The sequence below is a fragment of the Thalassospira sp. MCCC 1A03138 genome (assembly GCF_002115785.1).
Lineage (GTDB): Bacteria > Pseudomonadota > Alphaproteobacteria > Rhodospirillales > Thalassospiraceae > Thalassospira.
Genome location: NZ_JFJY01000006.1, coordinates 57,672 through 115,342, shown reverse-complemented (window position 1 = coordinate 115,342; position 57,671 = coordinate 57,672). Strand labels below are relative to the sequence as shown.

The 57,671-nt window shown below is 54.4% G+C and carries 53 protein-coding genes and 1 tRNA gene (2 of these 54 cut by a window edge); 28 read left to right on the top strand and 26 right to left on the bottom strand.

Annotated features, from left to right (window positions below; genetic code table 11):
• Nucleotides 1-450, top strand: partial view of an ABC transporter permease gene (locus tag TH468_RS13560; RefSeq protein WP_085644951.1) — the final stretch only. The gene continues 720 nt to the left of window position 1, outside the view; 450 of the gene's 1,170 nt are visible here — the last part of the coding sequence; the start codon falls outside the window, past its left edge; it ends in the stop codon at nt 448-450.
• Nucleotides 451-527: 77 nt separating this feature from the next.
• Here the strand turns inward: TH468_RS13560 and TH468_RS13555 are convergent, their stop codons facing one another.
• The 5 genes from TH468_RS13555 to dusA form a co-directional block, all read right to left on the bottom strand.
• Entirely contained in the window at nt 528-1,712 is a 1,185-nt protein-coding gene (locus TH468_RS13555) for an MFS transporter (RefSeq protein ID WP_085644949.1), read from the bottom strand.
• Between the two features lie 118 nt (nt 1,713-1,830).
• Entirely contained in the window at nt 1,831-2,688 is an 858-nt protein-coding gene (locus TH468_RS13550) for a class I SAM-dependent methyltransferase (RefSeq protein WP_085645300.1), read from the bottom strand.
• Nucleotides 2,689-2,713: 25 nt separating this feature from the next.
• The gene (locus TH468_RS13545) at nt 2,714-3,910 is read right to left on the bottom strand and encodes a 3-phenylpropionate MFS transporter (RefSeq protein ID WP_085644947.1); all 1,197 of its coding nucleotides are present in this window, start codon (nt 3,908-3,910) and stop codon (nt 2,714-2,716) included.
• Nucleotides 3,907-5,940 carry a bifunctional tRNA (5-methylaminomethyl-2-thiouridine)(34)-methyltransferase MnmD/FAD-dependent 5-carboxymethylaminomethyl-2-thiouridine(34) oxidoreductase MnmC gene (gene mnmC / locus TH468_RS13540; RefSeq protein ID WP_085644945.1) on the bottom strand — a complete coding sequence of 678 codons (2,034 nt, stop codon included), beginning with the start codon at nt 5,938-5,940 and terminating at the stop codon, nt 3,907-3,909. Before mnmC ends, TH468_RS13545 begins: the two co-directional genes overlap by 4 nt.
• Nucleotides 5,937-6,932, bottom strand: a complete 996-nt coding sequence (dusA, locus tag TH468_RS13535) for a tRNA dihydrouridine(20/20a) synthase DusA (RefSeq protein WP_085645298.1) — start codon at nt 6,930-6,932, stop codon at nt 5,937-5,939. The genes mnmC and dusA overlap by 4 nt, the downstream gene beginning before the upstream one ends.
• Nucleotides 6,933-7,074: 142 nt before the next feature.
• Here dusA and TH468_RS13530 point away from each other — a divergent pair, with 142 nt between their 5' ends.
• Together TH468_RS13530 and TH468_RS13525 are read left to right on the top strand one after the other, a co-directional pair.
• Nucleotides 7,075-7,428 (top strand): ArsC/Spx/MgsR family protein, encoded by a 354-nt coding sequence (locus TH468_RS13530; protein WP_085645296.1) that lies wholly within the window; start codon nt 7,075-7,077, stop codon nt 7,426-7,428.
• Between the two features lie 8 nt (nt 7,429-7,436).
• Nucleotides 7,437-8,120, top strand: a complete 684-nt coding sequence (locus TH468_RS13525; RefSeq protein WP_246832330.1) for an HAD family phosphatase — start codon at nt 7,437-7,439, stop codon at nt 8,118-8,120.
• Between the two features lie 58 nt (nt 8,121-8,178).
• On the opposite strand, the gene ggt is transcribed toward TH468_RS13525, so the two are convergent.
• Nucleotides 8,179-9,954, bottom strand: a complete 1,776-nt coding sequence (gene ggt / locus TH468_RS13520; protein WP_246832329.1) for a gamma-glutamyltransferase — start codon at nt 9,952-9,954, stop codon at nt 8,179-8,181.
• Between the two features lie 149 nt (nt 9,955-10,103).
• The gene (locus TH468_RS13515; RefSeq protein ID WP_085644943.1) at nt 10,104-10,940 is read right to left on the bottom strand and encodes an alpha/beta hydrolase; all 837 of its coding nucleotides are present in this window, start codon (nt 10,938-10,940) and stop codon (nt 10,104-10,106) included.
• 261 nt (nt 10,941-11,201) lie between these two features.
• On the opposite strand from TH468_RS13515, the gene TH468_RS13510 reads away from it, so the two are divergent.
• Nucleotides 11,202-11,882: a Crp/Fnr family transcriptional regulator gene (locus TH468_RS13510; RefSeq protein ID WP_085644941.1), complete on the top strand. Its 681-nt coding sequence runs from the start codon at nt 11,202-11,204 to the stop codon at nt 11,880-11,882.
• A 271-nt stretch (nt 11,883-12,153) separates the two neighbouring features.
• Nucleotides 12,154-12,531 (top strand): DUF423 domain-containing protein, encoded by a 378-nt coding sequence (locus tag TH468_RS13505; RefSeq protein ID WP_085644939.1) that lies wholly within the window; start codon nt 12,154-12,156, stop codon nt 12,529-12,531.
• A gap of 108 nt (nt 12,532-12,639) precedes the next feature.
• Here TH468_RS13505 and rpmG read toward each other — a convergent pair whose 3' ends face one another.
• The 3 genes from rpmG to TH468_RS13490 form a co-directional block, all read right to left on the bottom strand.
• Nucleotides 12,640-12,807: a 50S ribosomal protein L33 gene (gene rpmG, locus TH468_RS13500; protein ID WP_007089918.1), complete on the bottom strand. Its 168-nt coding sequence runs from the start codon at nt 12,805-12,807 to the stop codon at nt 12,640-12,642.
• Nucleotides 12,808-12,902: 95 nt separating this feature from the next.
• Entirely contained in the window at nt 12,903-14,519 is a 1,617-nt protein-coding gene (locus tag TH468_RS13495; RefSeq protein WP_246832328.1) for a S41 family peptidase, read from the bottom strand.
• A gap of 74 nt (nt 14,520-14,593) precedes the next feature.
• Complete coding sequence (locus tag TH468_RS13490) at nt 14,594-15,031, bottom strand: DUF983 domain-containing protein (RefSeq protein WP_007089916.1); 438 nt, start codon at nt 15,029-15,031, stop codon at nt 14,594-14,596.
• A gap of 137 nt (nt 15,032-15,168) precedes the next feature.
• Here TH468_RS13490 and TH468_RS13485 point away from each other — a divergent pair, with 137 nt between their 5' ends.
• Nucleotides 15,169-15,951 (top strand): Hpt domain-containing protein, encoded by a 783-nt coding sequence (locus tag TH468_RS13485; protein ID WP_085644935.1) that lies wholly within the window; start codon nt 15,169-15,171, stop codon nt 15,949-15,951.
• A gap of 54 nt (nt 15,952-16,005) precedes the next feature.
• Here TH468_RS13485 and rnr read toward each other — a convergent pair whose 3' ends face one another.
• The 7 genes from rnr to TH468_RS13450 form a co-directional block, all read right to left on the bottom strand.
• The gene (gene rnr, locus TH468_RS13480) at nt 16,006-18,435 is read right to left on the bottom strand and encodes a ribonuclease R (protein ID WP_085644933.1); all 2,430 of its coding nucleotides are present in this window, start codon (nt 18,433-18,435) and stop codon (nt 16,006-16,008) included.
• A 45-nt stretch (nt 18,436-18,480) separates the two neighbouring features.
• Nucleotides 18,481-21,132 (bottom strand): type I DNA topoisomerase, encoded by a 2,652-nt coding sequence (gene topA / locus TH468_RS13475; protein ID WP_085644931.1) that lies wholly within the window; start codon nt 21,130-21,132, stop codon nt 18,481-18,483.
• A gap of 166 nt (nt 21,133-21,298) precedes the next feature.
• Nucleotides 21,299-22,612, bottom strand: a complete 1,314-nt coding sequence (dprA, locus tag TH468_RS13470; protein WP_246832327.1) for a DNA-processing protein DprA — start codon at nt 22,610-22,612, stop codon at nt 21,299-21,301.
• Nucleotides 22,613-22,631: 19 nt separating this feature from the next.
• Entirely contained in the window at nt 22,632-23,279 is a 648-nt protein-coding gene (plsY, locus tag TH468_RS13465) for a glycerol-3-phosphate 1-O-acyltransferase PlsY (RefSeq protein ID WP_085644927.1), read from the bottom strand.
• Between the two features lie 2 nt (nt 23,280-23,281).
• A complete protein-coding gene (locus TH468_RS13460; RefSeq protein WP_139834717.1) occupies nt 23,282-24,619 on the bottom strand; it encodes a dihydroorotase family protein in 1,338 nt (445 codons plus the stop codon).
• Nucleotides 24,616-25,575: an aspartate carbamoyltransferase catalytic subunit gene (locus tag TH468_RS13455; protein WP_139834729.1), complete on the bottom strand. Its 960-nt coding sequence runs from the start codon at nt 25,573-25,575 to the stop codon at nt 24,616-24,618. Before TH468_RS13455 ends, TH468_RS13460 begins: the two co-directional genes overlap by 4 nt.
• Before the next feature lie 140 nt (nt 25,576-25,715).
• A complete protein-coding gene (locus TH468_RS13450) occupies nt 25,716-26,639 on the bottom strand; it encodes an AEC family transporter (RefSeq protein ID WP_085644923.1) in 924 nt (307 codons plus the stop codon).
• Between the two features lie 255 nt (nt 26,640-26,894).
• On the opposite strand from TH468_RS13450, the gene TH468_RS13445 reads away from it, so the two are divergent.
• Nucleotides 26,895-27,722 (top strand): VOC family protein, encoded by an 828-nt coding sequence (locus tag TH468_RS13445; RefSeq protein ID WP_085644921.1) that lies wholly within the window; start codon nt 26,895-26,897, stop codon nt 27,720-27,722.
• A gap of 57 nt (nt 27,723-27,779) precedes the next feature.
• Here TH468_RS13445 and ruvX read toward each other — a convergent pair whose 3' ends face one another.
• Nucleotides 27,780-28,310 (bottom strand): Holliday junction resolvase RuvX, encoded by a 531-nt coding sequence (ruvX, locus tag TH468_RS13440; protein WP_085644919.1) that lies wholly within the window; start codon nt 28,308-28,310, stop codon nt 27,780-27,782.
• Nucleotides 28,311-28,592: 282 nt separating this feature from the next.
• Here ruvX and gatC point away from each other — a divergent pair, with 282 nt between their 5' ends.
• The 3 genes from gatC to gatB are packed head-to-tail and all read left to right on the top strand — an operon-like array spanning nt 28,593 to nt 31,819.
• Nucleotides 28,593-28,883 (top strand): Asp-tRNA(Asn)/Glu-tRNA(Gln) amidotransferase subunit GatC, encoded by a 291-nt coding sequence (gene gatC / locus TH468_RS13435; RefSeq protein ID WP_007089905.1) that lies wholly within the window; start codon nt 28,593-28,595, stop codon nt 28,881-28,883.
• Nucleotides 28,883-30,361, top strand: a complete 1,479-nt coding sequence (gene gatA / locus TH468_RS13430) for an Asp-tRNA(Asn)/Glu-tRNA(Gln) amidotransferase subunit GatA (RefSeq protein WP_085644917.1) — start codon at nt 28,883-28,885, stop codon at nt 30,359-30,361. The genes gatC and gatA overlap by 1 nt, the downstream gene beginning before the upstream one ends.
• Before the next feature lie 3 nt (nt 30,362-30,364).
• The gene (gatB, locus tag TH468_RS13425; RefSeq protein ID WP_085644915.1) at nt 30,365-31,819 is read left to right on the top strand and encodes an Asp-tRNA(Asn)/Glu-tRNA(Gln) amidotransferase subunit GatB; all 1,455 of its coding nucleotides are present in this window, start codon (nt 30,365-30,367) and stop codon (nt 31,817-31,819) included.
• Between the two features lie 200 nt (nt 31,820-32,019).
• On the opposite strand, the gene TH468_RS13420 is transcribed toward gatB, so the two are convergent.
• On the bottom strand, nt 32,020-32,454 hold the full coding sequence (locus TH468_RS13420) for a helix-turn-helix domain-containing protein (RefSeq protein ID WP_085644913.1): 435 nt from the start codon (nt 32,452-32,454) through the stop codon (nt 32,020-32,022).
• Nucleotides 32,455-33,105: 651 nt separating this feature from the next.
• On the opposite strand from TH468_RS13420, the gene TH468_RS13415 reads away from it, so the two are divergent.
• Nucleotides 33,106-34,770, top strand: coding sequence for a methyl-accepting chemotaxis protein (locus TH468_RS13415; RefSeq protein WP_085644911.1), 1,665 nt, complete (start codon nt 33,106-33,108; stop codon nt 34,768-34,770).
• 199 nt (nt 34,771-34,969) lie between these two features.
• On the opposite strand, the gene TH468_RS13410 is transcribed toward TH468_RS13415, so the two are convergent.
• Nucleotides 34,970-35,728, bottom strand: a complete 759-nt coding sequence (locus TH468_RS13410; RefSeq protein WP_085644909.1) for a helix-turn-helix domain-containing protein — start codon at nt 35,726-35,728, stop codon at nt 34,970-34,972.
• A 135-nt stretch (nt 35,729-35,863) separates the two neighbouring features.
• Here TH468_RS13410 and TH468_RS13405 point away from each other — a divergent pair, with 135 nt between their 5' ends.
• On the top strand, nt 35,864-37,069 hold the full coding sequence (locus tag TH468_RS13405; RefSeq protein WP_085644907.1) for an MFS transporter: 1,206 nt from the start codon (nt 35,864-35,866) through the stop codon (nt 37,067-37,069).
• A 64-nt stretch (nt 37,070-37,133) separates the two neighbouring features.
• Here the strand turns inward: TH468_RS13405 and TH468_RS13400 are convergent, their stop codons facing one another.
• The gene (locus tag TH468_RS13400) at nt 37,134-37,334 is read right to left on the bottom strand and encodes a heavy-metal-associated domain-containing protein (protein ID WP_085644905.1); all 201 of its coding nucleotides are present in this window, start codon (nt 37,332-37,334) and stop codon (nt 37,134-37,136) included.
• Between the two features lie 70 nt (nt 37,335-37,404).
• Nucleotides 37,405-38,085, bottom strand: coding sequence for a type 1 glutamine amidotransferase domain-containing protein (locus tag TH468_RS13395; protein ID WP_085644903.1), 681 nt, complete (start codon nt 38,083-38,085; stop codon nt 37,405-37,407).
• 110 nt (nt 38,086-38,195) lie between these two features.
• Between TH468_RS13395 and TH468_RS13390 the strand changes: the two genes are divergently transcribed.
• Together TH468_RS13390 and TH468_RS13385 are read left to right on the top strand one after the other, a co-directional pair.
• Complete coding sequence (locus TH468_RS13390) at nt 38,196-39,107, top strand: LysR family transcriptional regulator (protein ID WP_085644901.1); 912 nt, start codon at nt 38,196-38,198, stop codon at nt 39,105-39,107.
• A gap of 78 nt (nt 39,108-39,185) precedes the next feature.
• Nucleotides 39,186-39,764, top strand: a complete 579-nt coding sequence (locus TH468_RS13385; protein ID WP_085644900.1) for a thymidine kinase — start codon at nt 39,186-39,188, stop codon at nt 39,762-39,764.
• Between the two features lie 60 nt (nt 39,765-39,824).
• Here TH468_RS13385 and TH468_RS13380 read toward each other — a convergent pair whose 3' ends face one another.
• Nucleotides 39,825-40,451 carry a LysE/ArgO family amino acid transporter gene (locus TH468_RS13380; RefSeq protein WP_085644898.1) on the bottom strand — a complete coding sequence of 209 codons (627 nt, stop codon included), beginning with the start codon at nt 40,449-40,451 and terminating at the stop codon, nt 39,825-39,827.
• A 290-nt stretch (nt 40,452-40,741) separates the two neighbouring features.
• Here TH468_RS13380 and TH468_RS13375 point away from each other — a divergent pair, with 290 nt between their 5' ends.
• The 7 genes from TH468_RS13375 (at nt 40,742) to TH468_RS13345 (ending at nt 49,694) form a co-directional block, all read left to right on the top strand.
• Entirely contained in the window at nt 40,742-41,641 is a 900-nt protein-coding gene (locus tag TH468_RS13375; protein ID WP_085644896.1) for a LysR family transcriptional regulator ArgP, read from the top strand.
• A 150-nt stretch (nt 41,642-41,791) separates the two neighbouring features.
• The gene (locus TH468_RS13370; RefSeq protein ID WP_085644894.1) at nt 41,792-43,078 is read left to right on the top strand and encodes a paraquat-inducible protein A; all 1,287 of its coding nucleotides are present in this window, start codon (nt 41,792-41,794) and stop codon (nt 43,076-43,078) included.
• Nucleotides 43,075-44,760, top strand: coding sequence for an intermembrane transport protein PqiB (locus TH468_RS13365; protein ID WP_085644892.1), 1,686 nt, complete (start codon nt 43,075-43,077; stop codon nt 44,758-44,760). The genes TH468_RS13370 and TH468_RS13365 overlap by 4 nt, the downstream gene beginning before the upstream one ends.
• Nucleotides 44,761-44,774: 14 nt before the next feature.
• Nucleotides 44,775-45,377 (top strand): membrane integrity-associated transporter subunit PqiC, encoded by a 603-nt coding sequence (locus TH468_RS13360; protein ID WP_168177142.1) that lies wholly within the window; start codon nt 44,775-44,777, stop codon nt 45,375-45,377.
• Nucleotides 45,378-45,581: 204 nt separating this feature from the next.
• Nucleotides 45,582-47,270 (top strand): hypothetical protein, encoded by a 1,689-nt coding sequence (locus tag TH468_RS13355; RefSeq protein ID WP_085644888.1) that lies wholly within the window; start codon nt 45,582-45,584, stop codon nt 47,268-47,270.
• A gap of 164 nt (nt 47,271-47,434) precedes the next feature.
• Nucleotides 47,435-48,466: a GlxA family transcriptional regulator gene (locus TH468_RS13350; RefSeq protein WP_085644886.1), complete on the top strand. Its 1,032-nt coding sequence runs from the start codon at nt 47,435-47,437 to the stop codon at nt 48,464-48,466.
• Nucleotides 48,467-48,518: 52 nt separating this feature from the next.
• The gene (locus tag TH468_RS13345) at nt 48,519-49,694 is read left to right on the top strand and encodes an MFS transporter (RefSeq protein WP_085644884.1); all 1,176 of its coding nucleotides are present in this window, start codon (nt 48,519-48,521) and stop codon (nt 49,692-49,694) included.
• Between the two features lie 146 nt (nt 49,695-49,840).
• Here the strand turns inward: TH468_RS13345 and TH468_RS13340 are convergent, their stop codons facing one another.
• Complete coding sequence (locus TH468_RS13340) at nt 49,841-50,062, bottom strand: hypothetical protein (RefSeq protein WP_085644882.1); 222 nt, start codon at nt 50,060-50,062, stop codon at nt 49,841-49,843.
• 287 nt (nt 50,063-50,349) lie between these two features.
• On the opposite strand from TH468_RS13340, the gene TH468_RS13335 reads away from it, so the two are divergent.
• Nucleotides 50,350-50,442, top strand: a tRNA-Ser gene (locus tag TH468_RS13335).
• 148 nt (nt 50,443-50,590) lie between these two features.
• Nucleotides 50,591-51,070 carry a hypothetical protein gene (locus TH468_RS13330; protein WP_085644880.1) on the top strand — a complete coding sequence of 160 codons (480 nt, stop codon included), beginning with the start codon at nt 50,591-50,593 and terminating at the stop codon, nt 51,068-51,070.
• Between the two features lie 77 nt (nt 51,071-51,147).
• Here the strand turns inward: TH468_RS13330 and TH468_RS13325 are convergent, their stop codons facing one another.
• Nucleotides 51,148-51,390: an Lrp/AsnC ligand binding domain-containing protein gene (locus tag TH468_RS13325; protein WP_007089884.1), complete on the bottom strand. Its 243-nt coding sequence runs from the start codon at nt 51,388-51,390 to the stop codon at nt 51,148-51,150.
• 97 nt (nt 51,391-51,487) lie between these two features.
• Nucleotides 51,488-52,369, bottom strand: coding sequence for a MurR/RpiR family transcriptional regulator (locus TH468_RS13320; RefSeq protein WP_168177141.1), 882 nt, complete (start codon nt 52,367-52,369; stop codon nt 51,488-51,490).
• A 502-nt stretch (nt 52,370-52,871) separates the two neighbouring features.
• On the opposite strand from TH468_RS13320, the gene TH468_RS13315 reads away from it, so the two are divergent.
• The 5 genes from TH468_RS13315 to TH468_RS13295 all read left to right on the top strand — a co-directional run.
• Nucleotides 52,872-53,381 carry a TRAP transporter small permease subunit gene (locus tag TH468_RS13315; protein WP_037987544.1) on the top strand — a complete coding sequence of 170 codons (510 nt, stop codon included), beginning with the start codon at nt 52,872-52,874 and terminating at the stop codon, nt 53,379-53,381.
• A complete protein-coding gene (locus TH468_RS13310) occupies nt 53,378-54,703 on the top strand; it encodes a TRAP transporter large permease subunit (protein WP_085644876.1) in 1,326 nt (441 codons plus the stop codon). Before TH468_RS13315 ends, TH468_RS13310 begins: the two co-directional genes overlap by 4 nt.
• Before the next feature lie 169 nt (nt 54,704-54,872).
• Entirely contained in the window at nt 54,873-55,925 is a 1,053-nt protein-coding gene (locus TH468_RS13305) for a TRAP transporter substrate-binding protein (RefSeq protein WP_085644874.1), read from the top strand.
• A gap of 261 nt (nt 55,926-56,186) precedes the next feature.
• A complete protein-coding gene (locus TH468_RS13300) occupies nt 56,187-57,554 on the top strand; it encodes a glutamine synthetase family protein (RefSeq protein WP_062949094.1) in 1,368 nt (455 codons plus the stop codon).
• Between the two features lie 84 nt (nt 57,555-57,638).
• A protein-coding gene (locus TH468_RS13295; RefSeq protein WP_085644872.1) for an aldehyde dehydrogenase family protein crosses the window boundary here: on the top strand, nt 57,639-57,671 show its start. The gene runs 1,359 nt beyond the window's last position; 33 of the gene's 1,392 nt are visible here — the first part of the coding sequence; it begins with the start codon at nt 57,639-57,641; the stop codon falls past the right edge of the window.

The following is a 57,671-nucleotide window of genomic DNA, read 5'->3' as shown; positions in this document are numbered from 1 at the left end:
CCGGTAACCTGGAGCCCCATTCTGATCTATTTCGGTATCACGATCATTCTGGGCCTGATCGACTGGACGGGGCTTGCCCGCGCGGTACGTTCGAAACTTCTGGCACTGCGTGAAGAAGACTATGCCCTTGCCGCCCGTCTGATGGGGGCCAAGCCAAAACGCATCATAGCCCGTCATCTGCTGCCAAACTTTGCCAGTCACCTGATCGCGTCGGTAACCCTCTCGATCCCGAACATGATCCTTGGCGAAACCGCACTCAGTTTCCTTGGTCTTGGCCTCCGGGCACCTGTCACCAGTTGGGGCGTGCTGTTAAACGAGGCCCAGAACATCAACGCCGTTGCTGTCTATCCATGGCTGATGTTGCCGGTGGTGCCGGTGGTGATCGTTGTTCTAGCGTTCAACTTCCTTGGCGATGGCCTGCGCGACGCAGCTGATCCTTACAAGAACTGAGTTTGAACTCGGATCCGATAATAAAAAAGCCCGCCGGATAATGGCGGGCTTTTTTGGGTTAAGGCGGCAACCGGGGGCTAGTAGTGTGCGCCAGCTTTTGATTTAAGCTGCGCCATGGCCGGAATCAGCGCAACCAGCGACAAGGCCAAACCAAAACCGGAAACGGCTGGCCAACCGCCCAGTCCCCATGCATAGGTCGCCCCGGCCGAGCCGAACGAACCGCCAAGGAACATACCGGTCATATAAACGGTGTTGATCCGGCCGCGGGCCTCTGGCAGCAGGCCAAAGATCACATGCTGGTTGGAAATCATCGCACTTTGCACGCCGAAATCCAAAATGATCACCCCGACGATCAACCCTGCAAGAGCCGTCCAAAGTCCGAATGCCAGCCACGAAATCACGCAAATGATGACACCTGCGGCAATGACGCGCGCAGGACCATATCGGTCTGCCAACCGGCCCGAAAGGGGCGCTGCCAGAACGCCAATCGCGCCCAAAACCCCAAATAGCCCGGCGATATCAGCACCCAGCTGATAATCGGGTTCCTGAAGATGCAGGGCCAATATGGTCCAGAAGGCCGAAAATGATCCGAACAGGGCGGCTTGCGTCAATGTCGCCCGGCGAAGGGCAGGCAGCTGCTTACACAGGAACAGCACGGATAAAAGCGCCTCTCCATAGCCGATGGATGTCCGCGCCTTGTCCTTTGGCAACATCACGGCCATTACGATGGCGGCAAGAACGGCCACCGGGGCAGCAAGCCAGAACATCTCGCGCCAGCCAAGATGGGTCGACACAAACCCCGCCAGTGTCCGGCTCAGAAGAATGCCGCACAGCAAACCCGCCATGACCGTGCCAATGGTTTTTCCGCGGTTTTCGGGAGGGGTCAGTGCGGTTGCATAGGGAATGATTTGCTGGGCCACCGTCGAACAGGCACCAAGCAATATTGAAGAAATAAACAGAACATAATCCGTTGGTGCCGATCCTTCGATTACAAGAACCAGTGCCAGCAACAGGAACAGGATAACAATCAGTTTGCGCCGGTCAAACAGATCGCCAAGCGGGACGAGTAAAAACAAACCAACTGCATATCCCAACTGCGTTGCGGTCGGGATCAGGGCCGCGGTGCTGCTTTGATTGAACTCGGCCATGATGATGCCAAGCATCGGTTGATTATAATAGATATTGGCAACGGCAAGACCGGCAGCAACCGCCATGACAAAGGCCAGTCCCCGGCCAAGACCCGGAGCATCTGTTCGCGACATCGATTTAATCCTGATTAACCGTGGTTCGAGTGGAAAGACGTTTTCCCGACAGGCTTGCGGGGCTTTTGCCCCGTCATTTCCGTCAATACGGTTTGAATGGATCCTGATCCTGTTTGGACTACTTTTTACGCAACCACAAGCTGGTTTCATGTGCCCCATCAGGCAGATGAATGCCATTGGCGATGGAGTTTGCAATAATGTTATTCAGGCGTGTAATGGCATAGGCACTCGACCACAGGATTTCAAACCCGTTACCTGCCAGCAACGCTGCAACCCCCTGCTGTTCATTGTATCCGCGCCACTGCCAGATTTCCGGATAATCATCGGGCAGGGTGATGTCATGGATATGAATGATCGCCCCACTGGGCAATGCCGGTATGACCGTTGAAAACAGCAGATCAACATCCGTGCCCGGCATCAGGATATGGCTTGAATCAATCGAAAGAATATCCGCACCCGACAATGTCCTGAACACAGCCGGATCGGCCTTTTGCACGATGCTGCGTTCTATCGTGATCGGCAGGGCGGCAATATCGGCCCGCGGGGCCGGATCAATTGCGAGAAAGATGGTGTCGAGTTCTCCATCAAGAATGGCGCGATAGTAAAACCGTGTTGAATGGCCCGATCCGATTTCAATAATCCGTTCCGGGCGAAATTCACGCGTCAGGACATAGGCCAACATCCCGTCTAGCCGCGGGAACCAGCTTTGTTGCCAACGTGGATCGGGTGGGGTGGCATTGCCGAAACTGGCAAATGCGTCCTGATATTTGTTGGCCTTGGTTAGCCACGCCTTCATGGTCGGTGCCGCGTGATCCATCATGGCCTCGATTGCCGGATAATGCGGTCGGCCAACGGTACGGGCCGTTTCGGCGGCATAGCGATAGGGAATGAAATAACCGGCTGGCGACGCCGTCAAAAGCGTTCTAAGTCCCAGTTTCAAACGGCGCCATTTCCGTGAAAGCGGAAGATTGCTCATCAGATTTCCCCCCGGCATGTCCCGGTCATTCACAAAACGTGTTGTCTTCGCCGCGCCAGCGCCGGATCAGCCAAAGCGCAAAGAAGAAAGCAACAATCGAAAGTCCGCTCATGGCGTAATAGGCATGAGACCCGAAATGATCATAAAGCGGACCGGACGCCCAGATCGCACTGCCAAGAAAAACACCCATCGACAATGTCGCCATCAAGCTTTGCGCCGACGTCGCCAATTGGGATGGCACCGCACGGGCAATAAAGCTGACGGCCGCCAGATGGGTAATACCAAATGTCATGGCGTGCAATGGCTGCACCAGAACAATCATCCAGAAATTATCGGTCATACCCAGAACCGTCCAGCGCAGAACGCCTGACGCCGCTCCGATGACAAACAGGATACCTGGATGCCGACCGCGAATATATTTTCCGGCAAAGGCAAACAGGGCGATTTCGGCAATCACCCCGATCGACCAGAATGCCCCAATCACATCATGGGGATAACCGACATTTTCCCAGTGGACAGAGGCAAAGCTGTAATACGTCCCATGCGATCCTTGTGCAAAACCGATGCAGCCCAGATAAATCAGGAAGACCGGTTTACGCAGCAGATAGATGATCGACGAACCGGAACGTAATGGCCGGTCGGTTTGCGGATCGGGCATGCGGGTGACGATGGCAAAATTGACAATCCCGGCAATAAACAGCAACCAGACAATCCATGTGGTCGATGTGCCATCAAGAACCCATCCCGCACCATAGGATGCGGCGATAAAGGCAAGTGACCCCCAAAGTCGTACCCGGCCGTAGTCAAGTTCCTTGGCCTTGCATTCATGAACCGTAATCGTTGTCCCCAGTGGCAATAACGGTGCAAAGCTAAAGCCGATGATCACGGATAATCCGGCTAGCCACCAGAAATTGCTCGATACCGGAAAGGCAAGAACCGTAATGACGTAAATCCCCGCCAGCCAAAGCATCGGCGTTTTACGATTGCCGGTGCGATCTGCGCGCTGCGCAATCAACGGATCGGCAAAAACCCGAACCCAGTTGGGCAGGGACAGCAGGATGCCGATCTCGCCCGCCGATAATCCCTGACTTTTCAACCAGACCGGCCAATAGGGCAAAAACACACCCTGAATAAGGAAAAGCCCCACGAAAAACAGCGCAAGCACGGTTGTGGTTTTCATACGCGGGTCGTCAAATGACGGAAGGACGTGCTTGTTGATCATGCTGTGATTTGCCGCCGTTTAAGACCACGCACGATGAACCGTGCGGGATGGATCGCATCCATCAGGGACTTTTCGAGCGGCAGGGGCATATTGCAAATCTCGCTGGCAATTATTTCGGCGGCAAGGGGGGCTGCGATCAGCCCACGCGCGCCAAATCCGGTACAGATATACACGTCTTTGTGGTAAGGCGCATCGATATATCGCGCCGCCTTTTTCCCTTTGTCTATATCGTGATAGGCCGAAAGATAGGCATCGTAATCCGGTGCTGGACCGATCATCGGCAGGTGATCCGGGGTTGTGGTCCGCAATGCCGCCCGACCGTCAAGTTTTATCGCTTCCAGCCTATCGGCAAGCTCGGGCAGGACGCGGCCCAACTGTCGGCGGTTATGGGCATGGTCAGTTTCGCGCAGGTCCGTCTGATCATCATTGCGATCAAATGTCGCACCAAAAACATGGATACCCGCACGCGCCGGTGTCAGGTAACCCTTGTGACTGAGCACGCAGCGAATTTTGGCATCGCCGTAGCATTCGCGCAATGCGCTGTCGTCAAAGTAACTGATCTGCCCGCGTACCGGGCGCAGATGGTCTGAAAGCCATGCGGTTTGATCAAGCCCCTTTGTTTCGGTCGCACCGGCAATGATCACGGCATCAAAGGGGCCAAATTCCTGCCCCCCAACCGAATGCAGGACCTTGTCCGTACCATATTCGGAAATTGCAGCAATCGATGTGTTGGTGTGGCACTCGATCCCGCTGGCAAGACAGGTCACCAACGATGGTGGATTGACCCAGCCAGCACCAGGATAAAACAAGCCACCATGTGGCAGCGGCAACCCAAAGGCGCTACTCGCAGCTTCACGGTCCAGAACATGAACCAGATTGCGGCTGTCCGGCAGGCGCTGCATCATGCCTGCCTGACGCTCTTCGTCGCGCTGGCTGGAAATCAGATCCAATACGCCGCAAAAATCGGCTTCGATCTCCCCTGCTTCGGACAGTCGGCGGACCAGTCGTTGGCTGTATCGAAAGCCCGCTTCGTAAAAGCGTCCTGTTATGGCGTTATCAGCGGTGAAATAGGGTTCAAGCATCCCGATGGGATTGCCTGATGCCGCATTTGCCAAGCGTTCGGATTTTTCAAAAAGCGTAACCGCGCATCTGCGATTTTGAAGCGCCCGTGCACAGGCGGCCCCGGCCATGCCGCCGCCAATGATCGCGACACGTTTGTTATCCGTCACTTTTGGCAATACAAACCAAGGGTTTTCGTCCATTCCTTTGCCGCGATCTGCGCTTTTATCGGTCGCTTTCGGGGCAAGGCGGGCCGTGATCATATCGCGCTTATAGGCATATCCCTTGCGCTTGGCGACTTCAAACCCGGCCTGTTCCAGCCCGTCACGCACGATACGTGCTGCACTGAATGTCGAAAGGGTCGCGCCATCACGGCTTGATGCCGCGGCAAGGGCGGTGAACAATTCCGGTCGCCACATATCGGGATTGCGCGACGGGGCAAAACCGTCAAGGAACCAGCAATCGACCATTCCGTGATAATCGCGATAACAGTCAATCGCATCCCCGATCAGGAGTGTCAGCGTGACCGAACCATCGCCCAGATCAAACCGGTGCACACCGGGCAACATCGTTCCGGTTGGCCATTGTGTGACCAGTTGGTCAGAAATTTCGGCCAATTCCAGCCAGTTCTGATGCGCGCGCGCAATCGCATCACGCGTCAGCGGGAATTTCTCGACCGATACGAAATGAAGCCGTTTGGACCGCGCCGGGTCCTTTTGCCAGCAATCCCACGCGGCAAGGAAATTTAATCCTGTGCCAAAGCCGGTTTCACCAATCGTGAAATTCTCCCGGTTTTGCCATGCTTCGGGCAGGTTATTGCCCGAAACAAACACATATTGCGTTTCGGCCAATCCGTTTTTTGGATTGTAATAGATGTCGCCAAATTGCGGGGAAAAGGGGACGTTGCCTTCCCGCCATGTAATGCCGCCGGTTTGTCTCGCGGCTTCGGGCGATTGTTCATCTGCGCTCATGCAGACAATGCCTCGGCATCTTCTTTGGAAACCAGTGCCAGTGCCTCGCGCACCGTATCAACTCCCGCGCCCTTGCGATGGGCATTTTCGCTTAAATACCGGCGCCATTGTTTGGCTCCGCGCATCTGCTGAAACAGGCCAAGCATATGCCGCGTCACATGGCCAAGCGTCCCGTTGTTCGATTTCAGATGTTCGTCGATATAGGGCAACATCGCCTCTGCCACCTGATGACGGCTTAAGGGCGGCGTGTCATCGCCATAAAAACGCCGATCCACATCCGAAAGCACATAGGGGTTCTGATAGGCTTCCCGCCCGATCATCACGCCGTCCATCTGTTTCAGATGTTCTTCGGTTTCATCCAGTGTCTTGATGCCGCCATTGATCAGGATTTCAAGTTCCGGCAATTCCTGTTTCAACTGGTAAACCAGATCATATTTGAGCGGCGGGACTTCGCGGTTTTCCTTGGGACTAAGCCCGTTCAGCCATGCCTTGCGGGCATGCACGATGAAAGTTCTGCACCCGGCATCCGCCACGGTTTCCACAAACCGTTTAAGCGATGGGTAATCTTCCTGATCGTCGATACCGATGCGGTTTTTAACCGTTACCGGTGCGTCACTGGTGCCAATCATCGCTTTGACGCAATTTGCTACCACATCGGGGGTCGCCATCAGACAGGCACCAAATGCCCCGTTCTGCACGCGATCCGACGGACAACCGCAATTCAGGTTGATCTCGTCATAGGCATAATCATTGGCAATCTCGCAGGCACGCGCCAGATCATCGGGGTTGCTTCCGCCCAGTTGCAGGGCAACGGGATGCTCTGCCGTGTTATAGCGCAAATGCCGGTCCGCCCCACCATGGATGATCGCACCCGTGGTAACCATTTCGGTATAAAGCAGCGCATGCCGACTGATCTGCCGCAAGAAATAGCGATCATGCCGGTCCGTCCAATCCATCATCGGGGCGACGGAAATACGCCGATTGACAGTCATACCGAGTTGTTCCTGAACCTGTGCACGTGAATGGGGTTGCCGGTTTCCGGGCGCGGTCTTTATATATGTTCCGGGATTTAGGGTCAAAACCCATTCGGCGATGCATGGCTGCATCGCATATTACGACATACAGGAAGCATTCATGATTACGGTCTATGGCATCAAAAACTGCGACACAGTCAAAAAATCCCTTAAATGGTTCGACGCCAAGGGGATTGATCACACGTTTCATGATTTCCGCATTGACGGAATTGATGCCAAAACCATCGAAGGGTGGCTTGCCGAAGTCGGCGGCAAAGCCCTGATCAATAAACGCGGGCCAAGCTATCGTAATCTTTCCGATGGTGACAAGGCCGTGCTTGAAAATGACGATGCGGCGGCCGCCGCCATCCTTGCGGCTAATCCGACCGTGATCAAACGGCCGGTTGTCGATTTCGGCACAATCCGCACGGTAGCCTATGATGAAGGACGCTGGTCCGAACTGGCTGGGGCATGAGTGACAGGATGATGGACGCGACTGTGACTAAACCTGTCGTGCGCGGCGTGATCTTTGATTGTGATGGTGTTCTGGTTGATACCGAAAACCTGGCAAACAGGGTTCTGACCGATCTGCTTTGCGAATATGGCTGTGACATGACCCCGGCGCAAAGCCACCAATTCTTTATCGGTGGCACGCTGGCGGCTGTTGCACCCAAAATGGCTGAATCTTTTGGTGTGACCTTGCCCGACGACTGGATTAAGGAATGTTATGCCAGAACCTTCAAATCATTTGAAAAAGATTTGAAGCCATATCCAGACCTGGATCCTGTTCTCGACCTTCTGGATACCAAAGGGATCCCGATGGCAATCGGTAGCAACGGCCCGCATGACAAAATGGATGTATCGCTTGGCAAGGTTGGGTTGCTGGATCGTTTTCGTGGTCGGATATGCTCCGCCCATGATGTGCAACATGCAAAACCGGCCCCCGATGTTTATTTGCTGGCTGCTGAGAAAATCGGTATCGACATCACCGAATGCGTGGTTATCGACGACAGCATCAGCGGTGTGCGTGCCGGTGTTGCATCGGGGGCCACGACAATCGGTCTGGTCGATCTGACATCGGCGGATGCTCTGCGCGGGGCAGGGGCGCATTATGTCGCAGAAAATCATCTGGCATTGCGCGACTTTCTGGCTGATTGGCTTGTTTGACAAAAAAAGGCGGCATCGCAATCGATGCCGCCCGTCCTCAAATCATCGAAATCTATCTTTACTCGCCGATAACAATGCCTTCGCGTCGTGGATCTGCCCCGCCAATCAGACCCTGATCGGTAATCCGGATGATGTGCAAACCGGAATTAAGATCGCGGATCTCGGTTTTGAAACCGCGTTGCTGAAGGTATGGCTCAAGTGCCTCGGCCTCTGTTCCGGCCTCAATATCAAAGGTTCCGAACCGGTTGATCAGATGGGGCATGTTGATGGCCTGCTGCGGGTCCATGCCCCAGTCAATCATCCCGACTAGCGCCTGTGCGACATACCCGATAATCCGCGATCCGCCCGGTGACCCGGCGGCGATAACCGGTTTGCCTTCCTGCATGACGATTGTCGGCGCCATGGAAGAACGCGGGCGTTTGCCCGGTTCCAGCCGATTGGCAATCGGCACACCGTTGCTGTGTGTCTTGAACGAAAAATCGGTCAGTTCATTGTTCAACATAAAGCCGCGGACCATCAGGCGCGAGCCAAAGCCGTTTTCAATGGTGGTGGTCATCGACACAACGTTACCCATGGCATCGACAATTGAAAAATGGCTGGTGCTGGGGAATTCGATTGCTTCATCATCGGCAAGCCGCATGGCGTGGCTGAATGCGGGCATGCCAGGTTCCACACTTTCCAGCGCCTGGTCGCTTTCCAGAAGCTTCGATCTTTGCGCCAGATAATCCTTGTCCAGTAATCCGGTCAAAGGCATAGGCACAAAATCGATATCAGCCATATATCGCCCGCGATCGGCAAAGGCCAAACGTGATGCATCACCAATCAATCGCCAGCTTTCCGGTGATTTTGGGCCAAAATCACCAATATCAAACGGTTCGATCAGCCCAAGTATCTGTCCGACCGTCAGGGCACCGGATGATGGCGGGCCCATTCCACATATTTCATATCCGCGATAATCGGTGCAAACCGGCTCACGTTCCTTGACAGTATAATTGGCAAGGTCTTTCAGGGACAGAACACCGGGGTTCCAGCTTGCCCCCTGAACCTTGTTAATGATGTCATTGGCAATCGGCCCAAAATAGAACCCGTCAGTACCGTTTTGTGCCAACGCCTTAAGGGTATTGGCATATTCCGGGTTTTTCAGAAGCGCACCTTCTTCAAGCGGCGCGCCATTGACGTCAAAGAAATAGCCCCTTGCGGTGTCATCGCGCGATAGCTTTTCGGCATCCTCGGCGATCAGTCCGGCAAGGCGAGGGGAGAGATTAAAACCGATTTCGGCGCGCTCTATAGCAGGGGCCAGCAATGTGGGCCATTCCAGTTGACCCCATTTTTCGTGGGCTGCTTTCAGTAATGCTGGTGTTCCCGGAGTTCCAACCGAACGACCGCCGACAACCGCATTATAAAATTCCATTGGTTCGCCTGCTTCGGTCTGAAACAGGGTAGTTGTGGCGGCCATCGGCGCCGTTTCGCGGCCATCCATGGTTGTCAGCTTGTCGCTGCTCGCATCAAAATAAACCAGAAAGGCACCGCCCCCCAGTCCCGACGACTGTGGCTCAACTAGTCCAAGCATTGTCTGAACGGCGACCATGGCATCAATGGCATTGCCACCGCGACGAAGCACATTTGCACCGGCTTCAACCGCCAGCGGGTTGGCCGCCGTAACCATCCAGTTCGGGGCGCGAACAGCGTCGCGATGTGAAACCGGCGATGTCGCACTTTCGGGGGCAATCGCATCCGTGGCCTGTTGTGCATTGACCGGCAGTGTCAGCAATATCGCCGTTGCACTGCTCAGCAGAAAGGACCGCAGACGGAAACCTTTGATCATGTAGGGCATGTCACCAACCTTTTTGTTGTGGTTATGAGGGGCCATGCTTCCAGAAATGGTGGTGATTGAAAAGAAAACAGTTGGGGACGTTCAGAAAAACAAAAGGCAGAATGCGCTAACATCCTGCCTTTAAAACTGAATTCGTTTTTTGTAATCAATCAGGCTGCGGACTTCTTTGAGGTACTGTCCTGTTTTTCGACCACGTTTTTTTCAAGCCATTTGGCAATTTGGGTTGCTGCTTTTTCCCATTTTGCGTCAAACATCATGGCGTGTGCGATATCATCAAGCAGAATGCAATCCGCCCCAAGACGTCTGGCAGTATGATTGACCAGTTCGCTTTGAATGATTTCATCATTGCGTGCCCCAATCGCCAGCATTGGCGGCAGATCGGTTTGGGATAGAAACACCGGATTGGCACCCATCATATCCATCAGGGCGCGGTGGCTTTCCGTTTCAAGGCGACCGAAATAAATCATGCCTTCGTCCTCGGCGATGTCGGGCGACAGCATGGCGCGCCCAAGCCTGTCTCGCAGCAGGGTGTGCGGTCCGATTGCCTGAAGCCAGAACATCTGAAGATAAAGATCGGGCTTTGCCATCGCCATCATGGTGTTGCTGGCAAGAAGGCCTTCCGGCGGGACGGATGCCATCAGTACCGCAGCGGCGGCCTTATGTTTTTCAAGATATTTCTGGATGATGTAACCACCCATCGAATGCCCGATCAGGATCGGCTTCTGTCCCAGTGTGTCGACAACGGTTTCGAGGTCTTCGACATAATCATCTATCGATGCCAGACTGCGAAGGTCGCGTCCACCGCTGCCGCCATGGCCACGCAGTGAAAATGATATGGTTTCAAACCCCTGATCGGCAAACCAGGTCAGAAAGTGTTCGTTCCAGCACCAGGCGCCGGTAAACGCGCCGTGAACGAAAACAATCGGGGTTTTGCATTTGGGCTTGTCGCTTGGACTGCGGCGAAAAATCTCCAATTCGGGACTCATGGCAGGCCTCCTGCATGCGAATTGTGTGAGGATCCTGATAACCTAACATGAAAATCGGCACTTCGCATCTGCAGCATTCGTTTGGATAAGATATAATCATACAAATGTATCTAAAATTGTCCGAAATTGATTGCCGGTGATTGTCAGTGTCGGCTGCTTTGCATATGATCTTAAGGGGATAATTTTGATAATGGGGTATCGGTCACGTTCACGATGAACCGGTAAAACAATGAAAACGAGAGCATAGAAAAGCTGGGGTAGATGGTAGAATTATCGGTGGTCGGTATTCTTGCGGGGCTTGATCAGGCGGCACTTGCGGATGTCGAGCGGCACATCAACCGAAAAACATTTTCGGCCGGTGCGCAGATTATTGAACCGGAATCGGACAGTTCGGATGTCTATCTGATCCTGTCGGGTAAGGTCAGGATCGTGAATTATTCGCTATCGGGGCGCGAAATCACGCTGGAGGAAATCGGGGCAGGCGGCTGTGTCGGGCACCTTTCGGCCATTGATGGCGAACCCCGTTCGGCGTGTGTGCTGGCCGTTACCAATACCGACGTTGCCATTGTCAGTCCGGCCAATTTCGAAAAAATCGTCAAGAACCACCCATCTGTCGCTTGGAATGTCATTCATGAACTCGCGCGTATCGTGCGGACGTCGACCCGGCGGATTGTCGATGTCAGTACCCTTGGCGCGAACGAACGTGTCGTGGCGGAAATTCTGCGTTGCGCGCAGATCGCGGTTGCAGGTGACGGATCGGCAACGTTAAACCCGGTGCCGGTTCATTCCGACATTGCCGGGCGTGTCAGCACATCGCGCGAAACGGTTGCGCGAGTTATGGGCAGTCTGGCGCGCAAGGGACTGGTAACCAAAAACGATACCGGTCTTTATGTTCCCGATGTACGACGTCTGGAAGAATTCCTGAGTGAGTCGATCCATTGATTGGTCAAGTCGGTTGCGAAATGATGAAATGTCGACAGAAAGTCGAAATTGTTTCGCCAATTGTGACGGGTGTCACAGAAACCTTTGGCCAGACCGGATAGAAAAACAGGGTGACGGGCATTTAAATGGTCCGGCACATCTCCCCCAAGAGAGTTTACTGGCCGTACAATTTTTTGTACGGCCATTTTTTTGCGTTTGATCATGGCGCGCCCAGCTACTGGTCTATAAAGTATCGCCAGTTTAAGGCTTTATAAAATCAGGAAACATCTTCATGCGGTTATCTGTTGTTTTGGCGGGGCTTAATGGGGCAATTGCCGTCGCACTTGGTGCGTTTGCAACCCACGGCATGGCAGGCGAAGAAATGAGCCGCGCCCGTGATCTTGTCGAAACTGCCGCCCATTATCAGCTGGTTCATGCGGCGGGTGTTGCGGCCATCGCAGCCCTTGCCCATCAGGTGCCCGATGAACGGCTTTTGCGCTGGGCGGCATATGCGATGCTGGCGGGTATTTTATTCTTCTGTGGAGCGCTTTATGTCATTGCCTTTGCCGGGATAAGCGCCTTTGGTATGGTGGCCCCAATTGGCGGGCTGTCTTTCATTACCGGCTGGCTGATGCTGGCGGGGGCAGGGTGGAAAAGATTCTCAGCCTGACAGGAGTTGGGGCGTTTTATCAAGTCCACCAAACAATAAAAAAAAGACGCGACCCGAAGGTCACGTCTTTTTTTTATTCCGGTAACCTAATCAGCCGAGGCTGAAAGATTACTTCATTTTCGCTTCTTTGAACTCGACGTGCTTGCGCACGACCGGGTCGTACTTGCGAAACGAGAATTTCTCGGTGGTGTTCCGCGGGTTCTTCTTAACGACGTAGAAGTAACCGGTGTCAGCGGTGCTTACCAACTTTACGAGGATCGAAGCGGGCTTCGCCATATCTCAGCTTCCTGTGTTCAGGTGTATCTCAGGCCGCGGAACATAAAGGTTATGCGCCGGGTGTCAAGCCATTTTGGCAAAAAATAATGCCATTTTTATTGCGAGGCAAAGGTATCGGCAATCTCATTGATCGGAAAATGAGCCAAATCCTTGTAACCTGAGAGGTTTTTGATTAATTCAAGCGCGATATCAATGTCGTTTTCATCAACGCCCTGACGGGCCGGGCACACCTTTCTAAGGTCCTGTCGTGCCTGTTCGTTCTGATAATCAAGATTGCGCCATTTTGTCATCACGGCAACCATGTCATCGCGATGGGCCAATGCCGATTTGATCTGTTCATCCGGACCAACTCCGTCGGCTGTTGTGCAGATCGACGGGAAAAGTCCGATACGGTCAAATGTGTAACCGGATGGAGCCGTCATCTGTGACCATGTAAAGGTCAGGGTACCCTTGTTTGAAAGATCATTGATCGCCTGAACCGATCCCTTGCCAAAACTGGTTGACCCGATCAGGACGGCGCGATTGCGGTCCTGAAGGGCCGCGGCGACCAGTTCGGCCGATGATGCCGTTCTGCCATCAATCAGAACCACAAGCGGCGCACCGCGGGTCAGGTCCTCGGCATCGGCCTTGAAGATATGGCGCGCTGCCATCACGCGTGATCGGGTATTGGCAATCGGGCCACCGGCAATAAACAGATCGGCAACCTCCACACCCTGCTGCAAAAGCCCACCACGATTGCCGCGAAGGTCAAGGATCACCCCGCGCAAACCACCGGGATAAAGATCGGCCTTCAGGATTTCATCGCCAAGCGCCTGTGCCGTCGCGCTGTTAAAACTGGCGATCCGGGCAATCAGAATATTGTCGCGAATTTCGGCAAAAACGGTCCGGCCGATAACGCGTTCGCGCATGATTTCAACCGGTGTGACGACCGGGCTATCGGCCCCATTGATTTCGATTGAAACACGTGTGCCTTCCTCACCATGCAAAAGGTCGCTGGCATAGGTCGCGGTCCGGTTATAGAGGTTGATCCCGTTCACCGAAATCAGTTGATCGCCGATATTAAGGCCTGCCTTGGCCGCCGGGCTGTCTTCGTGCACTTTCTTGATGACCGGATATCCATCGCCACCGATCAGTCGCACGCCAACCCCGATATAACCATCGCGCCGTGTCCGCGCCGTTTCGGCCTGGCTGGGACCCTCGTAACGGCTGTATCGATCAAGATTCTTGATTGATCCACTGACAAGGGCCGATTGTACCGAAAGCGGATCGGCATGGCGCAAATCTGGTGAATAAACCCGGTAAATACCAACGCCCTTAAGCGTCAGCTCCGTCCACAAAAGGGTGTCCTGTTCTTCGCTATCTGCAGCGGGCAGGGCAAGATTGCGAACGGTTTTACCGTTATATCCAAGGATGATTTCGTCAGGCGTCATGCCGATGCGAATGTTCGGATCAATGGTCGAAAGCCCGTCAAGCGCATTGACAACGATCTGTTCACGGCCAATTGGATCAATATATCGGGTCGCGACCAGTTCAATGGCTTGTGACATTACATCGCGGGTCTGCGCATCATCGCTTGAAATGATCACATTCGCACGCTGGGTCACACACCCCGCCAGCAAAAGGCAAATACCAACCATCCCGGCAACACGCCTTATCGGGCGCAAAACCGGACGGAAAGAAACAGTATCGAAGTCCTGTGTGGCTGATGCCAAAATGTGCTCAATCCGAAAGGAGATGGATCAAAGTGAAAGTCATTCTACTGCGAATGATGTGCAGTCGACAATGACTATCCCTTGATCTTCATCGCCCATTGGGTGCCAAGCACCGCCCCCTTGATAAATGGCAGGAAGCCGAGGCAAAGCAAAACGGTGATCGGCAGCCAGACAGACAGTTGCAGCGCCATGGATGGCTGCATGGATTGTTCCATCGTAAGCGCCCCGCCAACAACGATATGGCCGACAATGAAAATCGTGAAATAGGGTGGTGCATCATCACAGCGATATTCGCCGATCGGATGCGCACAGCAATCACATTCCTGACGCAGCTTCAGGTACCCGCCAAACGCAAGTCCATGCCCGCAATTGGGGCATTTCCGGCGGAAACCGCGGCTAAGACCGGTCAGCAGGCGCGACCCGCTGCTTTGTTCGCTATATTCTGGCTGCATGGTGGCATTCGTTCCTGTTTTTTGATCCAGCCCCTTGATCGGGCCGAAAAAAAGGGGCATTGAAACGGATATCTATCATCATGAAGTTGAAGTGATCGGGCAAGTGCTTTTCTGGCATGGCTGAAAACCCTGCGAAACGCCCTTATAATGCCGACTCTTTGATACTGATGTCTTCAACCCGGTACAGGAGCGCCCAGATGGGGAATGCAGACGATATCGTCGCCCGACTGAAACAGGATTTCATTGAAGACACTCTGGAACGCACAGACCGCATCGAAACCACCATTGATCGTGTTGCCGGCGGTATGGACAAGGCTGATGTTGGCATCGCCGAACTGCGGCGCGAAGCCCACACAGTCAAAGGCCTGGCCGGATCGTTCGGTTTCCCGCTTGTCGGCGCGATTGCGCACCGCATGGAAGATTACATCGCCGAACTGACTGAAATTGATGATCTCGAAGCCGCATCGCTTGTCGATTTCACGACATGGATCCGCGAAATCATCGAAAGCGGGACCAATCCACCGGCTGAGGAAGAAACCCGCATTCTGCGCTCATTGCCGACCCGAAGCGCAAAAAAGGGGGATGAGGATAGCGTCTCGATCATGCCAACAGCGCATGACAAGGAAGTTCTGATTGTCACTGCAACCACGGTTCAGGCGCACTTTCTGCAGCGCGAATTGCGCGAAAAGGGGTTCCGGACCATTACCGCGCGTAACGCAGTCGAAGCATTCGAGACCGTCGTGCTATCGCGCCCGGATGCAATCATCACTGCGGCGGTCCTTGATGGTTTGAGCGGTATCGAGTTGATCCGCGCCCTTGCCGCAATGAAAACCATGAAGGACAAGGCGCTTGGCCTTCTGACCAGCTTCGAGGCATCTCACCCCGATCTGGAAGGTCTGCCATCAAATGTCGTGATCATTTCAAACCGGGGCAAGCAGACGGCCGAGCATCTGGCAAAGTTCATTGAAACGCTTGACTGATTGCAACATCCGATATCAACGAAAAAGGGCGACCATCGCGGCCGCCCTTTTTCTTTAACTATCGCGTTTGGTCGTGTTGCGTGCGACCCGGCTTGATGCCACCAGTTTGCGCTGTTTTTTTGGTGTGGTTTTCTTCTTGCCTGCAGCCTTGGCACCAGGCTTGCTGCCCGGGTTTCCCCCACGGGGGCCACCACCAGATGCACCGCTTTTATCCTTTGGATTGGCGCGGAAACCCGGTTTGGTGCCGTGGCGGTGGCTGCGATCACCGGGGCTGCCACGGCGTTTGCCGCGCCCGCGTGGCCGTTCAATCAGGTCACGGTCGGTAATATCGGCATGTCCCGCCAGACGAAGCGCAAGCGACCCGGTTGCTGCATCCGCCTCGGCAATGCGGACAACGACATCATCACCGAGACGGAATGTCTTGCCGCGATTTTGCCCGACCAATGCATGTCCGATGGCATCATGCACATAATAATCATCGGGCAGGGTGGATATCGGGACCAAACCATCCGCGCCCGTCTCGTTGAGCGACACGAACAGGCCAAAATGCGTGACCCCCGAAACACGACCGGGGAATTCCGCGCCGACCTTGTCGGCCATATAGGCTGCAACATAACGATCAACTGCATCACGTTCGGCCATGGCCGCCCGTCGTTCGGTGCCGGAAATGTCTTCGCCGATCTGCTCGAACCGTTCGCCATCTTCGGGCGGTAATCCGCCTTCGCCAAGTTTCAGGCCCGCAATCAGCGCGCGATGCACCAGAAGATCGGCATAACGCCGGATCGGGGATGTGAAATGGGCATATTTCTTAAGGGCGAGACCAAAGTGCCCGATATTGTCCGGGCTATACATCGCCTGCGACTGGCTGCGCAGCACGACCGTATTGATCAGCTCGGCCTCGGGTGTGTCCTTGGCCTGTTCAAGGATGCGGTTGAAATCGCGCGGGCGCAGGACCGCCCCCTTGTTCAGCTTGTATCCAGCCCCTTCAAGGAATTCATGAAGTGCCTCAAGCTTTTCCTCGCTTGGCGCATCGTGAATACGATACATGCAGGGCTGCTTGATCCGTTCAAGTTCCTCGGCCGCACAGACATTGGCCGCCACCATGAATTCCTCGATCAGCTTGTGGCTGTCAAAGCGTGCCCGCGGGGCAATGGCAATAATTTGGCCCTTGTCATTCAGCTCGATCTTGCGTTCCGGAAGGTCAAGTTCCAGAACACCGCGCCCTTTGCGGGCTTCAAGAAACGCTTCATACGCGCCGTAAAGCGGCTTTATAATGGTGTCAAGCAACGGTCCGGCGGTGTCATCGGGAAAGCCATCCATCGCGCGCTGAACCTGATCATAGGTCAGGCGCGCTGCTGATCGCATCATCCCGCGACAGAATTTATGCCGCAACTTGGTCCCGTGCTTGTTCAGCCACATCTCGACGGCCATACAGCCGCGATCTTCATGCGGAACCAGTGAACACCAGCCGTTGGACAGTTCAAACGGCAACATTGGCACAACCCGGTCCGGGAAATAGCAACTGTTGCCTCGCTTTACCGCTTCACGGTCGAGCGCATCATGCGGGCGCACATACCAGGATACATCGGCAATCGCGACCATGATGTGCCAGCCACCTTCATTTTCCGGATCAGGATCGGGTTCAGCCCAGACGGCATCGTCAAAGTCACGCGCATCGGCCCCATCAATCGTCACCAGCGGAATATCGCGCAGATCGGTGCGCTTGCCCATCGGTGTCGCCTTGGACTCACGCGCCTGCAATTCTACTTCGGGCGGGAATTCAAACGGAATGCCGCGCGCATGGATCGACACCAGACTGATCGATTTCGGTTCGTTGATATTGCCAAGGACTTCGGTAATCCGGCCCTTGCGCAGGCCGAAATGCTTGCCCGGCAGAATTTCCGTCAGAACCAGCGCCCCACCTTCAAGATCGGGATGATCATCCAGCGGCACGGCAATCTCGCCCGCGTCCTTGCGGTCTGTGGGCACAACCCGACCTTCGCGTTCATTGGGGCGGAAAATGCCCAGAACACGTTGCGGGCCGCTGCCCAGAACCCGCATGATGCTGGCTTCATAGGTCTGCTTGCCGGTATAGCGCAGCTTGGCAAGGATCTTGTCGCCAATGCCCGGTGCGCTTGGTCCTCCGCGCCGGATCATTTTCACGTAAATTACCGGCGGTTCATAATCTTCTTTCCAGACATTGGGACGGGCAATTACCTCGCCTTCGTCATCAATGCCGGTGATTTCCAGTACCTCGACAGGCGGCAGGCGGTCGGGTTTGTCGAACCGTCTGCGGCCCTTGACTACGTCACCACCGATTTTCAGATCCTTCAGGATCTTTTTAAGCTCGATCTTCGCTGCACCCTTGATGTTAAAGGCGCGCGCAATCTCCCGCTTGCCCACCGGGGTGGGGCTCATATCGATGAATTCCATGATCTGTTCCCGTGTCGGGAACGGGGTTTTATTTTCTGTGTCGTTCGCCAACTTCGCGGCGTCCTTTCAATTGTATCGTCAAGAAAGAGGCGGCGATTAGTTCGCCGCCTCTTTCTTCGTTGTTTTCTTGGCTGCGGGTTTCTTTGCAGCGGTCTTTTTGGCGGCCGGTTTTTTCGCGGCCGCCTTTTTCGTCGTTGTCTTTTTTGCGGCGGCCTTGGTCGCCTTGGCCGGTTTGCCCGACTTGGCTTCCTTTTCCTTCAGCGCCGCAATGGCCATTTCCAGCGTGACATCTTCCTTGTTGGTGTCACGGGGCAGGTTGGCGTTGGTTTTCTTGTGTTTGACAAACGGTCCCCAACGGCCATCGGCCAGGAATATCGGTTCGCCGTCATCCGGATGTTTGCCGATTTCCGTGCCAGCCTTTTCTCGTTTGTCCGCAATCAGCGCAATCGCACGGTTTTCACCAACCGTCAGAACGTCATCCTCGGCCTTAAGCGATGCAAAGATGCTGCCAGCCTGAACATAGGGACCAAACCGGCCGACATTGGCCTTGATTTCCTCGCCCGTGTCGGGGAATACCCCCACCAGACGCGGCAATGTCAGCAATTCTTCCGCCTTGGTCAGATCGACAACCGATGGCTCCAAACCTTTTGGAAGCGACGTCCGCTTTGGCTTGACCTTTTTGGGTTTGCCGTTCTTGCCTTCGACTTCCTCTTCTTCACCCAACTGCACATAAACGCCGTACGGGCCTTTGCGCAGGGTGATTTCCTTGCCAGTTTCCTTGTCGATGCCAAGAACCTTGGGCCCTGAATCAAGTTCGGAATCACCACCATTTTCATTGGCAACCAGCGGACGGGTAAAGTTGCATTCCGGATAATTCGAACAGCCAAGGAACGCACCGAATTTGCCGAGCTTGAGGCTGAGCGTGCCATCAGTGCATTTCGGGCATTTATGCGGGTCCGTACCATCTTCGCGCGTCGGGAACAGATAGTTTTCCAGCATCACCTGAAGCGCATCAAGCACATCGGTGATTTTCAGTTCCTTGGCTTCGTCGACATTGCCCTTGAAGGCCGACCAGAACTGGTTCAGGACATCGCGCCAGGCAAGGCTTCCGTTTGAAACGTCATCAAGCTGGTTTTCCAGCTCGGCCGTAAAGTTGTACTGCACGTAACGTTCAAAGAATTTCGACAGGAACGCCGTGACCAGACGACCGCGGTCCTGTGCGACAAAGCGACGCTTGTCCAGCGTCACATAATCGCGATCCTGCAACACCGAAATGATCGATGCGTAGGTCGACGGACGGCCAATACCCAGTTCTTCCATTTTCTTGACCAGACTCGCCTCTGTATAACGGGGCGGAGGCTGGGTGAAATGCTGGTCGATACTGACTTTGCCAAGATCGGGCTTCTGGCCTTCGTTCAAAGGTGGCAGACGACGATCATTTTCGTCTTCTGCCTCGTCATCCTTGCCTTCCTGATACAGTTTCAGGAAACCATCGAATTTGACGACCGAACCATTGGCGCGCAGAACCACGTGATTGTCATTCGATGACAGATCAACCGCGACCTGATCGAATTTGGCATCTTCCATCTGGCAGGCGACGGTGCGTTTCCAGATCAGGGTATAAAGGTTCAGCTGATCCTTATCCAGGTGGCGCGCAACCTGATCGGGGCGACGGAACAGGTCCGTCGGACGGATGGCTTCGTGGGCTTCCTGTGCGTTCTTGGCTTTGTTGGCAAAGCTGCGTGCGCTTGGCGGCAGGTAATTTTCGCCGTAATCCTTGGAAATCAGGCGGCGGGCTGCGGCCAGTGCTTCGCTTGAAAGAATCACGGCATCGGTACGCATATAGGTGATCAGACCAACTGTCTCGCCACCGATATCAACCCCTTCATAAAGGCGCTGTGCCAGCTGCATGGTGCGTTTCGCGCCAAAGCCCAGTTTACGTGATGCTTCCTGTTGCAGGGTCGAGGTGGTGAAAGGCGGCTGCGGACGACGTTTGACGTCTTTGCGCTCGACTTTTGAAACGGTGTAGCTGCGGCTTTCGACCTTTTCCTTGGCAATGGTCGCGGCACCCTCATTGCCCAGTGCCAGCTTATCAAGCTTCTCACCGTTCAGATGGGTCAGACGCGCGGTAAAGTTGCCCTCAGGCACCTTGAAACCGGCTTCGAGTGACCAGTATTCGTCGGGGCGGAATGCTTCGATCTCAATCTCGCGTTCGCAGATCAGACGAAGGGCGACGGATTGCACGCGACCCGCCGACCGCGAACCGGGCAATTTGCGCCACAGAACCGGCGACAGGTTAAAGCCCACCAGATAATCAAGGGCACGGCGCGCCAGATAGGCATCGACCAGTTCCTGATTAAGCTCGCGTGGATTGGCAATCGCGTCCGTCACGGCCTTTTTGGTAATCTCGTGGAACACAACGCGATGAATATCGCGACCGCGCAAAAGCTTTTTTTGTTCCAGAACTTCCAGAATATGCCACGAAATCGCTTCCCCTTCGCGATCCGGGTCAGTCGCGAGATAGATGGTGTCGGCATCGCGTGCGGCCGATGCGATCTCACGGATCTGTTTTTCGGAACGGCCATCGGTTTCCCAGACCATTGCAAATTCGTTGTCGGGATCAACTGATCCATCTTTTGACGGAAGATCGCGGATGTGACCAAACGAGGCCAGCACCTTGTAATCGTCACCGAGATATTTATTGATCGTCTTGGCTTTGGCCGGGGATTCGACGATGACAAGATTCATTACGTTTTTCGTGTCCGGTTCTTGCGCCCTAGGGCGAAAATGTATGTCGTGCTGCGAATGACCCGAATGTCCGACACATATATATAGTGTGATCGTATTTCAGATCAGATTGCGCAAATTGCGGCAAATCACAACAATATTGTCGCAGCACAGATGTCTGCGACACTCATTCGGCGATACGCGATACCCTATTTCCGGGGTGACGTTCAACCCTTCCTGCAAGCTCAAGCTCAATCAGCATGGTCGAAATCACATCGGCAGGCATGCCAGAAGCCCGGATAAGCTGATCAATCAGAAGCGGGCTGGACGACAATAATTCAAGTATATGGTCCGTTTCACGGTCTCCGTTTCGGACCGGGGCAGGGATCCCTTTTTCTTCTTGGTTATCAATGCTTTGTGGGGTGTCGACGATGATTGCGCTTTGGGCATCGCGTTCGATGGATTTGGTGATGTCGCTGAAATCATCTGATGAACTGGTTGTGGTTGTCGCGCGGCCGTCGATGGCAAAATGATGAATTCCTTCACGCAGGTGGTTGTTTTGTTCGGAAACACGCAAGGCATCCAAAATCACATCAACGGAGTCGCACAGGATCGCCCCGTCACGGATCAGGCTGTTGGGGCCTGCCGCACGCGGATCGGTCGGACTGCCCGGAACAGCAAAAACATCACGCCCCTGTTCTCCGGCAAAACGCGCGGTGATCAGCGATCCGGAATTGCGTCCGGCCTCGACCACGACAATACCGTGCGACAGGCCGGAAATGATGCGGTTGCGCCGTGGAAAATGCCGAGCCTGCGGATTTAACCCCGGTGGCATTTCCGAAATCACGCAGCCATTTTCGCAAAGCTTGCGATACAGATCCGCATGTTCACGCGGATATATCACATCCACACCCCCACCCAGAACTGCAACGGTGCCGCCATCTGTATTTGCGACTTGCAGGCAGGCATCATGAACCGCGCCATCAATCCCGCGCGCCATGCCCGATGCCACGACATATCCGGCGTCACACAGGGCAGCTGACAAACGCCTGGCAAAACCGCATCCATTGGCCGATGCATTGCGGGCGCCGACGATCCCGATGGTTGGCCTAGTCAAAAGTTCAACACGACCCAGAGCATAAAAATAGGGTGGGGCATCCTCGATCACGGCCAGCATCGCCGGATATTCCGGATCACCGATAATCACCGGCTTGGCATCGCAGGCACGTGCCTGATCAATTTCGGCAATCGTGTCTTCGCGCGTTGCCAGAACAATCTGCCGCTTGCCACCGGCGCGCGCGATGATATCGGGCAGGGCATCAATGGCATTGCGTGCCGATCCGAACCGCTCGATCAGCTTGCGGAATGTGACCGGGCCAACATTGGTACTGCGCGCCAGTCGCATACGTGCGAGGCGTTCAGATTGCGGTAATCGTATCGGTTGTTGTATATCTGAAACCATAACGCCCGGATTGTGATCATCCGGGCGTTGTTTCGTCAAGCTATTCCAACTGCACAGCTTATTCTTCGCTGGTGGCTGCGGCTTCTTTTTTCTTCTGGCCGATTTTCGGCTCTTCGCCTTTAATAAGGCGGCGGATATTGCTGTGATGTGCAGCCCAGACAATCACAGCAAGGAAGATTGCAAGCCACCCGGCACCGGGATCATTCGCGATCAGGAAGGCGGCAATCGGGGCGGCAATCATCGCAATCAGGGCCGAAAGCGATGAAATGCGGAAAATCAGCGCCATGACAAGCCACGTTGCCGCCGCGACAAGCCCCATGATCCAGTCGACCGCAACAAGGGTCCCAAGGGTGGTGGCAACACCCTTGCCGCCCTTGAAACGCAGCCACACAGGGAACATGTGCCCGACAACCGCAGCACCACCGGCAAAAATACCGGCCTCGGCACTGACAAAATGGGTAAATAGCAGGGCTGCTGCCGCACCTTTGCCGACATCGCCGACAAGTGTCAGGAACGCCAGAAATTTGTTGCCGGTACGCAGTACGTTGGTCGCACCGATATTGCCCGATCCGATCTTGCGGATATCGCCAAGTCCGGCCATCCGCGTCAGAACCAGACCAAACGGGATCGAGCCCAGCAGATAACCGCAAACGGTCGCAATCTGCAGCGACATCAGGGTTGCCTTGTAAGTGGCATCAAGTTCCATATTCACGCGCCTTCCGCGACAGAGGGATCGGCAAAAACCTCGCGGCCATCAATGATGGTACGCAGGACACGGCCTTGGGTAAGGCGGCCGTCAAACGGTGAGTTTTTCGATTTTGACTCGAATTGATAAGGATCGATCTTCCAAGGGCGATCTGGATCAAACAGCACCAGATCGGCCGCTGTCCCGATTTCAAGCGTACCGGCACCCTTGATGCGCACCAGTCCCGCCGGTGCCGTCGTCAGCTTGGTAATCACATCAAGCATCGACATGTGCCCGTTATGATAAAGCTCCAGCGTGATCGGCAGAAGTGTTTCAAAACCAACACCACCAGCGGCGGCCTGCGCAAAAGGCAGGCGTTTGGAGTCAACATCTTGCGGGTTATGGTCAGATGCGATGGCATCAATCGTGCCATCGGCAAGGCCCGCCACAATCGCCTGACGGTCGTCTTCGGACCGAAGTGGGGGCGACAGCTTGGCAAAGGTCCGGTAATCCGAAACTGCATTTTCGTTAAGCGCAAAATAGAATGGGGCCGTATCGCACGTGACCTTAAGGCCGCGTTTCTTGGCCTTGCGGATTATCTCGACCGACTCTCCTGTCGAGATATGGGCAAAATGCAACCGCCCGCCCGTCATTTCCACCAGCCGTAAATCGCGTTCGATCTGCATGACTTCGGCGAGTGGCGAAACACCGCTAAGGCCAAGGCGGGTGGCAAGTTCGCCGCTATTCATCGACGCACCCTTGGAAAGTTCCGGTTCCTCGGGATGCTGGACAATCATGCCGTCAAAGAAGGTCGAATAGGACAATGCCTGTCGCAGCAACCGGGCACTGGCGATGGTTTTTACGCCATCGCAAAATGCGACCGCGCCAGCCTGATGCAAAAGGCCCATCTCGGTGATTTCGCCACCCTCAATACCCTTTGATACCGCGCCATAGGCAAAAACCTTGGCCAGGCCCACCTTACGGGCGCGGCGGGCGATGAATTCGACACCGGCGACATCATCAATCACCGGATCGGTGTTGGGCAGGGCGATGATCGTGGTGATCCCGCCAGCCGCCGCCGAACGACCGGCGGTTTCGATGGTTTCCTGATGTTCGAACCCTGGATCGCGCAATTGCGCACGCATATCGACAAGCCCGGGCGCAAGACACGCACCCGCAGCATCAACAATCTCGCAATCCTTGGGGAGGTCGTCACGGGTGACCTGCGCACCGCAATCGATGATCTTGCTGTTTTCAATCAGGATGCCACCCGTACTGTCGGTCTGTGCCGCCGGGTCAAGCAGGCGGGCATTGATGATGGCCTTGCGGCCCGTGCCCTTTACGCGAATGGCTGGGGTCATGCCTGGCCTCCTGCCTGTCTGTGGTTCTGGACCAGCAATTCAAGGGCGGCCATGCGCACCGCAACCCCCATTTCAACCTGTTCGCGGATGACGGATCGTTCGACGTCGTCGGCGACTTCGCTGTCGATTTCCACCCCGCGATTCATCGGACCGGGATGCATGATCAGCGCATCGGGCTTGGCATTGGCAAGCTTGGTGCGATCAAGGCCGTGGAAGTGGAAATATTCGCGGACGGACGGGATAAAGCTTCCTTCCATGCGTTCCAGCTGAAGGCGTAGCATCATGACGATGTCGCAATCCTTGAGGCCTTCTTCCATATCATGGAAAATCTCGACCCCCATCCGGTCGATCTTTGACGGGATCAGGGTCGGTGGCGCGACAAGGCGCACGCGCGATCCCATGGTATTAAGCAGCAGGATATTGGACCGGGCGACGCGCGAATGCGCGATATCGCCGCAGATCGCAACATTAAGCCGATGCAGGCGGCCCTTGTGGCGGCGGATGGTCAGCGCATCAAGCAACGCCTGTGTCGGGTGCTCGTGGCGGCCATCCCCGGCATTGAGAACCGCACAATTGACCTTCTCGCTCAGAAGCTTGACCGCACCGCTGTCACCGTGACGGACCACAAGTGCATCGGGGTTCATGGCATTGAGCGTCATTGCCGTATCAATCAGGGTTTCACCCTTTTTAACCGAACTGGTGCCGACCGTCATGTTGATGACCATCGCACCAAGCCGCTTGGCAGCCAGTTCGAACGATGTCAGCGTTCTGGTCGAATTTTCATAGAACAGATTGACGACCGTGGCCCCGGCAAGAATGTTACTGGTCTTGTCTGCGGTGCGGTTCTTTTCCGCATAATGCTGGGCACGATCAAGAATAAGGGTGATTTCCCCCGGGGTAAGACCTTCGATACCGAGGAGGTGAGGGTGCGGATAGTGATCCGCCGCTGGTCCCATGACACTCATGGCGTTGCACATATTCCTTAAATGGTATGGGCAGAATTTCGCGCGGAGCATACCCAATTGCCCCTGCCACGGAAAGTTAAAATATTGCCCCAACATCCTGACCGAATGGTCAATATTTCGCTTGGTTTAAATCACACCACATGCAGCAAAACCGCAAGGATCGGAATGCTGACAATCGCGACAAGCGTATGGACCGTAATGATGCTGGCCATCATCGGGGCGTCACCACCCATCAGGCGCGCCAGCACAAAGGCACTGGCCGAACAGGGCAATCCGGCATACAGCACAACCGCCGCCAGTTCGACCGGCGGCAGGCCGAGCAAAAGGCAAAGCCCCGCTGCAATTGCCGGGCTGATGACAAGTTTGCCCAGCGTGGAAAATCCGACCGGCCCGCCAGCACGCCGTGCCGCCGAAAGATCAAGACCCGCACCAACCGCCAGAAGCCCGATTGGCAATGCCGCACGCCCCAGAATTTCGAGAAACGGCCCGATCACCGGCGGTAGGCCAAATCCCGTCATATTGATCGCAATGCCCATAACACATGCCATCAGCAACGGATTACGCAAAACATCACGCAAAAGCGACATCACGCCGGGCGTACGGTCATTATCGCCCCAATGCGCGCAGGCCAGAACCGAAAGCACATTGACCGTTGGTACGACAAGGGCGACGCAAAGAGCGGTGACCGTTAACCCGGCTTCACCCAAAAGGGCGGCGGCAACCGCAAGCCCGATATAGGTATTGGGCCGGATCGCTCCCTGAAACAGCGATGAAAAGGCCGGGTTGCTGACTTTCAAAACCGGCTTGGAAATCAGAATAAGAACGGTGCAGATAAAAACCGTGCCCAGCATCGCGGTCGCAATCCCCGCCAGCGGCAGGCTGCCCAGATCGGCCCGCGCAGTATTGGAAAAAAGCAATGCCGGGAATGTCACATAATATGTCAGCTTTTCCGCGCCTGTCCAAAACGCATCAGGCAGGAATTTGCGTTGCCGCAGGATAAAACCAAGCACGATCAGGGCAAAGGTCGGGATCAGGGCGGACAGGATGGCTAACATGGGGCGCTTTCGAAAATATCTTGCGGCACGGTGGGATGGTTATTAATCGGTTGTTATGTGATTTGCTGTGATGCTTTGCATTGCAGCAGTTTGACCTGGCGTCGTATCGACAAGACTGACTGTTTAATGGCATGGACATCCTGTGATAATTGATGTCGGTCAGATAATGCGTCCAACGCACTGATTTATCAATTGAAAGAAATTCCTGCGCTGGGACATGCCATGGCAGACAGGAATGCAATCAGGGGAAAGCCCATGAGTCGCGCAATCGATCATCTGGTTTTATGTGTCAATGATCTTGATGCGGCCTGTAATGCCTATCGCAAGCTTGGCTTTACCGTTACCCCGCGTGCCAATCACCCGTTTGGTACCGGCAATGCCCTCATCCAGCTTGAAGGCATGTATATCGAATTGCTTGCCGTGATCGAGCCTGAAAAAATCGCCGAAACCGATCTTGCCACACCGTTTTCCTTCCCGATTTACAATCGCGATTATCTGCGTCAGCGCGAAGGAATGTCGATGCTGGCGCTGCAATCGCGCGATGCCGAAAAGGATCGGGAGGACTTCATTGCCGCCGGTGCCGCCGTTCCGCGTGTCTTTAAGTTCGAACGCGAAGCAACCCGGCCGGATGGTTCCCTGACCGATCTGGCTTTTTCGCTGGCCTTTGCCAATCATCCGCTGTTGCGTCATGCGGTCTCGTTTGTTTGCCAGCATCGCCATCCGCCGCAGAATTTCTATTATCCGGAATATCAAAACCATGCCAACGGTGCCTATGCGATTGGCAAGGTGTTCCTGACGCATTGGGCGGCAGATGCGGTTACCGATTTCGTCGAGGAAATCGGAACTGACAGAATTGTCACAGCCCTGCACAGTGATGAAATGGTCACGCGCTTCGGGATTGATGACCTGGCATTCCCGACTGATGGCTTTGCCGGTTATGAAATCATCGTCGATAAGCTCGACACGATTGCAGAAGCCGCCCAATCTATGGGGGCCATCCATAAAAAGGGGCGCCTGATCCTGCCGCCATCGAAATTCTTTGGGACATTGGTTGTCTTTACAGCCAAAGAAAAAGCCGCCTGAACAAACAGGCGGCTGATCGTAAAATTTCGGAACCAACCGGTTCCGTTTGGCCGAAAATCAGGCGTCTTCGTCACCAAGTTCATCTTCGTCATCGTCGTCATCCGGGTTTGCTCCCGGATCGGTATGAAGATTAAGGTTATCAAGCGCACCCTGCAGGATATAGGCCGCCGCTGTTTTATCGACGACTTCCGCACGGCGTTTGCGGGTCATGTCGACATCCTCAATCAGGATGCGTTCAACCGCGTTGGTCGAAAGACGTTCATCCCAAAGCAGGATCGGCAGGTCGATATAATTCTGCATTTCGTCGACAAAGGCATAAACCCGGTGGCAGGCCTTGCCGATCGTGCCGTCAAGCTCACGCGGAAAACCGATGATGATACCACCGACATTCTGCTTGGTGACGATTGCCGAAAGTTCGGCAATATCACGCGTGAATTTCTTGCGCGAAATCAGCGAATAGGGGGACGCGATCTGTAGCCCGACATCCGAAAGGGCCACGCCAATGGTCTTGGTGCCGAGATCCAGCCCCAAAACGCGTGCTGCCGGTGTAAGAAACCGCAGCAATTCCTGTGTGTCATTGCAAATCATGGCGCCCTTATAGGTGCCTTGCCCGAAAAACGCCAGCGCATTTCAACCGGCGAAACGCAATACTGACATGCCTGAAACGTCGGTGAAAGCATGGCTTTGCCCCCTATGTCCGCCATGATCAGCTGGCAACTTTCCCAGCCGTTGGAAAAGTTGCCGAAATTGGCTGTCCCCGGCCCTTGCAGCAGCGGCGGCGGGGTGCTAGTTTCCGCGCTGTAATTTCAGGTTCCGGCAGGCTGCCTGCCTGCCGGGTGTTTTGTCATTCCTTAAGAGAGACTTTCATCCATGTCGTCTTTGGATAAGGAAACAGTTCGCAGGATCGCCTTTCTGTCGCGTATCAACGTGTCCGAAGAAGGGCTTGGCGAACTGGCGGGAGATTTGACCCGTATCCTCGATTTTGTCGAGGAACTGCAAGAAGTTGATGTCGAGGGGTGTGATCCCCTGACGTCGGTTGCCGATCTGACCCTGCCGATGCGCAAGGACGAAGTCACCGATGGCAATATCCAGCAAAAAGTGCTGTCAAACGCACCGATGACCGATGCTGGCTGTTTTGTCGTGCCGAAGGTGGTTGAATAATGACTGATCTGACAAATCTGACGCTTGCCGAGGCCCGCGACGGGCTGGCAAAGGGCGATTACACATCGGTCGAACTGACCGAAGCCCACATCAAATCAATGGAAGCGCACCGTAATCTGAACGCTTACATCATCGAAACCCCGGGAAAAGCCATCGAGATGGCCAAGGCATCCGATGCCAAGCGCGCCAAGGGCGATGCGGGCAAAATGGAAGGCCTGCCGATTGCGATCAAGGATCTGTTCTGCACCGAAGGTGTCCAGACGACCGCAGCATCGCACATCCTCGAAGGTTTCAAACCGGAATATGAATCCACCGTCACCACCAACCTGTTCAATAACGGTGCGGTCATGCTCGGCAAGGCCAACCTTGACGAATTTGCCATGGGGTCGTCCAATACGTCGTCCTATTATGGCAATGTCATCAACCCGTGGAAGGGCAAGGATGGCAAGGATTTGGTTCCGGGTGGTTCCTCTGGTGGTTCGGCTGCGGCTGTTGCCGCAGGCATGGCGCTGGCGGCGACCGGTACCGATACCGGTGGCTCGATCCGTCAACCGGCATCCTATTGCGGTATTGTCGGCCTGAAGCCGACCTATGGCCGTTGCTCGCGCTGGGGCATTGTCGCCTTTGCAAGCTCGCTTGATCAGGCTGGTCCTATGACCAGAACCGTTCGCGACGCTGCGATCATGCTGGGCGCAATGGCCGGTCACGATGCCAAGGACAGCACATCCGCCCCGGTTGCGGTTCCTGATTTCGAGGCCGCCCTGACGGGGGATATTCGCGGCATGAAAATCGGCATTCCCAAAGAATACCGTGTCGATAACATGCCCGAAGAAATCAACAAGCTGTGGGATAACGGTATTGCGATGCTGCGTGATGCGGGTGCCGAAGTGGTCGATGTGACCCTGCCGCACACCAAATACGCGCTTGGCACCTATTACATCGTCGCTCCGGCCGAGGCATCCTCGAACCTTGCGCGCTATGACGGCCTGCGTTACGGCCAGCGCGTCATGGACGAAGGCGATAGCTTGGACGACATGTATATGAAGTCCCGTGCAGCCGGTTTCGGCAAGGAAGTCCAGCGCCGCATCATGATCGGCACCTATGTGCTGTCGGCTGGTTACTATGACGCCTATTACAACAAGGCGCTCAAAGTCCGTCGTCGCATTTACGAGGATTTCGCAACCGCATTTGGCACCGTTGATGCCATTCTGGCACCGACCGCACCGTCGGCGGCCTTTGCGATTGGCGAAAACGAAGACGATCCGGTCAAAATGTATCTGAACGACGTCTTTACCGTTCCGGCAAGTCTTGCGGGTCTTCCGGGCCTGTCGCTGCCGACCGGGCTGTCTTCCGAAGGTCTGCCGCTTGGTCTGCAGCTGATTGGTAAACCGTTTGACGAAGAAACCGTTCTGCGTGTCGGTGGCGTGCTTGAAACTGCCGCCAACTTTACCGCGAAACCGGCCGGGCAGGAGGGCTGATCCATGACCTATATCATCGAAGGTTCAACCGGCCCTTGGGAAATCGTTGTCGGTCTGGAAGTCCACTGTCAGGTGGTTTCCAAATCCAAACTGTTTTCCGGTGCATCGACCACATTCGGTAACGATCCGAACACCAATGTCAGCCTTGTTGATGCGGCCATGCCAGGCATGTTGCCGGTCATCAACGAGGAATGCGTGCGGCAGGCCGTCAAGACCGGCCTTGGCCTTAAAGCCAAGATCAATCTTGAAAGCGTCTTTGCGCGCAAGAATTACTTCTATGCCGATCTGCCGCAGGGCTATCAGATTTCGCAGTTCGACAAACCGATCGTCGGCGAGGGGACCATTATCCTCGATATGCCCGATGGTTCGACCAAATCGGTTGGCATTGAACGCCTGCATCTTGAACAGGATGCCGGTAAATCGATGCACGATCAGGACCCGAAATATTCGCATATCGATTTGAACCGTTCAGGCGTTGCCCTGATGGAAATCGTGTCCATGCCTGATATCCGCACCCCGGAAGAAGCCGGTGCTTACCTGACCAAGCTGCGCGCGATTGTGCGTTACCTTGGCACGTGCGATGGCAACATGAACGAAGGTTCGATGCGTTGCGATGCCAACGTTTCGGTCCGTCGTCCGGGCGCTGAATTCGGCACGCGTTGCGAAATCAAGAACGTCAACTCCATCCGTTATGTGATGCAGGCAATCGAGATCGAAGCAAAACGTCAGGTCGAAGTCATCGAAGCCGGTGGCGAAATCGTTCAGGAAACCCGTCTTTACGATCCGCGTCTGGGTGAAACCCGTTCGATGCGGTCCAAGGAAATGGCACATGATTACCGCTATTTCCCGGATCCGGATCTGCTGCCGCTGGTATTCGATCAGGCCTTCGTTTCCGAAATCGAAAAGACCCTGCCGGAACTCCCGGACGAGAAAAAAGCCCGCTTCATGCGTGAAAACGGCCTGTCGGCTTATGATGCCGGCGTTCTCGTTGCCGATCAGGAAAAGGCGGCCTATTACGAAGTCGTTGCCAAGGGCCGCGACGGCAAACTTGCCGCGAACTGGGTGATCACCAATCTGTTTGGTGCGCTCAACAAGCTGGAAGTTCCTGTTACCGAAAGCCCGGTCACGGCCGAAAATCTCGGCAAGCTTCTGGACCTGATTTCGGATGACACCATTTCGGGCCGTATCGCCAAGGACGTCTTTGAAATCATGATCGAAACCGGCAATGACCCGGAAAAGATCGTTGAAGAAAAAGGTCTGAAGCAGATCACCGATACCGGTGCGATTGAAACCGCCATCGACGAAGTCATTGCGGCTAACCCGGACAAGGTTCAGGAAATCCGCGACGGCAAGGATCGCATGCTGGGTTGGTTCGTTGGCCAGGTCATGAAATCTACAGGCGGCAAAGCTAACCCGGGCATGGTCAATAAGATGCTCCGCGACAAAATCCTCGGCTGATTTCAATTATCAGACGACATGCAAAAGCCGCCCATTCGGGCGGCTTTTCGTTGCCGGTATACTTAACCTGGCTGGACAGATGCGCCTTATGTATTGATAATCGTCTTCAAAACCAATTAGCCAATTGCTACCCGAAGAGCTCATCAAACATACTTTCTTTGTAAAATCAGTATGTGTTTGCACGCTTTTTCTGTTTTAAATCACAAATTTGCTGCCTGTAAGAGTAGGCTCAAGTTGCTTGGGGAGGGCTCAACACCACGTTGCCTTTCGGCCTGCAGCATTTCATAACTTAAAACAATAACGCGTGCCGTCTCCGATATGCCCCATGTTCTATTGTTTTGCGCGCGATAAGATTCAATTTCCTTCAGAATCATACGTATCAAATCGGTATCCAACACGCGCGCTTGATCCCGCACTTCGTTTTTCAGCATGCTGCCCCGTCCTGTCAGCAGCCATCCGGCATCTATACCCTTATCAACCAATACAGCCAAAGACGAGGCTTTTGGTTCATTTTTGTCCAGCTCGTAACGTTCCCACGATTTGCGTGTAAGTCCGGCAAGGTCTGCTGCTTCTGAAGCGCTAAGGCCTATATGCTTTCTTGCTTGTCTCATTCGCTCGCTAAGGCCGGTTATCATCAGTGCTGTTCCTGTATCGAGTTGGGAGGCAAAAAATCAAAGAAAATAAACCTTTGATTTATCATTGATTTTAAAAATATCACCCAAGGTTGTTATGGTTTAAAAAAATACCATTACTGGTGTTTTTTCTTGATTATGGTTCATTTATGTACCATTGTTTCGTTTGTGTTGATGGTGCAGGCAGGTCGAACCTCGGTGTCAAGCTGAACTGGTTACATGTGTCTTTGTGTGACCGATTTTATTGCTCGGCCGATGTTTGGGGTCTGCAACCCATGTGCACTTGACGTTTCACTTTCCGATTGGAGTGTTGGTTGCTCCGAAGCAAATTCTGGGACGTAACGACAAGAAGTTTGGCGTAGTTCTCAGGATGATCGTTTCATAGCCTTCATTTCCGATAAGCATTCTATGACCTTAGAAAAAACTCATTATGACTTGAGATATTGCCGCATATTTCACTCAAGTTTCTTGCAGGCAAGTCGCGTTTATTCAAATCCATTGATTCCATGGAGCGATTTTGCGTAGGGCAAAACAATTTTCTCCGATAGCGGCGCGAAAGAGTTTGTTCTTTTGTATCAGGGCTCCCTCTAAATGTGTGGTTCGTTTTTGGGGAAACAATACTAAAGAATAGTTGTTGGAGCATGGGGGAATGATATGGGGCTTCTAAAGCGAATTAAAATCGCCACAAAGGTTGCGGGTGGTTTTGGGAGCATGTTGGCTTTGATGATCGCTATTTCGGCGATCTGCGTTGTTGCATTGATGGATGCAGATAACAATTTCAACGAGTACCGGTCGATTGCGCTGCAATCGAATCAAGCTTCACGTGTTCAGGCTAACATGCTTGAATCTCGCGTTTTGGTTCTGAATTATCAGATTGAACAATCTTCTGAAGTCCTTGAAAACGCAAGTCAAAGATTGGAAACGACTAAAAAGCTCAGTGCCGAATTTTTGTCTCTAATTAACGACCCGGACTACCTCGAAAGAGCGAAAGCTGTGGACCGGGATATTGCAACATATGCTGAGGGTGTTCGCAAGTTAAGTGCAATCACTGATCCCGCGGAACAACACCGTCTCGCTGAGAAAACTCTTAACGTTCTGGGGCCAAAGGTTGCGGGCGACATCGAACAGCTTAAACTGTCCTTTAAAGCCAAACAGGACGAGATCGGGCCCAAGGCAAAAGCAGAAAACGCTTTTGCCATTTTGCTTGCCACAATCATTTCTGCAATTGCTGTTGTGGTTGGTTTGGCCGCAGCTTGGTTGATCGGTGTTGGTATTTCACGACCGATTGTTACGATCACAAACTCGATGCGCGTTCTCGCCGGCGGCGACAAGACCATCGACATCCCGGGGCAGGATCACAAGGATGAAATCGGTGACATGGCCAAGGCTGTCCTGGTGTTTAAAGAAAACATGATCAAGGCAGAGGAACTGGCTGCTCAGGAAGTAGAGGCCCAAAAGCAGCGCGAAGCTCGCGCCAGATTGATCGAAAAGCTAACCGGTGACTTTGAAGGCGATGTGTCGATCGTTCTGAAAACGGTTGCGGATGCTGCGAGTGAAATGCAGCATACAGCAACGTCAATGACGGCAACCGCGGAAGAAACCAGTCGTCAGTCAACGGTGGTTGCCGCAGCGGCCGAGCAGGCATCTAATAATGTTCAAACCGTTGCCAGTGCCTCCGAAGAATTGAGTGCATCGATCTCTGAAATCAGTCATCAGGTTACCCAGTCGTCCCGTGTGGCCGATAAGGCTGTTGCGGAAGCGCAAACTACGAATGCACAAGTACGCGGGCTTGCAGAAGCGGCCCAGAAAATTGGTGATGTTGTTGGTTTGATCAGTGATATTGCGGCTCAGACCAATCTTTTGGCACTGAATGCCACGATTGAAGCTGCCCGCGCAGGTGAAGCCGGCAAAGGTTTTGCCGTCGTTGCCGCCGAGGTCAAAAACCTTGCCAACGCCACGTCCAAGGCCACCGAAGAAATCACCAGTCAGATTTCTGCCATCCAGAACGAAACAGAAGGTGCTGTTGTTGCCATTGATTCCATCGGAACAACCATCACCGAAATCAGCGAAATCGCATCGGCAATTGCCAGTGCGGTTGAGCAGCAAGGTGCCGCAACCGATGAAATCAATCGAAATGTTCAGGAAGCATCAGCTGGAACCGGCGAGGTAACGGTCAATATTCACGGCGTCAATGAAGCAGCGGCATCAACCGGTGCAGCGGCCGAGCAAGTGCTATCTGCCTCAAACAATATGTCTCAGCAAGCTGAAATACTGCTTCAGAAAGTCGAGACTTTCTTGTCGGCGGTAAAGGCAGCTTAGGCTGTCTGTGGCATTTCGCCAAAATTCAGACCCAGATATGGCTGATGAGCGCTAAACGAACTTGTATCAGCCTTATTTTTCAATGGTTAAGCTCGATTAATTTACGGGCTTAACCATTTTCTATGCGTATTTGCTTGTTGTCTGGTGAATTAATCCAGATGTTCCAGGTTTTTTGTAAGCTCACAGGTCAAACATCTTCCTAGGTGTCTGTGGTCCTGTAGTCGCGCGGTGATGTGCCAAGGATGCGTTTGAACATATTGCTAAACGCGGCGGGATTGTCATAACCAAGGTCCATCGCAATCGTCGTAACCGCTTCGCCTGCCGCCAGCCTTGGCAGGGCGGCAAGGATGCAGACCTGTTGACGCCATTCGACAAAGCTTGACCCGGTCTCCTTGCGAAACTGCCGGGTAAAACTTCGGCGGCTCATGCCTAGGTGATCGCACCAGTCATCAATGGTTTCATGCGGGGTCGGAGATGCCAGAAACGCCCGGCATTTATCCCGCAATGTCGCCTGTTCCGGCAACGGAAGCGACAGAGGCAGGACCGGCAACCGTTTGATTTCATGTTCAATCAGCGCCATCAATGCACCATCACGACCTGCCATGTCATATTCTGGCGGGACGGCAATGGCTTCGATCAGCAAATGACGCATCAGCGATGAAATTCCGACCACCTTGCACTGATTGTCCGTCGCACCAAGCCGGTCCGGGCGCAGATACAGCGACCGCAATTTGACATCGCCAAACAGGCGGACTTCGTGGATCACCCCGGCCGGGATCAGCATGCCGCGCTGTGGCGGCATCATCCATGAGCCTTGCGGGGTTGATGTCATCAAAGCTCCGGTCATGCCATACAGCAACTGATCGCGATCATGGCGGTGGGCGGCAATCACATGACCATCGGGATAATCCGTACCCAATGCGATGATCGGTCTTGGAACTTCGCGAAAAGATGACATCAATGCCTGCTTGCGCTGATTGGCCCACTCTCGTAATAAATTGACCCTAACGCGGTGGTGGGCCGTTTTGCAATTTTTATAATGATGATCAACGCACCAAGGCGTGCGTTTAATGTCATTTCAACGAGGTCCTCGATGAACGAAGCCGTTCTCAACCGTCCGCAGGTGGCCCGAACCGTTTTGCCGGTTCTGGGTGCGGCCAGTTTCTGCCATTTGCTGAACGATATGATCCAGTCGCTTTTTGTGGCGGCTTATCCGGTGTTCAGGGGCGGCTTTGATCTATCTTTTGCGCAGCTCGGTCTATTGACCCTGACCTATCAGGTGACGGCATCACTGTTGCAGCCCTTTATCGGCCATTTCACCGACCGTCGGCCGCAACCTTATTCCCTGCCGTTTGGTATGGGGATGTCGATGGCGGGGCTTCTAGTGCTGTCCTCGGCAACCAGTTTTGCGATGCTGCTTATGGGCAGTGCGATGCTGGGCGTGGGATCGTCGATCTTTCACCCGGAATCCTCGCGTCTGGCGCGGTTGGCATCGGGCGGGGCGCATGGCTTTGCGCAGTCGCTGTTTCAGGTGGGTGGCAATGTCGGTTCGGCCATCGGGCCGTTGCTGGTGGCGGTAGTCGTTTTGCCGCACGGGCAGGCCAGTCTGGCATGGTTTGCCTTTGCCGCATTGGCCGGTGTTGTGATTCTGACGCTGCTCGGGCGTTGGCATAAACGTAACGGCCATGCCGTGCGTCGACCACGTCTTGTTCATCTGGCGGCAAATCTTCCGGCCCGACGCCAGGTAATTGGCGGCTTGGTGGTTCTGTTCTGTCTGATGCTATCAAAATGGTTCTATCTTGCCAGCTTCACCAGTTATTACGTGTTTTACCTCATGGAAAAATTCCCGCTTTCCGAAGGCGACGCCCAGATTTATCTGTTCATCTTCCTGGCTTCGGTCGCGGCGGGGACGCTGATCGGCGGATCGGTCGGCGACCGGGTTGGCCGCAAAAAGGTCATCTGGGGATCGATCCTTGGGGCACTGCCCTTTGCACTGATCCTGCCTTATGTTGGATTGGGGGCGACCGTGATGCTCTCGATTGCCATCGGTCTGATCCTGTCATCGGCATTTTCGGCGATTGTGGTCTATGCGCAGGAACTTGTGCCGGGGCGCATTGGTATGATTTCCGGCTTGTTCTTTGGTCTTGCCTTCGGGCTTGGCGGGATTGGTGCGGCCATTCTTGGTGTCATGGTCGATCATTTCGGGCTGGGGCTGGTCTATCAGCTTTGTGCATGGTTGCCAGCCGTCGGCTTCCTTGCGGTTTTCCTGCCAGATATCGAACGTGGCCATACTGCGTGATACGGCAAATCGAAACGACAAAGGCCGCCGATCGGGCGGCCTTTGTCATGGATATGGTGATGGATCACGCCACTTCACGGGCCGGGTAGCCGGCATCGTCAATGGCGGCAATCAGGGCTGCGACATCGGGATTGCCGGTCACGGTTACTTCGCCCTTGGCAAGGTCTATATCGGCTTTTTCAACGCCCGAAACGCCTTCGACGGCTTTGGTAACATTGGCAGCGCAATGGCCGCAGCTCATTTCATCGACTTTCAGTTTCAGCATTCCGGTGGCTCCGTCAGTTTGGATTGGATGATCCGACTATGGGGATTCCAGTCGCTGGAAGGTCAAGCGATTATTTACCCAGCAATCTGACAACCGCGTCGGCGGCCGCATCGCTTGATGCCGGGTTCTGGCCGGTCACCAGTTTGCCATCGACAACTGCATGGGACGCCCACATATCACCGCGTTCATAAAGACCGCCCTGTTTGGTGAATTCGTCCTCGATCAGAAGCGGCACGACTTTTTCAAGGCCGACGGCCTTTTCCTCGTCATTGGTGAAACCGGTGACTTTTTTGCCCGACACCAGCGCCTTGCCGTCTTTGGTTTTGGCATTAACGAACGCAGCCGGGCCGTGGCAGACGGCGGCAACCGGTTTGTCCTGTGCAACAAATGCCTCGATCAGGGCGATGGATTTGGCATCAATCGCCAGATCCCAAAGCGGCCCGTGACCGCCGGGATAAAACAGCGCGTCGTAATCATCGGCTCTCAGGCCATCAAGTTTCACGGTGTTGGCGAATGCCTTCTGGGCATCGGCATCACCTTCAAACCGTTTGGTTGCTTCGGTCAGGGCATCGGGAACCTGGCTATTGGGATCAAGCGGCGGCTGACCGCCCTTGGGGGATGCCAGCGTGATATCGGCACCGGCATCGCGGAACCGGAAATAGGGCGCGGCAAGTTCTTCCAGCCAGATACCGGTTTTATGGCCGGTATCGCCCATTTTGTCGTGGGACGTCACAATCATCAGAATACGCATCGTTTTGGTCCTCAATATGTGAATAGGATTTGCACCAAGGATAGGATGCTGATCTAATTTGCGGAAGATCGAAGAGTTGAACAGATTGTCAAATTAAATGAGCGTATGAAATGTCGGCTCTGGATGAAGTTCGGGCGATGATGATTTTCGCCCGCGTGGTCGAGGATGGCGGGTTTTCTGCCGCGGCGCGCAAGATGGGGCTGAGCCGTGCTGCGGTATCCCATCAGATCCGGCAGCTTGAAGCCAAACTTGGCGTGCCGCTGCTTCGACGCAGCACGCGTAATTTCAGCCTGACCGATGCCGGGACGCGTTATTATGACAGTTGCCGGACGATTGCGCTGGAGGCCGAGGCCGCCCGCAAGCGGGTCGAAGTCCTGCGCGATGAGCCAGTCGGCAAAATATCGATCACCTCATCGGTCCATCTGGGCACACTTCGGATCGTGCCGATCCTTGACCGGTTTCGCCAGACCTATCCGGGGGTGGCGATTGATGTTCATCTGTCTGACGAGGTTGTCGATCTGATCGGGCGCGGGATTGATATCGGCATCCGGTCCGGGCCGCTCAAAAGCTCGGATCTTAAAAGTTTCAAGCTCTATCAGACCCACCGGATCATTGCGGCGGCGGCGGGGTATGTTGCGCGTGCAGGTCTGCCCGAAGCCCCCGAACAGCTCGCCGATCATGACTGGGTGATGTATAGCCGGGTTCCTGAAACGCTGCGTCTGACCTGCGATCATCAGGAAAAATCCATTCGGGTATCGGGCAGTGTCCGGGTTGATAATGCAACCGCCCGCCTGCAATTCCTGCGCGGCGGGCACGGGCTTGCGGTTGTGCCGTTTTGCGATATTGCCGATGAAATTGCGCGCGGTGATCTGGTGCATGTTCTGCCGAATTGCAAATTGCCCGATCTGGAAGTTTTTGCCGTGTTTCCGGCCGGTGTGACGCGCAGTGCCAAAATTCAGTCGCTGCTTGATTTCATGCGCCGCGAATTGCGCGACATTGATATGGGCCGCAATGGCGGGTAACCGGTTTTGGCTGCTGTTGTCATATTGATCAATCCCGATTGATCGGCTATTCCCCAATAACGATCTTCAGGGGGAAACATGGCCAAGCTGTTCTTTTATTATTCGTCGATGAATGCGGGCAAATCGACGACGCTTTTGCAATCGAGCTTCAACTATCAGGAACGCGGCATGCAGACGCTTCTGCTGACCGTGGCATTTGATGATCGTTTTGGTGTTGGCAAAATTGCATCGCGCATTGGCCTTGAAGCCCCGGCCGTCTTGTTTGACGGCAATACCGACCTTTGTGTCCTGATTAGGGAAAAGCTTGATGAAGGCCGGATTGATTGCGTGCTGGTGGACGAGGCGCAGTTTCTGACCAAGGACCAAGTCTGGCAGCTTTCCGATGTCGCAGACAAGCTTGGCGTGCCGGTGCTGTGTTACGGCATCCGTACCGATTTTCAGGGGCAGCTTTTCGAAGGCTCAAAATGGCTTCTGGCCTGGGCCGACAAGCTAAGCGAACTTAAGACAATCTGTCATTGCGGACGCAAGGCTGGGATGGTTCTGCGCGTTGATGAAAACGGCAATACGGTGCGCGAGGGGGCCCAGGTCGAAATCGGCGGCAATGATCGATATGTCTCGGTCTGCCGTCAGCATTTCAAGGAAGCGATGGGCAAATAAGCCGCCCGAATCTCTATTCTTCACAAAAAATGTTTAATCACATCGATTATTCATTTTCACTCAGGAATAAATTAGGGGCGCGATTTCCGATACTATCAGCTTGTAAGCCACCAGCCACATCACTGCACAGGTTACGCCATCAATGATTTTCCAGGTAATTGGCCGCGCGACATAGGGCGCCAGCCACGCCGCGCCAAGGGCGATGGCAAAGAACCAGACAAAGCTCGCACTCATCGCGCCAAGCGCAAAGGTCAACCGTTCGTTGGCGGGGAACTGCCCGCCAATCCCGCCCAGCATGACAACGGTATCAAGATACACATGCGGGTTCAGAAGGGTTACGGCAAGCGTCGTTGTCAGCACCGCCTTCCATCCGGCTTGTTTGACATCGCTTTCTGACAGGGTTTCGGTTTTAAACAGACGCCTGAGCGCTGCAAACCCATACCAGATCAGAAAGGCCGCACCGCCCCATGCAGCGATTTTGGTCAGGATCGGGTAGGTGGCAACCAGTGTTCCCAGACCGGCAACACCGGAAGCGATCAGCACGGCATCACACAGCGCACATACAAATGCCACCATCACCGGATGGTTGCGACGCAACCCTTGCCCGAGAACGAAGGCATTCTGCGCGCCAATCGCAATGATCAGTCCGCCGCCAAGGCCAAATCCGGTCGCAAAGGTCAGAAGCATTTTTCATCCCGCATATCGCTGTTGATGGGGCAGGAATATCAGCTTTAATAAATAAGAAAATCGAATTATCATGATATAGTATTATTAAATTTTATGATTGGAATGCGCGAGGCAGCGTATGACCAGCCCCGGTATCGTTCGGCTCTGTTTAAGTAGCTCAGTAGCTCAGCAGCCCAGTAGTTAGTTGTGCCGACAGGTGCTGCTGTCCTGATGGGAGTGACGCATCCTTGGAGGTTGGTGATGCATCTATGAATAGGTGTGCGGCTGGTGGATGAGGCGGGGATAATAAAATGATCGATTACAAGCTATTGCAGGCCAGTGCCGAGGTGATTCGGCATGGCAGTTTTGAAAAGGCGGCGCGTGATCTTGGCCTGACGCAGTCGGCGATATCCCAGCGGGTCAAGTTGCTGGAAGACCGGTTGGGGCAGCCATTGCTCATCCGCTCCAAACCGATAGCAGCGACCGATGCCGGAAAGCGGCTTTTGCAGCATTATCAGCGGGTCAGTCTGCTTGAACAGGAATTATATGAGGAACTGCCGAAGCTGCATTCGGCCAGCCGTTTTGGCCAGATCGCGATTGCGGTGAATGCCGACAGTCTGGCGACATGGTTTGTCAAAGTTCCCAAAAGGTTATTTCGCGAGCTTGATCTGCTGGTGCATCTGACGGTCGATGACGAGGCCCTTAATCACGAAGCGCTTCAGGCTGGTACCGTTCTGGGCGCGGTCAGTTTACGGCCGGATCCGATACAGGGATGCCGGGTGCGGTCACTGGGCGCGATGCGCTATATCATGGTGGTGGCTCCGGAATTTCGAGACCGGTATTTTGCAAACGGAGTGACAGCCGATGCGCTGCGATCCTGTCCGGCGGTTAATTTTTCGCGCCATGACGAATTGCAAAACCAGTTCTTGAACAGGTATTTCGGATTGGTGCCGGGAGAATTTCCGGCCCATACGGTGCCAAGTTCACAAGGTTTCGTAACCGTGGCCGAGCAGGGTATTGCCTATGCCGTGGTTGAGGAGCATCAGGCGGCGGAAGGTTTACAGAGCGGACGGTTGGTGCAGCCATGCCCGCATGTAATCGAACGGCCGCTTTATTGGCATCACTGGAATATGCAAAGCGGATTGCTGTCGCAGGTCAATGAGATCGTTCTGGGTGAAGCGCGCCATTATTTGCCCCAAATCGGGAACTAAAGGGTTGGGATCGCGTTTATTTTCGGTTTTCGCCATATGGCATAAGGCCGATCCGATTTGCCAATCAGATTTGACAGGGGATGAATTCTGCCGCTTACTCACATGACTTCCAGACTGTGCGCTAACGCCTTATGGAAACAGGAAGATTGAATGTCGCATCGCCTTGTTGCCTGTGAGCATTGCGATTACCTGCATGTTGAAGACGACATCCCGCCGGGCTTTGTGGCGCGGTGCGTGCGCTGCGGGTCGCCCTTGTATCAGGCGCAGAAGGGTACGGTTGAACGGCCTCTGGCCTTTGCCATTACGGCACTTGTCCTGTTTCTGATTGCCAATTCATTTCCGATCCTGACCTTTGCCATGGAAGGACGCACCGAAAGCAATACGCTGCTGAGCGGGGTTGTGACGTTCTGGCAGGAGGGGTTCCCGTTTCTGGCCTTTATGGTCGCGTTGACGTCGATTGCTGCCCCGCTGATGCTGACCGGGGCTTATATCTATGTGCTGGCACCGCTTTATTTCGGGTTCGTGGTGCCGGGCTTACGGGCTGTCTGGCGTGTTTTGGCTGTTATTCGGCCCTGGTCGATGCTGGATGTGTTTCTGATCGGACTTCTGGTCGCGCTGACCAAGCTTACGGATTTTGCCGATGTCATTGCCGGCCCTGCCTTTTATGCCGTTTGTCTGCTGATCCCGTCAACTTTGCTGATGAGCACCTCTCTTGACCCGAGAACGATTTGGCGGCGACTGGCACCTGCGGATTTGCGTTATACGACGCTTGAGGATTTGGAAGAATTGCGCGCAAGTTCGGGGCCGGATAAGGCAACCGGCTGGATGACGTGCGACACCTGTGCCTTTGTCGTAACGGATCGCGCGGCGGCGGAAAGTGGAGGTAAATGCCCTCGGTGCGGCACGCATTTGCACCATCGCAAGGCGGGGGGACTTTCGCGGGCTTGGGCGCTTCTGGTGACGGCGGCCGTGCTTTATATCCCCGCTAACATTTTCCCGATCATGACGATCACGTATCTGGGGCGTGCGGAATCAGATACCATCCTTTCAGGGGTTCTTGTGTTGTTGCAATCCGGGCAGTGGCCGATTGCTATTGTAGTATTTACCGCCAGCATCGTGGTGCCGATCATGAAGATCGTCCTGCTTGGCTGGGTTTATGCCGCGACCGGATTGGGGCTTTCGGGGCCGCTTCGCGAGCGGACCTTTATCTATCGCGTGACCGAACTGATTGGTCGCTGGTCGATGATTGATGTGTTTATGGTGTCGATACTGGCGGCACTTGTGAAATTGGGTAACATAGCAACCGTTGCACCGGGATTTGGTGCCGTGGCCTTCTGTGGCGTGGTTATTCTGACCATGCTGTCGGCAATGGCGTTTGATCCGCGGATGATCTGGGATCGGGCGGGAATGCAGAAAGAACAGGGGATGCCATCATGACGGACGACACCAACCGGAATGCCGATCAAGGGCAGCCAGGTCGGCCCGAGGTGAAAAAGGCATTTCAGAACCTGCCGATCATCTGGATCGTGCCGATTGTCGCCCTGATTATCGGTGGCTGGCTTTTGTGGCGCGATGCGGTTGCCAAGGGGCCGGAAATCACCGTGACGTTTGAAACGGCCGAGGGGCTGACGGCTGGGAAAACTGCCGTGCGGTATCGTGATGTCGATGTCGGGCAGGTTACCGAGATCAATCTGAGCGACGATTTCCAGCATGTCGTTCTGACCATGCGGATGAATACCGATTTTGAACCCTATCTGACGGACAAGACCAAATTCTGGGTGGTGCGTCCGCGTGTTTCGGCACAGGGGATTTCCGGGCTGCAAACCATCGTTTCCGGGGCCTATATCGAGGTCGTGCCCGATAAATCGGGCAAGGAGGCGCGCAAATTCACCGGATCTGAGGAGCCGCAATATGTGCCGGATGGGTCGGACGGAACACGGTTTATCCTGATGGCGGAGGAACTTGGTTCAGTCGCGTCGGGAACGCCGGTTCTTCTGCGCGGGGTCGAGGTTGGCGAGGTCCTTGATACCAATCTGGATTCCGCGGCCGAAAAGGTGTCGATCCCGATTTATGTGCGCAAGCCGTTTGACGCATTGGTCAAACGCGATACGCGTTTCTGGAACTCCAGCGGTATCAGTCTTGATCTGAATGCGGAAGGCGTATCGGTGCGAGCTCAATCTGTTCGATCAGTTTTGGCCGGTGGCATCAATTTCTATACGCCGGATGAAAGCCTGAGTACTGAAACGGCGAAACCCGATACAGTATTCCGGTTAAATGACAGTCGTAAACAGGCGGAAATTCTTGCGCGTGGCATTACGCAGAAATACATGCTGTATTTCGATTCATCTGTCCGCGGACTTTCTCCCGGCGCTCCGGTTGAATTCAATGGCATTCGTGTAGGCACGGTCAACAGCGTCAATCTGGAATATGTTGTTCCCAGTCAATCGTTCCGGGTGCCCGTTGAAGTGACGCTGGAGCCAGAGCGGGTGCAGATGGTCGGCAAAGAGGATCGCGCCGATGTCGACTATGGGAAGATCATGGATATTCTGGTCGAGCGCGGTTTGCGGGCACGGTTGAAAACCGGGAGCTTTATCACCGGGCAATTGTTTGTTGATCTGGGCATGTATCCGGTGACACCAGCCCGCTATCTGGGCGATGCGCAGGGGAAAATTCCAGAATTGCCGACATTGCCGCAAAAGATCGACGAGATCAGCAATTCCCTTTCATCGCTTCTTGAAAAAGTTGAAACATTCCCGATTGAGGAAATCGGCATTCGACTGCTGGGAACTGTCGAGGGGATGGAAAATATCGTCACATCGCCTGCGATCACCGAAGGCATGAACAGTCTGAAACAGGCTGCTGCCGGGGTAAATCAGCTTGTGACGAACCTTGATACCAGCGTGTTGCCCGCAACCCAGAAGGCGTTGGAATCAGCCCAGGTCGCACTTGGTGGTGTGCGTGATGTGACATCGCCGAATTCGCCAATCCGTTACAATTTCGAGGAAACGCTAAAAGAGCTTTCAGCAGCGGCGCGGTCGTTGCGCGATCTTGCTGAATTCCTTGAACAAAATCCGAATGCCCTGATCCTAGGGAAACCGGGCCGCCGGGAGGAAGAATGATGCAGGAAATGCAGATGAAACCGAAAGCAACGGCGACTATTCGCAAACGACTGATCGCAGGAATGTTTGCGGCATCGCTTGGCTTCCTGTCCGCATGTAGCACACCGGTTCAGGAACGTTATTATCTGTTATCCCCGGATGATGTTTCCGCCCCATCGGGCGTTGCCCGAACGGCGGTGATGGGAGTCGGACCGATCACCATCCCAAGCCATCTGGATCGCAGCCAGATTGTGACGCGCAGCAGTGACAATCGGCTTGTGATTAACCAGTTTGATCGCTGGGCCGAGCCGCTGGACGAAAACATTCAGCGGGTTCTGATCGAAAATCTGGATCACCGGTTAAGCCCGCAGCGGATCGAGACTTTCCCTTGGAACTCGCGCGACGGTGTTGTTTGGCAGATCGTAGTTGATCTGGGGCAGTTCGAACGCCAACCGGACGGCTCGGTTCAGATCGCAGCGCGCTGGAAAATTGTCAATTTCAATTCGGGTGAAACCGCCGTGTCCGAACGGTTTACCGATTCCGTGGCTCCCAAGGATACAACAACCGAGGCAACTGTCGCTGCCATGAGCAACCTTTTGGGGCGGCTTAGTGATTCTATTGCCCAGTCTTACAGGTAACCCAAAATATGTCGGGTCCGAAGAGGGCTCCCGATCTTTGATTTGGTCGGTTTTTTTGTTGGGGAAACGGAATTCAATCTATTGTTTTTAGCCCAATGTTCACCTTATAAAGGGACATAAACATAATAACTGGGACATGCGCCTGACTATTAAATGGCATGCAAATGTCGCCCCAAACAGGACGTTAGGGAGCCAGTGCGCGGTATGTCGAATAAGACATTTGAAGTGCGTGTCCAGCGAGGGGACCGCTGGATCATTCATTCGACCTTTGATGTCGAAAGAGAAGCGCTCAGCGAGGCTGAGAAGCTGTTAAAAACAAAAGTCTCTGCTGTCAGGGTCGTTCGCGATTGGGAACGTGCCGGAGGCAGGCATGTCGAAAAAGTAATTCTGGAGAAGGCTGGCTCCAGCGATGGCGATGATCAGGATGTGCGTATTTCGCACATTGACGACGCTCCCCTGTGTGATTCCGATGGCGACCTCATGCAGTTTGAAAGCCGGGCCACTATCAACCGACTGCTGCGCAAGTATTTCGATCACGAAATTCTGACACCGTCCGAGGTAATGTATAATTACCAGAACCTGCGAAAGCTGATGTTCCACGATACATTGATGCCTACAGCGGTCGACAAGGTGGCGGGCATCCATGCGAGGGCGACGGATGGTGATCACATGGCTGCGATGGACAAGATTCATGGAGCAATAGATCAGCTTGCAGCGCGTGCCCGCGAGGTTGAGAAGGTCGATCTTCCAGCATTTGAAAATACCACCATTTCTGAAGTACGTGACGAAATTCGCCGCCTGAAACTTGCGGAAGATACCGACTTCCTGACGATGGTTGCATTTACACGCGCTTTGTCCGCCAACCGTAGCTGGGTTGGCAAACTGGATTTAGCATTGCAGGTAAAAGGTGACGAGAAAGACGAAGCAGCGAGGAAGATTCTGGACGATGTTGTTACGGATATTCTTGGTTCACCTGTAGCGCTGAAGGAACTGCTCGGAAGTTCGAGCAGCTTTGGTGAAGCTATAATTCTGCATATTGACTTGGCTATGGGGCGGGCCCGCGGCAATTCCGGAGCCGCCGATGACGTCCTTGAATTACTTAACCCTCTATTTGGTTCCGGGCTTTTGTCCGACGCGCAAAGTGCAATGTTTGATTACATTGTTCGTGAATTGCGCAGTCCCAATACCCTAATAAACCGGGAAAATGCCCCCGATCCCATGGTGGGTATTCTTGACAGATTGATCAGTGAAAAAGGGGTTTCTTATGACGGGCCAATGGTCGCCGCGCTGGCCGAGCGTGGCGCACGTATACGCAATATCGGCGGTCCGCGGGCTTTGATTGAGGGGGTGGCTGAAATCACCGAACGTTTGCGAGCCAATTGGCGCAAAATGTCTTGGCTTTTGGCCGTTGTCAATTCCGGAATCGTCGAGAGCTATAGTGATGAGTTATTCAAACTGCTTTTGGGTACAGTCAAAGACATGCAGGGTTTGCGGGCTTTCTGCGATAGTGATGCGAAGCCACGCGCCAAAATGGTAACTGTTAGTGCAATGAACCAGGCACTTCTGGCCTCAGAACTGCCGAACAAACAAAAACAGCGGATCGGAAGAATGCTGGACGAGGGATTGGCCGATTATTTGGTGCGTGAAAAGGTGATCGAGCGGATTGACAATCCGTCGCTTCATCTGCGCAAGCGCGCCTATATGCTGGTACAATTCTGTTCGAGTGGCGTACTGATCGAGGGGAAATCGGCATCAATGGCCCGAAAGAGGGTTGTTGGATATCTGAAGCAACCCAATTTTACCGACAAGCTTGTCGATGACATTAGCGATTTGACCGCCAGAGAAGGCACGATACGTGACTTTTATGCCCTGCTGCAACGAAGCGGTTTTTAGGGCGGCTGGACCAGATTTTGGTGGGGAGATGCAGTAAAAGCTGCGAAGAGGCACACCCCGCGAAGATTGTGACAACAGATGTTGTGGCAAGATTCGTGGGGTGTTTGTCATTGTTGCCAATGATATCCTGAGGCATGCTGCATTCCTGATGAACGGGGATTGTCATGCCAGATCGCAAAACCAGTACCAAAACCATTGCTTGTCTTGCCTTTGACGATGTCATGAGCCTTGACGTTGTCGGGCCCCTGCAGGTTTTTGCATCGGCCAATACAGAACTGGAACGGCAGGGGCGCGAACGGGCCTATGAGTTGCTGGTGATTGCCGATGCTGCCGGGCCGGTGCCAACATCGGGCGGATTCAGGTTGCATGCCGATCTGGATTGGCGGGACCTTGATCTGGATGAAACCGATACTGTCCTGATTGCGGGGGGAGATGGTGTCAACCGGTTGCGCCAGCGCCGGGATATACTGGAATGGCTGGCGCGGGCAGAAGGCCACGTCGGGCGACTTGGCTCGGTTTGTTCCGGTGCGCTGATCCTGGCAGAGGCAGGATTGCTCAATGGTCGGATGGCTACAACGCATTGGTCGCGTTGCGATGAAATGCGCAAAAATTTCCCGAAAATTGATGTCACCGAGGATCGTTTGCACAGCTATGACGCAAACGGTCTTGATGGTGATCCGCATATTTTCACCTCGGCCGGGGTCACGGCGGGGATCGATCTTGCGCTGGCGCTGGTCGAAGCCGATCACGGGCGCGCCATTGCCCTTGCCGTGGCGCGACGGTTGGTGATGTTTTTAAAACGACCGGGCGGGCAGGCGCAGTTTTCGGCCTATCTGACGCCTGCCATCGGGGCGACCGCGCAGCTTGCCGGGCTGCTGGAATGGATACCGGGCCACTTGGACGGTGATTTGTCGCTGGAGGTTCTGGCAAATCGTGCGGGGATGTCGGCACGGACATTTTCGCGGGTATTCACCCGCGATCTTGGCATGACGCCGGCACGTTATGTTGAACGGGTCCGGATTGAAGCCGCACGTGCCCTTTTGCAGGATGATGCGATGACCGTGACGCGCGCAGCGCGGCTGTGCGGCTTTGGGCATCCGGAAACCCTGCGCCGGGCCTTTCAACGCCATCTGTCGGTCAGTCCGCAGGAATATGCCGACCGTTTCGGACGAAGGCCGATGGCCGTTACGGTTTAGGCGAACGGCGAAGATGTTTTCGTAATCATCTGTTTTTATTGGAGTTGGCAACATGCTGTTACTGACCAATGGATCGGTGCGTCTGCTGTTTATTGCCCAGGCGCTTTACTGGTCCTGTTCGTTGATCGGGATCACCCTGACATCCCTGATCGGGATTGATCTGGCCCCTGTGCCGGAACTGGCGACCCTGCCATTGGCGTTATTGTTGCTGGGCAACCTTGCCTGTGTGCATCCGCTGTCGATGATCATGCAGCATTATGGCAGGCGCACGGGATTGTTTCTGGGAGCGGCGAGCGGCGTGGTTGGCGGTGCTGTCGTGGCGGGTGGTGTGTATCAGGCGGAATTTTTGCTGGTGTGTCTGGGCACGTTTTTGATTGGCGGATATCAGGCATCGGCAATGTATTACCGTTATGCCGCCCTTGAGGCGGTCCGAGATGATCAGAAAGGTCGTGCGGCGGCACTTGTGGTTGGTGGCGGTGTTCTGGCGGCGCTGATCGCGCCGGAAATTGCCAGCTATACGCGTAACATGGTCGCGATTCCATTTGCCGGATCGTATCTGGCATTGGCCGGGGTGGCGACCATCGCAGCCCTGATCATGTTGATGTTGCGTGATGGCGGGGTTCCTGCAAAAACGCGCACCGGTGGTGCGGTCATGCTGGAACTGTTGCGCCGTCCAAGGTTGCGCGGGGCGATTGCCATCAGTGCGGCGGGGCATGGCATCATGATCCTTGTGATGACGGCAACACCGCTTGCCATGAAGTTTTGCGGGTTTGATGTTGATACGGCGGCGAATATTATTCGCTGGCACATTATCGGCATGTTTTTACCGGCCTTTGTCGCCGGCCCGATGATTGACCGGTTTGGCGCGCGTTTGATGGCGGTGGCCGGCGCGCTGGCATTGGTGCTCAGTGTGGCCTTTGCCGTGTCGGGGATCAGTTTTTCGGCGTTTCTCATCAGTTCGTTCTTGCTTGGGATCGGTTGGAACCTGATGCTTCTGGCGGGGACGACGCTTTTGGGCGAGGGGCATGACGCATCGGAACGCGGTCATGCACAAAGCCTGATGGAGCTTGGCAACAGCATTACCGGAACCATGGCATCGCTGGTGGCAGGTGCGCTGATTGCCGGGGCGGGGTGGAACATCATCAATTTCGGTGTTTTGCCGGTGCTTCTGGTTGCCATTTTCCTGATGTGGGCGGGGGGGCGCAAACCGGTGACGCAAGGCGCATGACGTAATTAAAGAAACCGCCGGTCAAACGACCGGCGGTTCAAGTTGCAGGGCGAACGGGGAGTGTCGCCCCGGCGCGATCTCGTATCGCGTGGTGTCACGGGCGGGAATGACCTCGCCGCTATATCCGGGTAATAAAAAACCGGCCCTCAGGCCGGTTGTGCATTCACTGTCGGGCTGTGGGCCGCGACGAATTCCTTGATCTTTTGCAGGACAAATTCACGAGATGAGTTTTCACGGGTGCGAAACAGCACTTCGCGATCATGAATGACAAGTCCGAGGTAGACCGGGCTTGTGTGGCCTTCCTTGCTGAGTTTCAGGGCGCGAAGGGTATGACCGTTGTCATCCGTGCTCTGATAGATAGTGCGCATGATGCTTTAACCTGCTTTCTGTCTCGAACGGGTTCAAACCGGAAAAAGAAGCTTACAGTGCCCTTATGACAGCCAAGTTTTTCGATGCGATGACAGCAATATGATGGTTTGAAGACTCTTTTGATCCTCAACCGCAAAAGGCAATGGCAAAGCCCTTCAAAAAGCTGGTGGTTTCATTCGCCCGATTTGATAAAAGAAAACGACCAGATCGCCTGTTTCCGGCATTGACATGGGATGATGCGATGTTTAAGAAAGGCGTCGTTCCGCACGGAACAGCAAAGAGATAAGGGCAAGTGGCCGAGTGGCTGAAGGCGCTCCCCTGCTAAGGGAGTATGGGGTCAAAAGCCCCATCGAGGGTTCGAATCCCTCCTTGTCCGCCATTGATCAAAGCACCCCAAAAGGGTGCTTTTTTCTTTTGGGCTGTGAATAAAACAATCATTTCAAACGTTATCGTAACAGGCGGGGTCGCCAAAGGTGATCTTGGGCCTCATCTATCATGGATCAGCCCAATAACCCGAAGAGGTTGCGATGACATATGTTGGTGAGTTTAAATCCATTGCCAAACCGCTGCTGATTGCTGGTTCTACTATGCTGGCGGTGACGGTTCTGAGCGTTACGGCGGCAGCTGCCAAGCCAATCCCGATGCAGGTAGCACCGCGGGCCGAAATTGCGCAATCGAACGGGTTCAGCGAACAGGAACGGCGCATCATTCTTGATGTTCTTGATGCGGTAGATCAGAATATTGCTGGTGATGATCGTGGGAAGGGCGGCAAGAACAAGGGCAACGGCAAGGGTAAAAACGGGTTGCCTCCCGGTATTGCCATGAAGCTTGAGCGCGGCGGTACCTTGCCCCCGGGGATTGCCAAACGCGACCTTCCGGCCGATTTGCGGTCACGCCTGCCTTATCGTTCGGATGCCATTCGCCAGATTGTCGGCAGTGATGTGGTCCTGATTGAAAAGGGGACCGACATCATCCTTGATGTGATCCGCGACGTTGTGCGCTACTAGCATCGGATGCGCTATGGATAAAGAAAAACGCGGTGAAAATCTCTCCGCGTTTTTTGTTTGCGCCTGCGGTCTTATGATCAGGTGAAGGCGTTGAAGGTGATGATCGTTTGCGTATCCTTGATATGGGGCAGCAGATGGATTTTTTCGTTCACATAGCGCCCGATATCTTGGCCGTCCTCGATATAGACCTTGACCAGCAATTCAAACGGGCCGGAGATCGAATAGACTTCCGAGACCCCTTCGATTTCCTCGACCAGTGCTGTGGCAACGTCGTAGGCTTTGCCCAGATCGCATTTCACGAAAATGAAAAAGGGATGCATCGGTGCGGCTCCGGTATTTGGGGATAAAAATTATGCCCCAAGCTATCGCGGTGCGGCGGTGGTTTCAATCATTACTGCGGCGAATATACGCTGCGTATTACGATTGCGGCGGACGGCGCAGCATTTCAAGATGTTTGATGCGCGCACGCACCTGTTCCGGGTTATGCTGCCCGACCCCTTCAAGCAGGGTTTCAAGCATCACCATGCTGGCCGCCGAGCTATCCCATGTCGTGCCGGTTTCGATACGCACCGGAAAGACGTGACGGGCGAACTGCGCAATCGGGCTGAGCCACTGGTCGGTGAACAGGATGATTTTGGCGTCCTGCCGTACGGCGGCCTCGGCAAAGGCGATGACATCGGCCTGATAGCGCCGGACGTCAAAGACCAGTAAAACATCGCGTTTGCCGACATCGAGAAGGTCTTCGGCCCATTTGGCACTTTGCCCCGAAACGCGCCTAACGTGGCTTCGCATGGTGCGCAGATGTTCATAGGCATATACCGCAAGGGCGGATGTAAACCGCCCTCCCAGCAGATAAACTGATCCTTTGCAATCACCGATCAGTTCGATGGCACTTTGCAGTTCGGCCGGGTTGATATTGGCAAGGCTTGTGCGGATGTTGCTGGTGGTCGCTTCGGCCATTTCATGAAGCAATTCGCCCATTGGATGGCCGGAATGATTGCGCGAGCGGGGCAGGCTGCTTCGGGTTAGGGGCGATTGCAGGCGGGCTTCGAGTTCACCGCGCAGGCGCGCCTGCATATCGGGATAGCTGTCAAAGCCGATCTTGCTGGCAAAACGCAGCACTGTTGGGGCGGAAACGCCACACCGTTCGGCGAAGGTCGCCACCGTTTCAAGGCCGGCCATCGGATAGTTGCCAAGCAGGGCCTGGGCGAGCTTGCGTTCCGATGCGGTCAGCGTATCGGCTTTTTGCGTGATCTGTTCGGCGACTGTCGGTTTCGTTGCCTGCTGCTTCGCATCCAAAGGCGATATTTCCCCGGTTATGCCATTCACACGGAATGGCCAAACACCCGCAAAGTGCGCTTATGCATTGTTCGGGCGCGGTTTACCTTGTCTGACATACAAATACAATGATTGTAATGAATTTTACAATATTTGATATTCTTGTCATCAAAATTGAAATCATGTAACGTTCGTTACAGAGGGGATAAAACCCGTGCCGCAAAAAGCGGTGCAACAATTCAACGGCTTGGCAAAAGTCGGTCGCCCGGGAGGCGGTTCATCACACGGTACGGCCTTGCAAAAGGTGGTGCAGACAAGGGGATGCAATATGGGTTGTCAGGGCTGCGGATACTTCCATCCAGATTTGGTGTTGATGTCCAACCTGTCGGGTTTTTCCGAGCGGTAAGGCATTTTATATCGCCGTTCGCGTCCTTCGGATGCGAACGGAGGGGGTCGTATTGGCAGATGACAGACCAGCCGCTGTTGCGACCGATAGAACAGGGAGATGTTGGGGTGGCGTTAGATGCCTGAATTTATCAAGACCTACGTCAGATGGGTCGATTGCGTTAACCGGATCATCGGCCGGTTTGCGATGTATCTGATCTTTGCGATGCTTGCGGTGCTTTTATATTCGGCTGCGACCAAGCTTATGGAATTTCCGGCCCTTTGGACGCTGGAAACCGCTCAGTTCCTGATGGTGTCGTATTTCCTGCTGGGTGGAGGATATTCCATGCAGCTGGACTCGCACGTTCGGATGGATTTGCTGTATGGCGCATTGTCGCCGCGCAAACAGGCCGGGCTTGATGCAATCACAATCCTGTTTCTGATCTTTTATCTGGCATTTCTGCTGTATGGCGGCGTGTCATCGACCGCCTACGCGTTCGAGTATGGCGAAACCAGCTATTCCGCGTGGTCACCGCCGATGTCGCCGATCAAGGCGATCATGACATTTGGCGTGTTCATGATGCTGCTGCAGGCAATTGCAACCTTCTTCAAAGATGTGGCAGCCGCCCGCGGGGAGAGCCTTTCATGAGTTACGAGATGATCGCTCTTCTGATGTTTTCCACGATGATGCTGATGCTTCTGACCGGGAAACGGGTTTTTGGTGCCATCGGTTTTGTTGCCGTTGTTTTCGCCCTTGGCATGTGGGGGGATGGCGGTTCTGAAATGGCGTTCAGTGCCGCGATGAAGCTGATGAAGTGGTATCCGCTTCTGACGCTGCCGCTGTTTGTCTATATGGGTTACATGCTTTCGGAATCCGGTCTGGCGGATGATCTTTACCGGATGTTCCATGTCTGGATGGGGCCAGTCCGCGGTGGTCTTGCCATCGGGACGATTGTCCTGATGGTCGCGGTGTCGGCCATGAATGGCCTGAGCGTTGCGGGCATGGCGATCGGGGCCAGCATTGCGTTGCCGGAGCTTTTGCGGCGTGGCTATGACAAGGTCATGGTGACCGGCGTGATCCAGGCGGGCAGTTCGCTTGGCATTCTGGTGCCGCCAAGTGTGGTTCTGGTGCTGTATGGCATGATCGCGCGTCAGCCGGTCGGGCAGCTTTGGCTGGCGGGGGTGTTCCCCGGGCTGCTGATGGCGGGCATGTTCATCATCTATATTGCCATTCGCTGCTGGCTGCAGCCCAGCATGGGCCCGGCATTAAGCAAGGACGAACGCGCGGAAATCTCATGGGGCGAGAAGGTCGGCCTGCTGAAAGCCGGGATCGTTCCGCTGTTCATCTTCTTCTCGATGACCGGTCTGTTCCTGATGGGGATTACATCGCTTGTTGAAAGTTCAGCCGTGGGGGCGCTTGCCGCGACCCTTGCCGCCTTGTTCAAGCGCCGCCTGACCCGCGTTGTCATGGAAGAAACCCTGCGCAAGACGCTGTCGATCAGCTGCATGTTCATGTGGATCATTCTGGCGGCCCTTGCCTTCGGGGCGGTTTTTGATGGCCTCGGTGCAGTTCGGGCGATTGAAAGCTTCTTTGTCGATCAGATGGGCCTTGGCCCGTGGCAGATCCTGATCATGATGCAGATTTCCTTCATCATGATGGGCATGTTCCTTGATGACACCGCGATGCTGGTGATCGTCGCACCGCTTTATGTGCCGCTGGTTGGTGCACTTGGTTTCGATCTGGTCTGGTATGGCGTGCTTTATACCATCACCTGTCAGATCGCCTATATGACACCGCCGTTTGGTTACAATCTGTTCCTGATGCGTGCCATGGCCCCGCCAGAGGTGACGTTAAAGGACATCTATAAATCCATCACACCGTTTGTGATCATCATGGCGATGGCGCTTGGCATCGTGATGGCGTTCCCGCAGATCGCGCTGTGGCTGCCGGAATGGCATTACGCGCGGTAAGCAAATGAACCCGATACCGGCGGGGTCGCAGAAGGCCCCGCCGTTCAAAACAAAATCAATTCAGGGGAGGTTTAAATTTCCAACAAGAGGAGGCGCTGCCAGACCCGTAAGGCGGGCAGGGCAGCTAATTAATGCGTTAACGAACTTCATCGATCAGGGAGATGATACAATGACGACGAGACGCGACTTTATGAAGAAAGCCGGTGTTGCAACCGCAGCAGCCGGTACCACGGCGTTTGCCGCACCTTATGTCAAGGCGCAGAACGCCAAGATCACCTGGCGTTTGCAGACCTATGCCGGTCCGGCGCTGGGCGAACATGTGATCAAACCGGCGATTGATGCCTTTAACAAGGTCGCCAATGGCGAAATGGAAATCGAACTTTACTATGCTGATCAGCTGGTTCCGACCGGCGAGTTGTTCCGTGCCATGCAGCGCGGCACTATTGATGCGGTTCAGTCCGATGATGACTCGATTGCGGCTCCGGTGGATATTTCGGTCTTTGGCGGCTATTTCCCGTTCGCGACCCGTTACAGCCTTGACGTTCCGGTCCTGTTTGAAGAATACGGCCTGAACGAAATCTGGGACGAAGCATATAGCGAAGTCGAAGGTGTCAAATGGCTTTCGGCCGGTTCGTGGGACCCGTGCCATTTTGCAACGGTTGATCCGATCAACAGTCTGGAAGACCTTAAAGGCAAGCGTGTCTTTACCTTCCCGACGGCGGGTAAATTCCTGTCGCGCTTTGGCGTTGTTCCGGTCACCCTGCCGTGGGAAGACATCGAGGTTGCCGTTCAGACCGGCGAGCTTGACGGGATCGCATGGTCGGGCATCACCGAGGATTACACGGTCGGTTGGGCCGATGTGACCAACTATTTTCTGACCAACAACATTTCCGGTGCATGGTGTGGCTCGTTCTTCGCCAATGAAGAACGCTGGAACGAACTTCCGGAACATCTGAAAGTTCTGTTCAAGCTGTGCATGGACAGCTCGCACTATTATCGCCAGCATTGGTACTGGGGTGGTGAAGCCAAACTTCGGACCCAGGGTACGAAGCTGAAGCTGACCTCGATCCCGGATGCGGAATGGGCGACGGTCGAAGCCGAAGCACATAAATTCTGGGACGAGATTGCTCAGACTAGCCCGCGTTGCGCCAGAGTCGTGGATATCTTCAAGCAGTATGCTGCGGTGATGGAAAAAGCAGGCAAGCCGTATCGTTACAGCTAAGCCCGTCGGGAACGGTCAATTTTGATTGGGCAGGGCAGCAGATGTTTCATTGGGCACCTGCTGCCCTGTAAACCGGTATTCTTTTGTATTTATGCGAGTTTTGTCCATGTAACAAATAATACAAAATGGCAAAATATTTGTTTAAATGTTCAATGTTGTAATTTACATTACAGACCAAGATGTCACAAGACGCGAAATATAAACGGGCAGGAACCGGTCAATCCGACACAATAACAAAGCCCAAATCACAGGAGGCCGCCGATGCAGGCGAAGGATGTCAAAACCGCCGATGACGCACGAAAACTGATTAAGGAACGAGACATCAAATTCGTCAAAATCGGTATTTTCGACGTCGACGGAATCATGCGCGGCAAATACATGCATCGTGACAAATTCCTGTCGGCACTCGATTCCGGTTTTGCCTTTTGTGATGTGGTTCTGGGCTGGGATTCAAATGACCAGCTTTATGACAAGTCCGAGTTTACTGGCTGGCACACGGCATATCCGGATGCACCGGTGCGCGTGATCCCGGAAAGTTGCCGCGAATTGCCGATGGAGGACGATACAGTCCTGTTCCTTGGTGAGTTCGACGGACGGGCGGAAACCGTTTGCCCGCGTGGCACATTGCGCCGTGTTCTCGAAAAAGCCGATAGCATGGGGTATGACGTTTCGGCCGCCTGCGAATTCGAGTTTTTCCTGTTCGAGGAAGATCCGCATTCTGTGCGCGAGAAGAATTATCGTAATCTTAAGAACATCACGCCGGGTTTTTACGGTTATTCGATGCTGCGTAATTCCGTGCATTCGGAATTCTATCATGACCTGCTTGAACTCGGCGAAAGCATGGATTTCCCGATCGAGGGACTTCATACCGAAACTGGCCCGGGTGTGCTTGAAGCCGCCATCGGTCATGACGATGCATTAAGGGCAGCAGATAAAGCCGCATTGTTCAAGACCTTTACCAAGGTTCTGGCCCAGCGTGCCGGATGGATGGCGACCTTTATGGCGAAATGGTCGCCCGATTGGCCGGGGCAGTCGGGGCATATGCATGTTTCGATAAAGGGCAAGGATGGCCGGGCGGCATTTTATGACGCCAATAAACCGCACAACATGTCCGATGAAATGCGCTGGTTCCTTGGTGGGCAGCAGAAACTTATGCCGGAACTTCTGTCGATGGTGGCCTGTACGGTAAACAGTTATTCGCGGCTGATCCCGGGTTTCTGGGCACCGACGACGGCAACATGGGGAGTTGAAAACCGGACCACGGCGCTTCGCGTCATTCCGGGGAGTGCGAAGTCGCAACGCATTGAATATCGCATTGCTGCGGCGGACATTAACCCCTATATCGCGCTTTCGGCTGCCATCGGTTCTGGACTTTGGGGCATTGAAAACAAGGTGGAGCCCGGCGAAATGGTCGTTGGTAACGCCTATGCGCAGGAATTCCCCGAAGATACGACATTGCCCGCGACCCTTTACGAGGCAGCCGGACGTTTGCGCAAATCCGAGGCGGCAAAATCACTGTTTGGTGAAGAATTCGTGACCCATTACGCCCAGTCGCGGGAATGGGAAGAACGCGAATTCCGCAAGGCGATTACCGACTGGGAAATGCAGCGTTACTTCGAAATCATTTGATCTGTTGCACGCGGCGACGCATCGTCGCTTCGCGCCCGATCACATATCTTAGCGCCCTAACTCATTCTCCAATTGTGAGGCATTATGTCCGAGAGTTTACGCACCATCTCGCCCGTT

Coding starts and splice junctions, on each gene's coding strand:
- TH468_RS13555 (WP_085644949.1), bottom strand. CDS start 1,712: ATGTCGCGAACAGATGCTCCGGGTCTTGGCCGGGGACTGGCCTTTGTC.
- TH468_RS13550 (WP_085645300.1), bottom strand. CDS start 2,688: ATGAGCAATCTTCCGCTTTCACGGAAATGGCGCCGTTTGAAACTGGGA.
- TH468_RS13545 (WP_085644947.1), bottom strand. CDS start 3,910: ATGATCAACAAGCACGTCCTTCCGTCATTTGACGACCCGCGTATGAAA.
- mnmC (WP_085644945.1), bottom strand. CDS start 5,940: ATGAGCGCAGATGAACAATCGCCCGAAGCCGCGAGACAAACCGGCGGC.
- dusA (WP_085645298.1), bottom strand. CDS start 6,932: ATGACTGTCAATCGGCGTATTTCCGTCGCCCCGATGATGGATTGGACG.
- TH468_RS13530 (WP_085645296.1), top strand. CDS start 7,075: ATGATTACGGTCTATGGCATCAAAAACTGCGACACAGTCAAAAAATCC.
- TH468_RS13525 (WP_246832330.1), top strand. CDS start 7,437: ATGATGGACGCGACTGTGACTAAACCTGTCGTGCGCGGCGTGATCTTT.
- ggt (WP_246832329.1), bottom strand. CDS start 9,954: ATGCCCTACATGATCAAAGGTTTCCGTCTGCGGTCCTTTCTGCTGAGC.
- TH468_RS13515 (WP_085644943.1), bottom strand. CDS start 10,940: ATGAGTCCCGAATTGGAGATTTTTCGCCGCAGTCCAAGCGACAAGCCC.
- TH468_RS13510 (WP_085644941.1), top strand. CDS start 11,202: ATGGTAGAATTATCGGTGGTCGGTATTCTTGCGGGGCTTGATCAGGCG.
- TH468_RS13505 (WP_085644939.1), top strand. CDS start 12,154: ATGCGGTTATCTGTTGTTTTGGCGGGGCTTAATGGGGCAATTGCCGTC.
- rpmG (WP_007089918.1), bottom strand. CDS start 12,807: ATGGCGAAGCCCGCTTCGATCCTCGTAAAGTTGGTAAGCACCGCTGAC.
- TH468_RS13490 (WP_007089916.1), bottom strand. CDS start 15,031: ATGCCCCTTTTTTTCGGCCCGATCAAGGGGCTGGATCAAAAAACAGGA.
- TH468_RS13485 (WP_085644935.1), top strand. CDS start 15,169: ATGGGGAATGCAGACGATATCGTCGCCCGACTGAAACAGGATTTCATT.
- topA (WP_085644931.1), bottom strand. CDS start 21,132: ATGAATCTTGTCATCGTCGAATCCCCGGCCAAAGCCAAGACGATCAAT.
- plsY (WP_085644927.1), bottom strand. CDS start 23,279: ATGGAACTTGATGCCACTTACAAGGCAACCCTGATGTCGCTGCAGATT.
- TH468_RS13460 (WP_139834717.1), bottom strand. CDS start 24,619: ATGACCCCAGCCATTCGCGTAAAGGGCACGGGCCGCAAGGCCATCATC.
- TH468_RS13455 (WP_139834729.1), bottom strand. CDS start 25,575: ATGGGACCAGCGGCGGATCACTATCCGCACCCTCACCTCCTCGGTATC.
- TH468_RS13450 (WP_085644923.1), bottom strand. CDS start 26,639: ATGTTAGCCATCCTGTCCGCCCTGATCCCGACCTTTGCCCTGATCGTG.
- TH468_RS13445 (WP_085644921.1), top strand. CDS start 26,895: ATGAGTCGCGCAATCGATCATCTGGTTTTATGTGTCAATGATCTTGAT.
- ruvX (WP_085644919.1), bottom strand. CDS start 28,310: ATGATTTGCAATGACACACAGGAATTGCTGCGGTTTCTTACACCGGCA.
- gatC (WP_007089905.1), top strand. CDS start 28,593: ATGTCGTCTTTGGATAAGGAAACAGTTCGCAGGATCGCCTTTCTGTCG.
- gatA (WP_085644917.1), top strand. CDS start 28,883: ATGACTGATCTGACAAATCTGACGCTTGCCGAGGCCCGCGACGGGCTG.
- gatB (WP_085644915.1), top strand. CDS start 30,365: ATGACCTATATCATCGAAGGTTCAACCGGCCCTTGGGAAATCGTTGTC.
- TH468_RS13420 (WP_085644913.1), bottom strand. CDS start 32,454: ATGATAACCGGCCTTAGCGAGCGAATGAGACAAGCAAGAAAGCATATA.
- TH468_RS13415 (WP_085644911.1), top strand. CDS start 33,106: ATGGGGCTTCTAAAGCGAATTAAAATCGCCACAAAGGTTGCGGGTGGT.
- TH468_RS13410 (WP_085644909.1), bottom strand. CDS start 35,728: ATGTCATCTTTTCGCGAAGTTCCAAGACCGATCATCGCATTGGGTACG.
- TH468_RS13405 (WP_085644907.1), top strand. CDS start 35,864: ATGAACGAAGCCGTTCTCAACCGTCCGCAGGTGGCCCGAACCGTTTTG.
- TH468_RS13400 (WP_085644905.1), bottom strand. CDS start 37,334: ATGCTGAAACTGAAAGTCGATGAAATGAGCTGCGGCCATTGCGCTGCC.
- TH468_RS13395 (WP_085644903.1), bottom strand. CDS start 38,085: ATGCGTATTCTGATGATTGTGACGTCCCACGACAAAATGGGCGATACC.
- TH468_RS13390 (WP_085644901.1), top strand. CDS start 38,196: ATGTCGGCTCTGGATGAAGTTCGGGCGATGATGATTTTCGCCCGCGTG.
- TH468_RS13385 (WP_085644900.1), top strand. CDS start 39,186: ATGGCCAAGCTGTTCTTTTATTATTCGTCGATGAATGCGGGCAAATCG.
- TH468_RS13380 (WP_085644898.1), bottom strand. CDS start 40,451: ATGCTTCTGACCTTTGCGACCGGATTTGGCCTTGGCGGCGGACTGATC.
- TH468_RS13375 (WP_085644896.1), top strand. CDS start 40,742: ATGATCGATTACAAGCTATTGCAGGCCAGTGCCGAGGTGATTCGGCAT.
- TH468_RS13370 (WP_085644894.1), top strand. CDS start 41,792: ATGTCGCATCGCCTTGTTGCCTGTGAGCATTGCGATTACCTGCATGTT.
- TH468_RS13365 (WP_085644892.1), top strand. CDS start 43,075: ATGACGGACGACACCAACCGGAATGCCGATCAAGGGCAGCCAGGTCGG.
- TH468_RS13360 (WP_168177142.1), top strand. CDS start 44,775: ATGAAACCGAAAGCAACGGCGACTATTCGCAAACGACTGATCGCAGGA.
- TH468_RS13355 (WP_085644888.1), top strand. CDS start 45,582: ATGTCGAATAAGACATTTGAAGTGCGTGTCCAGCGAGGGGACCGCTGG.
- TH468_RS13350 (WP_085644886.1), top strand. CDS start 47,435: ATGCCAGATCGCAAAACCAGTACCAAAACCATTGCTTGTCTTGCCTTT.
- TH468_RS13345 (WP_085644884.1), top strand. CDS start 48,519: ATGCTGTTACTGACCAATGGATCGGTGCGTCTGCTGTTTATTGCCCAG.
- TH468_RS13340 (WP_085644882.1), bottom strand. CDS start 50,062: ATGCGCACTATCTATCAGAGCACGGATGACAACGGTCATACCCTTCGC.
- TH468_RS13330 (WP_085644880.1), top strand. CDS start 50,591: ATGACATATGTTGGTGAGTTTAAATCCATTGCCAAACCGCTGCTGATT.
- TH468_RS13325 (WP_007089884.1), bottom strand. CDS start 51,390: ATGCATCCCTTTTTCATTTTCGTGAAATGCGATCTGGGCAAAGCCTAC.
- TH468_RS13315 (WP_037987544.1), top strand. CDS start 52,872: ATGCCTGAATTTATCAAGACCTACGTCAGATGGGTCGATTGCGTTAAC.
- TH468_RS13310 (WP_085644876.1), top strand. CDS start 53,378: ATGAGTTACGAGATGATCGCTCTTCTGATGTTTTCCACGATGATGCTG.
- TH468_RS13305 (WP_085644874.1), top strand. CDS start 54,873: ATGACGACGAGACGCGACTTTATGAAGAAAGCCGGTGTTGCAACCGCA.
- TH468_RS13300 (WP_062949094.1), top strand. CDS start 56,187: ATGCAGGCGAAGGATGTCAAAACCGCCGATGACGCACGAAAACTGATT.